A 54495-nucleotide genomic window follows, 5' to 3' on the forward strand; every position below is an offset into this window, starting at 1 on the left:
CGCTGGACAGCTTTGAAGACAACATCGCCCAAACATTCGAATCCCCCTCGCTACGCCGTCCCCAAAAGCGGCGTCGATGCCTGATGACAAAACAGCCTTGACTAAGGCAATGCGATTAGACAACCGCTGCACACTTTTGCGCGACATGCTCTAGCCGCCTTTGCTTGCCGCTTTTCCATCATGCATCTGCCGGCGCAGCAGTGCGACGAGTTCGCCGACCGCTGTCTTCAGCTGTTCCGGCAGAAAACCGCCAAAACCGAGCATCAGGCCAGGGCGGGCTGGCTGGGCGGCGTACATGGGAGAGATCGCGCGCACGGCGATGCCCACCGAAAGCGCCCGCGATGCGAGATGCACGTCGTCCGTTCCCTCCGGCAGCCAGAGGAGAATGTGCATGCCTTGGTCGCTCGGCTGGATGCGGCACCCCTCGGGCAGGGTCTGCTCCAGCGCCGACAGCAGGATGGCCCGGCGTTCGGCATAGAGGCCGCGGATGCGGCGGATATGGGCTTCGAAATAGCCCTCCTTCATGTAAGCGGCGAGAACATGCTGTTCCGATGTCGGCGAATGCCGGTCGAGAATGGCGCGCGCACCGGCGAAGGCTTCCGCGAGCTGAGGAGGGGCGATGACATAACCCAAGCGCAGCGAAGGAAAGAGCACCTTGCTGAAGGTGCCGAGATAGACGACGCGTGAGGGGCAGAGGCCCTGCATCGAGGGGAAGGGGTGGCCGGCATAACGCAATTCGCTGTCGTAATCGTCCTCGACGATCCAGGCGCGGGCCTGGTCGGCCCAGGCGATCAGGGCGTTGCGCCGCGCCATGCTGAGCGGCATGCCGATCGGATATTGGTGCGACGCCGTCACGAAGGCGACGCGCGCCTGCGGGCAGAGTTCGAGGCCGCGCTCCACGTTCATTCCCTGCGCATCGACCGGGACGCGGTGCGTGCGCAGGCCGAGATCGTCGAGTACGGCGGTAAGGCCGGGATAGGCCGGGTCTTCGGCCCAGACAGGATCATCGCGCGAGAGAAGCACGCGGCCGGCCATGTATAGGCCCTGCTGGGTGCCCGATGTGACGACGACCTGTTCCGGTTCGCAATGAACCGCGCGGGCGCGGCGGACGTGTTCGGCAATGGCGACCCTGAGTTCGAGCAGGCCCATCGGATCTTGATAGCCCGATGGGGCAGCCTCTCTCGACGCGCGCACCCGATTGCCGAGACGGCGCCAGTTGTCGTCCGGCGCGATGCCGGAGGCCGGGACGGCGATGGCGAAGGGAACGGGCGGGTGAGGGGCGAGGGCGCGGGCGACCGATATCAGCCGGGCGGCCGGGGCAGGCAGGTCCAGGCTATCCGCAGCCGGCGTTGCCGGTGGCGGCGCAAACGCCGGGGCCGCATCCATCAGAGCCGCGGCAATACGGGTTCCGGCCCCGACTCTTGCTTCGAGATAGCCTTCGGCGGTCAGTTGGTCGAATACCTCGACGACGGTGCCGCGGGCGATCCTCAGGGAGGCCGCGAGCGTGCGCGTCGAGGGAAGGCGTTCGCCCGGCCTCAGCTCGCCGCGGGCAATGGCGTTCCTGAGAGCCTGTGCAAGCTGGCGGCCAATATTGGCCGTTCGATCGATCGCATGGAGCGAAGGGATTTCGATGGTGCTGCGCCGTTTGGACATTGAAAATGGTCCATGAAGATTCTTGAAAATGGCGCTTCATGATGAACCAATTTTCCGCGAGAAGAAAGCGAGTGGCGGCCTCTGGAAAATGGAAATGCAGGATCTTCTCGTCGTTTATATCGCCTATGTCATCGCGGCAGGCAGCCCCGGGCCAAGCAACATGGCCATCATGAACGTGGCGATGCGCCAGGGGCGCCGGCCGGCGCTTGTGCTCGCCGCCGGGGTGATCACCATGTCGACCTGCTGGGGCCTGATCGCGGTCACCGGCATTTCCACATTGCTGGTTGGCTATGCTCATGCCCTCATCCTCCTCAAGCTCGCGGGTGGGCTCTACCTGCTCTGGCTCGCCTGGAAGGCGGCTCGCTCGGCCGTTGCCACGGATGTGCCGGCCGGCGAGTCCGCCCGGCCTGCCGCTGCGCTCGGCGCGCTGTATCGGCGTGGAATCCTCATGCATCTCGGAAACCCGAAGGCGGTGCTCGCCTGGGTGGCGATCATGTCGCTCGGCCTCAAGCCCGGCGCTTCGCCTGAAATGGCCGTCATGGCTTTCGGCGGCTGCGTGCTGCTCGGGATCTCGATATTTTCAGGCTATGCCGTGCTCTTCTCGACGGCGCCGATGGTGCGCGGCTACGCGCGGGCGCGCCGCTGGATCGAGGCAGGTCTTGCCGTCTTCTTCGCCGGCGCGGGTTCGCGCCTGCTGTTCTCGCATTGACCGCCTTTTGAGGACTGCATCATGTCTCCTTCGCCGTTTCATGGCCTCTCGGCCTTTCCGCCAACGCCTGCCGATCCGGAAGGCCGGGTCGATACCGAGGGGCTCGGCCGCTTGCTGGAACGGTTGTGCGAGGCAGGTGTTTCCTCCATCGGCCTTCTCGGCAGCACCGGGATCTATGCCTATCTCACGCGTGAGGAGCGGCAGCGGGCCGTCAGGGCGGCGGTCGAATGCGTCAGGGGCCGTGTTCCGCTCGTCGTCGGCGCCGGCGCGTTGAGGACGGACCATGCCGTGGATCTCGCCAGGGATGCCGAGGCTGCCGGTGCGGGTGCGCTTCTGCTTGCGCCTGTATCCTATACGCCGCTGACGCAGGAGGAGGCCTACCAGCACTTCCTCGCCGTGGCGAAGGCGACCAGGCTTCCGCTCTGCATCTACAACAATCCCGGCACGACGCACTTCACCTTCAGCCGCGAGCTTCTGCAGCGCCTCTCCGATATGGAGACGATCAGGGCGGTAAAGATGCCGCTGCCCGTTGATGGCGACCTGCGAGGGGAGCTTGCGCTATTGCGGGAAAAAACCGATCTCGCGATCGGCTACAGCGGCGATTGGGGTGCTGCCGAAGCGCTCTCTTCAGGCGCGGACGCCTGGTACAGCGTCATCGGCGGCCTGCTTCCGCGCACGGCGCTTGCTTTGACCAGAGCCGCGATGGCCGGCAGTGACGGCGAGGCGCGCCGGCTCGATGGCCTGCTGCAGCCGCTCTGGGACCTGTTCAAGGCATATGGAAGCATTCGCGTGATCTATGTGCTGGCCGAGCATCTGGATGTGCGGGCGGAGCTTCCGCGTCCCCTCCTGCCGCTTGGGCCGGCGGACCGGCGGCGCGTGCTCGATGCCGCGCGGCCGCTGATCGAGCTCGAACGTCAATCCTTGTTGTAAAGGCTGCTCAGCGGCTTTTTCAGGATGCTTTCGCGCAGCGACGTGCCTGGCTCCCGGCGGGTGATCGGCGGCTGGTCGGTGGGCGGCGCCGGCCGGGGAAAGACCGGCTCCTCGCGGCGCAGTTCGCGGCGCAGCGCATCCAGCCGCGGATCGATCGGGGCCGGCTCGGCCGGGTCCAGCCGCGGCGCCTGCGGCAGCAATTCGCGCCGGTAGGATTCGAGCTGTGCCGAAGCAGGCGCGGGCGGGGGGACGGGTTTCGTGTCGAAAGCCTCTTCTGCTTCCTGCATCTCGTCGAAACCCGGCATGGATGCCGCAACGCTTTGCTGGAAATTCGAAATGTCAGGCCCGACGGTCACCGCCCGCATGCGGGTGACGATCTTGCGCAGATCGACCGTGTCGGGATCTTCCTCGCTATGCTTGTTGTTGGCGCTGGCGGCCTTCGGCAGGAGGCTCTCGTCGACACGGGAGAAGCGCATGCGCATCGGCACGCTGATCGCCTCGCCGAAGGCAATCGCCTCGCCATTGCCGATCGAGGAGATGAAGCTCGTCGTCGAGATCGACGAATTCGGGATGGCCGAGCGGATGATTTCCTGGTCGCGGTCATTGGCAAGGCGCATGGCAAAGAGCGTCGAGCACTGCGAGAGGATCGTCTGGTCGAGTTCACCCGGCCGCTGGGTGATGATGCCGAGCGAGACGCCGTATTTGCGGCCTTCCTTGGCGATGCGGGCGATCGCCTGGCGTGTCGGCACGAAGCCCAGCGTCGGGTCGGAGGGGATGTAGCGGTGGGCTTCCTCGCAGACGACGAGCATGTGGATGGCGCCGTCGCTCCACAGCGCCACTTCGAAGGCCATGCGGCAAAGCACTGACGCAACCGAGTTGACGACCTCGGACGGAATGCCGGCAAGCTGGAAGGTGCAGATCGGCTTGTTATCGCCGGGGATGCGGAAGATCTGCGCGATGGTCTCGGTGATCGTGTCGCTGATCGTGTTGTTGGAGAACATGAAGTGATAGCGCGGATCGTTGATCGCGGCGATGAGGCGCATCTTCAGCGAGCGCAGGAAGGGCTTTTCCGCACGGCCTTCCAGCCGGCCGATGCGCTCGTCGATCAGCGCCAGGAGATCGGCCATGCGATAGGGAACCGGCGTATCGGCGGTGATCGAACTCTTTTCCGTCGTGCGGCGCACCAGCGAGTTGTCGCTGCCGCGGAAGGCGCGCTTGGCCTCCGGCATGATGTCGCGCAGCATGTCGAGCTCTTCCGGCACGGGCGGGCGGCCGCGGAAGACGACTTCGGCGAATTCTTCCAGCCGCATCAGCCAGAAGGGCAGGTCGAGCGTGTCCGTATCGATGGTGACGGCGTGTTTGGGAAAGGCGGCGGCAAATTCATTGTGCGGATCGAGGATCAGCACGCGCAGCTTCGGATTGGCCGCGATCGCCTTGTGCAGGAGCAGCGATACGGCGGTCGACTTGCCGACGCCGGTCGAGCCGACGACGGCGAAATGCTTGGAGAGCATCGAGGGGATGTGGATCGCCGCATCGATGCTTTCATCCTGCGTCAGCTTGCCGATGACGGCGGTCGTGCCGGCTCCGGCATCGTAGATGCGCATCAGGTCGGCGGAGCGGATGCGGTGGGCGATGGCGCCGAGATAGGGATAACACGAGATGCCGGTCGAGAATTCCTCGCTTCCGTCCTCGTCGACGCGGACTTCGCCGAGAAGCTCCGTCTCGATCTTGAAATAATTGTCCTCGCCTTCGCCCCAGGCATGGCTGCCGGTATTCATGGAGTAGACGAGGGCGACGACGCGGTTGCGCCCGACGCTGATCGAAATCAGCCGGCCGACGGACCAGAGTTCGGTGAGATCGGTGCCGCCCTGTTCGGCGACGGCGGCAATCGTCGCCCTGGAGCCGCTGCATGCAACGACGCGGCCGAGAAAGCGATTTCCCGGCGCATGGCCGTCGCGTCGATCGTGCTCGCCTGCCTTGCCAGACATGCGCAAGTCGTTGTTGGGCAAAGGCTACTCCTTGCAGTAGCGTTAAAGGATAAAGTCGATCCTTTAACAAATCCTTCATCCTAACGATTTCGGGAGGTGCCAAGCGCAGGGCAGTTTTTTATTGCGGCATGCGTTGACGCTGCGAAATTTTCTGTCTATCACTTCCCGCCATGAAAATCGCAACGGCTCTTATCGTGGTGGGAAGGCGCATGGGCAGGATGGTGTAACCATCCGGCGATAGCCACCCATGCGCTAGATGACAGGTCCTCCGGGGCCTTTTTTTGTGCCCGAAATCGGGCTCCCGGCCACAAACGCAAATCCCAGCATCAAACGGAACAGACACAGATGAGCACGGACAATCAGGCGGCAGGCAATCGGATGACGGGAGCGGAGATCGTTCTCAAGGCGCTGAAGGACAACGGCGTCGAACATATCTTCGGCTATCCCGGCGGCGCGGTCCTGCCGATCTATGACGAGATCTTCCAGCAGGACGAGATCAAGCACATTCTCGTTCGCCATGAGCAGGGGGCAGGCCATGCGGCCGAAGGCTACGCCCGCTCCACCGGCAAGGTCGGCGTCATGCTGGTGACCTCTGGTCCTGGCGCCACCAATGCGGTCACGCCGCTGCAGGACGCGCTGATGGATTCGATCCCGCTCGTCTGCCTGACCGGCCAGGTTCCGACCCCACTGATCGGCTCCGACGCCTTCCAGGAATGCGACACGGTCGGCATCACCCGGCCCTGCACCAAGCACAACTGGCTGGTCAAGGACGTCAACCAGCTCGCCGCCATCATTCATGAGGCCTTCCGCATCGCCCAGTCCGGCCGTCCGGGTCCCGTCGTCGTCGACATTCCGAAGGACGTGCAGTTTGCGACCGGCACCTATACGCCGCCCGCCGATTACGCGATCCAGAAGAGCTATCAGCCGAAGATCCAGGGCGACCTCAACCAGATCCACGCGGCGATCGAGATGATGGCGAATGCGCGCCGTCCGATCATCTATTCCGGCGGCGGCGTCGTCAATTCCGGCCCCGAAGCCTCCAAGCTGCTGCGCGAACTGGTCGATCTCACCGATTTCCCGATCACCTCGACGCTGATGGGCCTCGGCGCCTATCCGGCTTCGGGCAAGAACTGGCTGAAGATGCTCGGCATGCACGGCTCCTACGAAGCGAACATGGCGATGCATGATTGCGACGTCATGGTCTGCATCGGCGCCCGCTTCGACGACCGCATCACCGGCCGCCTCAACGCCTTCTCGCCGAACTCGAAGAAGATCCACATCGATATCGATCCGTCGTCGATCAACAAGAACGTTCGCGTCGATATCGGCATCCGCGGCGATGTCGGCCATGTCCTCGAAGACATGGTCCGCCTGTGGCGGGCGCTGCCGAAGAAGCCGGAGAAGAACCGCCTCGCCGACTGGTGGAGCGATATCGCCCGCTGGCGGGCGCGCAACTCCTTCGCCTATACGAAGAACAACGACGTCATCATGCCGCAATATGCGCTGGAGCGGCTCTATGCGCATACCAAGGACCGCGACACCTACATCACGACTGAAGTCGGCCAGCATCAGATGTGGGCAGCACAGTTCTTCGGCTTCGAACAGCCGAACCGCTGGATGACCTCGGGCGGCCTCGGCACGATGGGCTATGGCCTGCCGGCGGCGCTCGGCGTCCAGATCGCCCATCCCGGCAGCCTCGTCATCGATATTGCCGGCGACGCCTCGATCCAGATGTGCATCCAGGAAATGTCGACGGCGATCCAGTACGACGCGCCGATCAAGATCTTCATCATGAACAACCAGTACATGGGCATGGTGCGCCAATGGCAGCAGCTCCTGCACGGCAACCGCCTGTCGCACTCCTATACCGAGGCGATGCCTGATTTCGTCAAGCTGGCGGAAGCCTATGGCGCGGTCGGCCTGCGCTGCGACAAGCCGGACGAGCTCGACGACGCCATTATCGAGATGATCGAGGTCAAGAAGCCGGTCATCTTCGATTGCCGCGTCGCCAATCTCGCCAACTGCTTCCCGATGATCCCCTCGGGCAAGGCGCATAACGAAATGCTGCTGCCCGACGAAGCCACTGACGAAGCGGTCGCCAACGCGATCGACGCCAAGGGCCGTCAGCTCGTATAACGATAAGGTAGGAACCCAGGACCATGAACGCACACCTTCAGCCCACGGGCTCTGCCTATTTCATCTCTCCGGAAACGACGGCAATCGAGAGCCACACGCTTTCGGTGCTCGTCGACAACGAGCCCGGCGTCCTTGCCCGCGTCATCGGCCTGTTTTCCGGCCGCGGCTACAATATCGAGAGCCTCACCGTCTCCGAGACCGAGCACCAGGCGCATCTCTCCCGCATCACCATCGTCACCCGCGGCACGCCGCAGGTTCTGGAGCAGATCAAGGCGCAGCTCGAGCGCATCGTGCCCGTGCACCGTGTCGTCGACCTGACGGTGCGCGCCCGCGAACTCGGCCAGGACCGCCCCATCGAGCGTGAAGTGGCGCTGGTCAAGGTGATCGGCGAGGGCGAAACCCGCGCCGAGACACTGCGCCTCGCCGATGCCTTCCACGCCAAGGTGGTGGACGCGACGATCGATCACTTCATCCTGGAGATCACAGGCAAGTCGTCGAAGATCGACCAGTTCATCGCGATCATGAAGCCGCTTGGCCTGATCGAGGTCTGCCGGACGGGCATCGCGGCGATGAACCGCGGCGCGCAGGGGATGTAAGCCCGCAACTTTACTCCACGTCATCCTCGCCTTGTACCGGAGTTGTCCGGTGGGCGGGGGACGGAGAGGTTGCCACAAGTTTCTTCTCCCCAGCGGGGAGAAGGTGCCGGCAGGCGGATGAGGGGGCTGCACGGCACGACGTCGGCCACGTGATTTGGCGAAACGTTTCCTTCTCGTCATTCCTACGAATCCCTTGGACGAAGCAGTAGGGAATGAACTGTGGAGAGGGTGTGCCGCGCGGCCCCCTCATCCGCCCTACGGGCACCGACCGGGGTCGAGCCGCAGGTCTCGACCCGTCCTTCGGACCCCCGCCGGGGAGAAGGGGGAATCGCGAGGTTGCGGCCTATAATCGGATAGGTGTGGAACAGTCTGAGCCGCCGGCGATCACAGCATCTCCAGCGGCTTTTTCCCTGCCGGCGGCGGGAAGGAGGCGTCGAGCGCTTCCCAGTCCTCGTCGGTGATCTCAAGCGAGACACAGTCGCGGTTTTCGCGAACGCGTTCGGCATTCGAGGTCTTCGGAATGACGATGACGCCGTCGCGTTCGAGCAGGAAGGCGAGCGCCAGTTGCGCCGGCGTCGCCTGATAGGCCTTGGCGATGCGGATCAGCTCCGCATTGTGGAGGATATGGCCCTGCTCGATCGGGGAATAAGCCATGACAGGAATGCCGCGGCTTTGGCACCAGGGCAGCAGATCATACTCGATGCCGCGGCGGGAGAGGTTGTAGAGCACCTGGTTGGCGGCGACATTGGCGTCGTCGGGCACGCCGAGCAGTTCCACCATGTCGTCGGTGTCGAAGTTGGAGACGCCCCAGGCGCCGATCTTGCCGGAGGACTTCAGCGTCTCAAAGGCGGCGACGGTTTCTGCGAGCGGATAGTTGCCGCGCCAGTGCAGGAGATAAAGATCGATGCGGTCGGTGCCGAGGCGCTGGAGGCTGTGTTCGCAGGCCTCGATCGTGCCTTTCAGGCTGGCATTCCACGGATAGACCTTGCTGACGATGAAGACCTCGTCGCGCCGTCCCTTGATCGCCTGGCCGACGATCTCCTCGGCGCCGCCGTCGCCATACATTTCGGCGGTGTCGATCAGCGTCATGCCGAGATCGATGCCGGCCCTGAGGCTTTCGATCTCGGCCCTGGCATGGCCGGCATCCTCGCCCATGGCCCAGCTTCCCTGGCCGAGCGCCGGCACATCTGTGCCGTTCGGGAATGTGATCGATGGGATAGGGTCGTCCTGCATGGTCTTGATCCTAGAGCATGATGCCGAAAAGTGTGCGCGGTTTTCGGACGACATCATGCTCTAACTCTTTAATTGAGAACAGGATTCAGATTTTAAGCCAACGGGCCTAAATCATCCTGTTCTCGGCAAGAGATTGGGCTGCGCCGCTATCTTTCAAGTAATCCTGTCACCATGACAATGATGCAATGGCATCGGCGATTTAGGGCAATTATGCTGACCTAAATAATGCGGGCTGCTGGAAAAGCCCGCTTCGGGAGGCCGCATGCCGCTGGATACGTTTCTCGCCCTCGTTCTCTTCGCCTTCACGACGTCGATCACGCCGGGGCCGAACAATATGATGCTCTTCGCCTCGGGCGTTAATTTCGGCTTCCGCAGGACGATCCCGCATATGTTCGGCATCGGTGCCGGCTTTTTCTCGCTGCTGATCGGCGTCGGTTTCGGACTCGGGGCGCTGCTGCACACGATGCCCGTAGTCTATACGGCGCTGAAGTTTACCGGCGGCGGCTATCTCGTCTGGATCGCCTGGAAGATCGCCTCGTCGCGCTCGCTCAGCGAAGGCAAGAGCGGTGCGGCGCCGATGTCCTTCGTCTCGGCGGCGGCTTTCCAATGGATCAATCCGAAAGCCTGGGTGATGGCCGTCACCGCGATGGCGACGTATACCAATCCCGAGCTTTACCTCTTGAGCGTGCTGATCGTCGGCCTGGCTTTCGCGGTGGTCAACGTGCCGAGCGTTTCGACCTGGGCGGGCTTCGGCTCGGCTCTGCGGGAATGGCTTTCCGATCCGGTGCGGCTGAAATGGTTCAATATCACCATGGCCGTGCTTCTGGTGGCGAGTCTCTGGCCGATGCTAAAATAGAGCGATCGACGGTTTCGTCAGCATCAGCCAGAAAATGCCGAGGACGGCTGCGAAGGCCGGAAAGCCGAAAACGAACCAGATGTGGTAGAGGCTGTCATAGCTCGGCGGCAGGGCGCTTCCCGAGCTTGCCGCGGCGCGGGCGAGATTGCGCAGCTGGATCTGAATCCAGACGACCGGCAGCCAGAACAGGCCGGTCACGACATAAAGCAGCAGCGACAGCGCAATCCAGCCCTCCGACAGGTCCCAGCCGATCGACCGTGCCAGGAGATAGCCGGTGACGGGCTGGAGAAGGGCGGCGGTCGCCGTGAAGACGGTGTCGGCGATGACGACGGTTGCGGCGACATGGGCGATCAGGGCGGGATCACGCGTGCGGTGCGCCATCACCATGAAAAAGGCGATGCCGGCGCCGGTTCCGAAGAGCACGGTCGCGCCGATGACATGGGCAAGCAGCAGCCATTGCTCGAGCATCAGCGTTCATCCAGGGTGGCAAGGGCCGTGAGCGTCAGCAGGATCGATGGCAGCACCTTGACGAGCGGACCGAGCGGATCGAGCCAGAGGGCGGGTTCGAGAAGTGTGCCGCCCGTGAGATAGGCCAATGAGACGGCCAGCATGCCGAGAAGGGCGTGTCCGGCGAGCGGGCGGACAAGGACGGCGGCGCCGAGCGCGATGTCGATGAGGCAGGTGAGAAACGTCAGCGCCATTGCCGCCGCATCGGGCATGAAGGGCAGGAAATGCGCGGATGCCTTCTCCAATGCCAGCAGCGGGATCAGGCCGGAGAGCAGCCAGAAGGCCGACAGGCCCGTTATGACCAGCGGCTTCAGGAGATAGAGCCTGGCGAACCAGAGATCCTGCACGCCGGAGGGATTGGCCGAAAGCGTCGCTGCCGCGGATGTCGCGGCAAGGCCGCTCTCCGCCTTCGCGCTTTTGACACCTTCGGACATGACGGTCATCGCCGTCGAGCGCAGCGGCGACCGCCAGCCGAGCAGGCCTGCGGCATCGGCGAGCCAGGTCACCGGCCGCGCAAGCCAGGCGCCAAGGGAAATCACGCGGGCGGGCGGCAGGCCCAGCCATTGCCGGTGCAGGCGCACGAGATCGGCGAGCGTCAGCACCTCGTCGGCGGCAAGAACGATATCTCCGCGCAGATCGCCTGAAACCGCCTGCGATACGGCTTCCGCCACGTCGTCCACCGACAATGTTTCGACCGGGCTTTGCGCATGGGTGAGCGGCAGCGTCAGGGGAAAGGCGGCCAGCGCCCGGATGAGCGACGAGCCGCCATGGGCATTGCGGCCGAGAACGAGGGCAGGGCGCAGGATGAGGTGAGGCAGGCCGCTTGCCGCCAGCGCTTCGTCGGCCCGCCGCTTGGTGGCGAGGAAGGGCAGATCGCCGGCCGCGCCCGCCGTCCTTGCCGATATCTGCACGATCAGAGGCTGTGAGCGTTTCGCGGCGGCATAGAGCGCCAGCATCGCATCCGCCTGAGTGGCCGCCAGATCGTCCGACAGGCCATCCTGCAGCGCGCCGGCGCAATTGATGACGGCATGCTGGCCTTGGAGGAGCTCTTCCCAATCCTCGGGTTTCGTCATGCGCGAGAGATCGGCCCGCCGCCAGTTTATCGCAGGCTGCTTCAGGTTCGCCCGCGCGGGATTGCGGCCAAGCCCGGTCACGGCATGCCCATCGGCCGCAAGCCGGGCAGCGACGACGGAGCCTATGAAGCCGGTTGCGCCGAGAATCAGGATGTTCATGGCAGGAGATTAGCGGAAAAGTTTGAGGGGGATAGGAGGGCTTGGCGGGGGCGTGGGGTGTGATAGAAAGAGAAGAGATGTTTATACGAGGATGCTTTGAGGAAGGGCGGGGCCTTGCCGCGAGTCCCCTTCTACCCAGCGGGGGTCCGAAGGACGGGCGAGACCCGTGGCTCGCCCCGGTCGGTGGCCCGAAGGGTCGGATGAGGGGGCGGCAGGCACGCCGTTCATTACCCTTCGTTTGACTCAACACATTGGCGGATCTGCCGTGTGGCCCCCTCATCCGCCTGCCGGCACCTTCTCCCCGCTGGGTAGAAGGGGTGTCCGGGCCGCCGCCGAGAGAAGAAACGGACGCCGCTATCTGCCGTTCCGGGAGGACATCGCCTTGCATGATCACGACCACCATCAAGATCACGACAACCACTATTCCGACATGCAAGCCCGCGTCAAAGCGCTGGAGACGCTGCTGACGGAGAAGGGGTTGATCGATCCGGCGGCGATCGATGCGATTGTCGAGACTTATGAGACGAAGGTGGGGCCGCGCAATGGCGCGCGTGTCGTCGCGAAAGCCTGGAGCGATCCGGAATTCGCGGACTGGCTGAAGCGCGATGCGACGGCGGCGATTGCGAGCCTTGGGTTTACCGGCCGGCAGGGCGAGCACATGCGCGCCGTCTTCAATACATCAGACACCCATAACCTCATCGTCTGCACGCTCTGCTCCTGTTATCCCTGGTCGGTGCTCGGCCTGCCGCCGGTCTGGTACAAGGCGCCGGCCTATCGCTCGCGCGCCGTCATCGATCCGCGAGGCGTGCTGGCCGAGTTCGGGTTGGTGCTGCCCGAGGAGAAGAAGATCCGCGTCTGGGATTCGACGGCGGAACTGCGCTATCTCGTCATCCCCGAGCGGCCCAAGGGTACGGAAGGCATGGATGAGGCCGCATTGGCCGATCTCGTCAGCCGCAATGCGATGATCGGCACGGCTGTTGCAGGCAGCCCGGAGGCTCTGTCATGAACGGACCGCACGATCTCGGCGGGCAGATGGGTTTCGGGCCTGTCGCGCCCGAGAAGGACGAGCCCTATTTCCATGCGGAATGGGAAAAGCGGGCGCTCGGCATCACGCTTTCCTGCGGTGCTTTCGGCGCATGGACGATCGATGAAAGCCGGCATGCGCGCGAAAACATTCCGCCTGCCGATTATCTCGCGGCGAGCTATTACGAGATCTGGATTCGCGGCGTCGAGACCCTGCTCGAACGGCACGGTTTTGCGACGCGCGAGGAGCTGTTGTCCGGGCACAGGCTGCAGGATGGGACGGCGCCGAAGCGGGTGCTGAAGGCCGAGATGGTGCCGGCGGTTCTCGCGAAAGGCGGGCCATGTGATCGTCCTGTCGAGGCCGCGCCGCTCTTTGCGGCCGGCGAGGCGGTGCGGACGAGGAATTTCAATCCGGCCACCCATACGCGCCTGCCGCGCTATGCCAGGGCCAAGACCGGTATCGTCGAAGCGGTGCAGGGTTCCTTCGTCTTCCCCGACGACAATGCGCATGGCAAGGGCGAGAACCCGCAATGGCTCTATACCGTCGTCTTCGACGGCACGGAGGTCTGGGGCGAGGGTGCGGGCCCGTCGCTGACCGTATCGATCGATGCATGGGAGAGCTATCTTGAACGAGCATGAAACACCGCCGTTGACACAATCGCCCGGCCTGCCGAAGTCACTGGAGGGTGAGCCGGTTTTTCCCGAGCCCTGGGCGGCCGATGCCTTCGCCATGACCGTGCAGCTCTACGAAAAGGGGGTCTTCACCTGGGATGATTGGACGTGGGCGCTCTCAAGGGAGCTGCATAGGGCTGGCCGGGCCGAGGATGGCAGCGATTATTTCACCTGCTGGGTTGGCGCGCTGTCCGACATCATCGTCGACAACAACATTGTCGATATCGACGCGATCCTCGAGACGCAGGAAAGCTGGCAGCGGGCCGCGGAAGCGACGCCGCATGGCAAGCCGATCGAGCTTGCCAACGATCCGCTGCGCTGACCTCACGACGGGAACTGCTTATAGCACTCCTCGGCCACCGCGCGCAGCGCTTCGCGCGAGATTTCGCCGGTGACGGCGTAGCCGAGTTCGCCGTCGATCCAGTAGAAGGTCTCGAGATTGCCAGAGGAGGCGAAGCGGAAGCTCGTCGTGCGGTTTTCCCGATTGCGGCCGACCATGACGGTCAGGCGCTCGCCGGCCTGGTTCTCGTACATGAACATGGCGCCCGGTTTGCCGTCGACCGGCAGCAGGCGGCCGCCGACCAGCTTGAAGCCGAGCGGCTGCAGGTTCGGGATCTTGAGGTTTTCGATCGCCAGGCGCTTGCCGAGCCAGGTGGCGAGATGGGCCTCTTCGTCGGCGAACACCTCGACGGGATGGCGGACCTCGGCGGCATAGACGGTAAAGGCGGTCTCGGCCTGTTTCGGGAAGGTTTCGGAGCCGGCAAGCTGCAGATCCGGCCTTTCCAGGAGGGCCGGCCCGTAATGGCCGCTGACGGCGCCGAGGGCGAAGACGATGAGCGCCGCGGCTGCTGCTGCCCAGCTCTTCCGCGCGGATGAAGTCACGCGCGGGGGCGCGACGAGCAGGGGATCGCTATCCCTGGGCTTTTCGTAACCGGCAAAAAGGGAACGGATGCCTGTGTTCTGCGCCTGCCATTCGGCGACCATCGCCGCTTCGTCCGGATTGTCGGCGAGGTAGGCCTCGATGCGCGCGCGGGCCGTTTCCGGCAGTTGCCCGTCGGCATAGGCGTGGAGATCGGCTTCGGTGACGATCGGGTTGGTTTCGTTCATTTCGGTCTCCGAAGCGTAATGACGTTATCGGCCTTCAGATGCTCGGCGACGCGCCGGCGGGCGCGCGACAGGCGCGACATCACGGTGCCGATCGGAATATCGAGCGCGGCGGCGACTTCGCTGTAGCTGTATCCCTCGATGACCACGAGCATCAGCACGGCGCGGTGCTCCTCCGAAAGGCTGTTCAGCGCATCGTTGAGCCGGGCGCGCTCCAGCGGATCGGCCGGCGGTTCGGGCGATGCCATATCTTCTGCTGCGTCGAGCTCGACCAGGCCGTCGCGCGCCTTGCCGCGCCGGCCGTTGCGATAGAGATTGGTCATGATGGTCAGAACCCAGCCGCGCAGGTTGAGGCCGCGCCATTGGCCGCGGCGCGCCAGAATCTTCTCGACACAGTCCTGGAGCAAATCCTCGCCATCGGCATCCGAGCGCGTCAGGCTGCGCGAATAGCGCCTGAGCGAGGGCAGGAGGGCCAGGATCTGGCCCTCGAATGTTTCGGGTGCGGGTGTTTTCACGCCGGTTCTCTTGGCGTTACGGCTTGGCGAGATCCCAATTGCCGCCGACGCCGTCGCCGGTGATGTCGCCGGCCTTCTTGTCCTTGACCCAGTAATAGAGCGGCATGCCGTCCTTGGCCCATTGCTTCGTGCCGTCCTTGCGTTCGATGATCGAATATGCACCATCGGCCTTGGCATCGGAAGCCGCCATCAGCGGGGGCCAGTTCTTGGCGCAATCGTCGTAGCAGTTGGAAACGCCCTTGGCGTCCTTCTTGAAGGTGTAGAGGGTCATGTCGTTTTCGCCGGCAAGCACCTTGCCCTTGGCGGATTCGACTTCCTTGACGGGAGGGGCGGCAAAAGCCGCGGTCGCGGCAAGGGCGGCTGCGGCTGCGACGGACAGGAATTTCACGGATGTCATGATGTCTCTCCTCAGGTTGGGCACGCAATGCTGCGATACCTGAGATGAGACACGGGACGAGGCGGTTTTATTCCCCATAGAGCGAAAATAGTCGTCGCAAGGGAAGCGCCCACAGTTCAGCGCCACAGGCTGCCCCGGCAGATCATTTACATCACGCCGTTTTGCGGATATCCTATATCCTTAATCTGGTTCGCGGAACCAGCCATTACGAGTTGCTGAATGATCCTGAAAAGCCAGGTCGAGTGGGCGCTGCATTGCTGCGCCATTCTCGCGGGCCTGCCCGAGGGCAGGTATCTCTCCACCAAGGCGCTCGCCGAGCTTCATGGTCTGCCGAAGGAGTATCTCTCCAAGGCGCTGCAAAGCCTTTCGCAAGCCTCCCTCGTCGATACCACACTCGGCCCGAGCGGCGGCTACAGGCTGGCGAGATCTCCCTCCGAGATCAACTTCCTCGACATCGTCGAAGCGGTCGAGGGAAAGGCGCGCAGCTTCACCTGCACGAACATCCGCGAGAACAACCCGTGCCGGCCGGCCGGCTATTGCGACAGCAAGCCTTGCGCCGTCGCCCGCATCATGTGGCAAGCCGACGAGGCCTGGCGCGATACGCTGAGGCGCGTCCGCCTCTCCGATCTCGTCGATACCCTGTCCGAGGACGTGCGGCCGGACATCTGGCAGAGCACCTTCGAATGGGTACTGAAGCGCGCCGGCTGAGAGGCGGCGAATCTCTACGCCCTGAAAATGGTCCTGATGGTCTTCAGGATGGCGTGGGCGTTGCGGGCCTGTTCCGGGGGCAGGGCGGCGCCGTCGCGGAAGCGTTCGGCGCGGCCGGCGAGGGCTTCGGCGATCTCTTCGGCCAAAGCGGGGCGTTCGGTGAGCAGCGGCGCGAAGGCTTCCTGGTCGATTTCATAGACCGTCACCGGGGTCAGGGCCTCCAGGGCACAGACCTCCTGCATGCCGGCGAGCAGGCCGGTCTCGCCGAAGAAATCGCCCGGCGCGAAGCGCCCGCGCTCTTCGCCTTCGCGCCGCGCCACGATGATGCCGGCGCGAACCATCATCAGCGAGGGCAGCATTTCGCCCTCCCGCGCGATCACATCGCCCTTGCGGAACTGCCGGACCGTGGTGGTCTCGGCGAGTTTCTGTTTTTCATCTGATGTCAGTGTCCCAAAGACCGGAATGGCTTCGATCAGCGCAAGCGGCGTGACGCTCGGCGGCTTGGCGTTTTCTTCCGTCGGCAGGGCGGCGGTCACGACATTGGCCGCGGGTGGAACGGCCAGAAGCAGGCCGGCGGATTTGCAATGGCGATAGACGAGATCGAGCACCTCGTTTCGCGCCGGCACGCGCTGGCTGGGGCTCGTCACCCGGAACTGCAGCTCGACTTCGAGCGCGGTGGCATCCAGCCCCTTCAGGGCGACGACCGGCGGCGGGTCGCGCACGATCGAATTGCAGCTCGTGAGCGCGGAGAGCATGACCTGGCGGATCGATGCCGGCATCCGCGTCGGGGCGATGCGGATGATGAGGGTCAGCAGATGCGTCTCGTCCGGCCGGCTGACATTGGTCAGGCCGAGTTTCGCGAGAAAACTGTTCGGCAGGACGACGATATTGTTCGCGCTGGTCAGGATGTGGGTCGCGCGCCAGTTGCTTTCGATGACGCGCCCTTCCGTGCCGTCGCTCAACAGGATCCAGTCGCCGATGACATAGGGCCGGCCGAGCGTCAGCGCGATGCCGGAAAAGACGTCGGCGAGCGTGTTCTGGAGCGCCAGACCGAGAATGATGGCGACCACGCCCGATGTCGCGACGAGGGTTCCGATCGGCACGCCGAAGACGAAGGCGAGGATCGAGAGCGCCATGCCGATATAGACGACGCCGATGACGAGATCCTGGAGCAGGCGGGCCTCCCGCGGGCTGCCCTCCAGCACCAGATAGAGCCTGATGAAACCGATGACGGCCCATGCCAGGTGAACCCACCAGAGCGATTTGGCGACGATGACGAGCAGGGCCTGCGGGTCTTCGGACTGATATCCCTGAAAGCGATGCGGTTCCATGCCGCTGCCGACGAGGATCAGGGTCATCACCGCAAAGAAGAGGATCTGCACCACCAGCCGCGTCGTCGGCCGCTGGCTGGAGAGGAAGTACCAGACGAGGATGCCGGCAAAGCCGACCACGATCAGGGATATCAGCGGCTTGCCGAAGAGCGCGTCGTAGATCATCTCTGTCTGTCTCCGGAAGGGGCGGGCGGCACATGATTCAGCATGTCGGCGAGCCGCGCAAGCCGATGCTTGCGCGGGGGATTTTCAGTTCTGCAGCGGGAAGGTCAATTCCTTCTGGTCGGTGTCGACGACGAAGACGGCGAGCAGGCGGGCGGGCTCGGTCTCGCTGCCGTTGGCGCTGACGCCGTGGCGGTCGCCCGGCATTTCGGAAAAGCTCTCTCCGGCCTGATAGACCTTGACCGGGCCGTCATTGACCTGGCTGCGGATCGATCCTTCGAGCACGGTGGCGTAGATGAAGGCCGAGTCCGGGTGGGTATGGCCTTCCGAGAAGCCGCCCGGGCCGTATTCGACCAGCACGCCCTTGATGCTCTTGCCCGGCACGTTCGGCAGTTCGTGCTCATAGACGAGCGTCACCTTCGCGGATTTGCTGCTGTCGTGGGCGGCGGCGCCGGTGGCTGTGAGAAAGGCGAGGGCGGCGGCGATGATCGATGCTCTGATCATGGGAATCTCCTTTGTTGCTGAGGTGGAGAGGACGCGCCCGAGCGGCCGCGCCCTCAGGCAAGCCGATCACTTCGACTGGGCCGATTTGGCGAACCACTCTTCGAAGGTGATCGTACCGAGCCGCGGATTGTCGTCGGAGACGAGCGACTGATCGTTCAGTCTCGCGCCGAAATATCGCGCCTCGGCATCGGCCTCGACGGTCCTCGGGTCTTTCGTCGCCTTCAGGTAGCGGGCGACGAGTTCGCTGAGGCGGGCCCGTTCCGGGCCTGCTATCTCGACCGTGGTGTTGGCGGGGGCGGAAAGCGCCACGTCGGCCATGGCGTCGGCAACATCGTTGGAAGCGATCGGCTGAACATAGGCCGGCGACAGGCGGACCGTCTGGCCGACGGTGCCGGATTGGGCGATGCCGTTCAGGAATTCCATGAACTGCGTCGAATGCACGATGGTATAGGGAATGCCCGAGGCTTCGATCAGCTTTTCCTGGGCGAGCTTGCCGCGGAAATAGCCGCTTTCCTGCAGGCGCTCGGTGCCGACGACCGAAAGGGCGATATGGTGCTTGACGCCTGCGGCCTTCTCGGCGGCGAGAAGATTGCGTCCCGAGGTCTCGAAGAATTCGAGCACGGCCTTGTCCTCGAAGGAGGGCGAATTGGCGAGGTCGAGCACGACCTCTGCGCCGGCAAGCGCTTCCGCCAGCCCTTCTCCGGTGATCGTGTTGACGCCGGAGTTCGGCGAGGCGGCGATCACCTCATGGCCGCGCTTGCGCAGGCGTTCGACAGTCTTCGAACCGATGAGGCCGGTTCCGCCGATGACGACGATTTTCATAACGGATCTCCCTTCGCTGCCGGGGCGCGGCAGCGTCAAAATTGAATCTTCTCAATGAATTGCGAGGGTTAGTTCAGGCCAGCCTTATCGAGGCCATAGGCTTTGTCGGCCGTGCCGGGCACGGTCTTGAAGCCGACATTGACGCGGTTCCAGGCATTGATGGCCATGACGACGAAGGTCAGGTCGGAGATTTCCTTCTCCGAAAGCTGGCCGCGAACCCGTTCGTAGATCTCGTCGGGAACGCCGCCCTCGGGAAGTTTCGTCAGGGCTTCGGTCCAGGCAAGGGCTGCGCGCTCGCGGGGGATGAACAGGTTCGATTCCCGCCAGATGGCGACGTGATAGATCCGCAGCTCGCTCTCGCCATGGATCTTTGCCTGCTTCACATGCATGTCGAGGCAAAAGCCGCATCCATTGATCTGCGAAGCCCGGATTTCGACCAGGGCCTGCAGCTTCTCGTCGATCACGCTGCTCCTCAGCGCCATGCTGAATTCCATGAATTTCTTGAAAAGCTCGGGGGACTGCTGGGCGTAGTTCAATCGCTGGGTCATGTCTTTCTCCTCTAATTAAGGATATTTAATATCCTTATGGATAGAAGATATCCTTAATCTCTGGACTGTAAAGCCATTCTCGCTTAGTCTGGCGGCATAAAGCCTATGCGCAAAAGTATGAGGGGGCTGTCATGGATATCGTTTCGGCATTGCGGACCTTTCAGCGCGTCGTGGAGACGGGCTCGTTTTCAGCCGCCGCGCATGATCTCGACGTGACCCAGCCGGCGGTCTCGCGGCAGGTCGCGGCACTCGAAGGCCATTTCAACACGCGCCTCCTGCATCGCACGACGAGCGGCCTGTCGCTGACGGCCGAAGGGGAACGGATGCTGCCGATGGCGCTGAGGATTCTCGAAGCGGTGGAGGAGCTCGGCGATGCCGCCGGATCGGATGGAGCGATCGCTTCGGGCAAGGTCAGACTCAGCGTTCCCGCACCGCTCGGCCTCTATCTCAGCGAGCGGCTGGGCGATCTTCTCGCTGCCCATCCGAAGCTCTCGGCCGAGCTGCTCTTCAGGGAGCAGAGCTCGGACATGATCGAGGAGCGCCTGGACCTCGAAGTGCGCCTTGGCCCGGTCGCCGACAGCAGCCTCGTCTGCCGGCGGATCGGCTGGACGACGGCCTTCCTCGTCGCGTCTCCCGCCTATCTCGCACGCAGGGCGGCGCCGTGCGCCCCGAAGGACATCAAGGACCATGAATGCCTGTGCTACAGCAGGGCAGGCGAGGCCAACATATGGTCCTTCTCGAACGGCTCGGAGGACATGACCGTCCGGATCTCGCCGCGGCTGACCGCCTGCAACGCGGTCGCCATTCACAGGGCGGCCCTTGCCGGCGCGGGGCTTGCGGTGCTCTCCCACATCATCGCCATGCCCGATATCGCCGCCGGCCGGCTGATCCCGGTGATGAAGGATTTCCAGCCGAGCCGGCTGCCGGTCACCGTCGTCTATCCCTCGCGACGCAACATGCCGCTGCGCGTCAAGACTGTTCTGGATTTTCTGATGGATGCGATGGGGCAGGACCCGTCCATGTGCGCAAGCGGCTGAGCGCCGGGATCTGCCGCCATCGGCCGTGCCGCGTCAGTTTCCGCCTTGCCTAAGTCAGGCGAATCCTGCCAAGTCGTCTGATCATGCAATTTGCGCCGCAACAAGACGAAGCCCTCAAGGCTGTTTCGAAATGGCTGAACGAAGGGCGCTCGCCGCTTTTTCGCCTGTTCGGCTATGCCGGAACGGGCAAGACCACGCTTGCCCGGCATTTTGCCGAGAATGTCGACGGCGACGTGCTGTTTGCCGCCTTCACCGGCAAGGCCGCGCAGGTGCTGCGCTCGCGCGGCGCCTCCAACGCCAAGACGATCCATTCGCTGATCTACCGCCCGCGCGGCGAGGAAGCGGTGGAGGACGAGGAAACCGGCAAGACCTCGATCGCGCCGATGTTTTCGATCAACCGGCAGAGCCCGGTCGCGAAAGCCGCGCTGATCATCGTCGACGAATGCTCGATGGTGGACGAGGCGCTCGGCAAGGACCTGATGAGCTTCGGCACGCCGATCCTGGTGCTCGGTGATCCCGGTCAGCTGCCGCCGGTTTCGGGCGGCGGCTACTTCACCAACCAGGATCCGGATTATCTGCTGACCGATATCCACCGGCAGGCGCGCGACAATCCGATCATCAAGCTCGCCATGCAGGTGCGTGAAGGCAATGAGATCATGTATGGCGACTACGGCACGGCCAAGGTGATCTCGAAGAGCGAGGTAACGCAGGACCTCGTGATGAAAGCCGACCAGGTGCTTGTCGGCACCAACCGGACGCGGCGGCGCTACAATCAGCGCCTGCGCGAATTGAAGGGTTTCAGCGCCGATTATCCGCAGACCGGCGACAAGCTCGTCTGCCTCCGCAACGATCCGGCCAAGGGCCTGCTCAACGGCTCGCTTTGGCAGGTGATGACCTCTTCCAAGGAAACGACGAAGCCCGGCATCAACCTGCTCGTCCGTCCCGAAGACGACGACATGGACCGCGGGGCGGCCAAGATCAAGCTGCTCAAACAGGCCTTCGAAGATGTCGAGGGCGAGATCCCCTGGAACACGCGCAAGCGTTATGACGAGTTCGACTACGGTTATGCGCTCACCGTTCACAAGGCGCAGGGCTCGCAGTGGAACGACGTCGTGCTGTTCGACGAGAGCTGGGCTTTTCGCGACACGCGGGAGCGATGGCTCTATACCGCGATCACGCGCGCGGCGGAGACGCTGACGATCGTGCGTTGATCCCGGTTGGGGATGGGGACGGGGACGGTGGCGGCCGTCGGGGGCGTCAGGCCTGCACGATGCCGAGCAGGACGGCCTTGGCGATTGCCTGGAAGCGGTTGTTGGCGCGGAATTTCAGGATGATTCCGGCTTCGAGATCCCTGGTCTCGTCGTGCTTCAGGTCGAGCGCCCGGGCGATGCGCTGGGTGGAATAGCCCTCGGCCATCAGTTCCAGACAGCGAAGCTCCCGTGGAGTGAGGCTGGAACTGTCCTGATTGTCGTTGAGCGGCGTCATCTCCATGCTGCCGTCGAAATCCAGGAGGTCGCCGACCTGCTGGAGCTGGCGGTGCAGCGTCGACATTTCGGCCGTCAGCTCGCGCTTGCGTACCTGCAGGGCTTCGCGGAACATCGATTCGGCCCGTTCCTGCGAATCGGCCTTGCGAAGCTCGTCCATCAATTCCTGGATGACGGCGATCGGCATGCCCGTCTCGCGGCAGACGGTGATGACGGCCATGCGCATCACGTCGTCCTCTCCGTAGACCCGCATCAGGCCGATGCGATTGGCCGAGATCAATCCCTTCTCTTCGTAGAAATGCAGTGTCCTGTGCGTGACGCCGAATGCGTTTGCCATATCGGCAATTGGCACGGGACCATCAGGCAGATCCGGCGGCAGCGCGGCCGAAGGCAGAAACCGGTATCTGGACCGGGCCTCCGAAGCGATACCGGCGGTAGCAAACAGGCGTTTGGAACCGTCTGGCATGAACCCTCCTAGGGCATGTTGTTGCACCTCATGCGGTTTGCCAGTTGCTTCCCGGTCGCGGCGAGTGGGGTTTTCCTCTGAGCGTTCTGGTATGGGAAAAGAAGCAGTACGCGGCCTACGTTTACGCGACACAATGTCCACGTTATGCGTGAACGATCTTTTTTATAAGTGCTAAAAATAATCTCTTTTAAATGGGATAGCAACGTGACGGCATGTTTTGCAGGCTTTGCGTGACGGGCCGCCGCAAAAGCACGCGCCGCGCCGGCGCATCCGTCGGGCTTCTTCCAAGGCGACGGAACTACTATTTACGGTACTATGCTGTACTGCAATGCCGATCCATCAGCGATCGGTATCGCATCCATCTGCGATTCTCGTTGGCCATCGCCGGGCACTTGGCTTAAAAGCGGGGCCTCCCGTTTTCCGAGACCGATGGATCATCCGCCATGCCAGCCAAGCTCTCCGTCAACCTCAATGCCGTCGCCATGCTGCGCAACCGGCGCGATCTGCCCTGGCCGAGCGTCGAAGCGCTCGGGCGGATCGCCCTTGTCGCGGGCGCCAGCGGCCTGACGGTGCATCCGCGCCCCGACCAGCGCCACATCAGATTTTCCGACCTTCCCGTCATCCGCAACCTGATCGACGACGAATTCCCGAAGGCCGAGTTCAACATCGAGGGTTATCCCACGGAGGAATTCCTCGAACTCTGCGCGGGTGCCGCGCCCGAGCAGGTGACGCTGGTGCCGGACGATCCTTCGCAGGCGACCTCCGATCACGGCTGGGATTTCCGCAAACACCAGGCGTTCCTCACCGATGTCGTCGCGCGGCTGAAGAAGATGGGATGCCGGGTCTCGCTCTTTGCCGACGGCGATGGCGACGCGGAAGCAGTCAAGATCGCCAAGGCGGTCGGCGCCGACCGGATCGAACTTTACACCGGTCCCTATGGCGGCTGCTACGACGCGCCGGAGCGGGCCGCGCCGATCCTCGAAGCGCTGGGGAAGACGGCGGATGTGGCGCTGGCGATCGGCCTTGGCGTCAATGCCGGGCATGATCTGACGGTGGCGAACCTGCCTGATCTGGTGAAGCGTATTCCGGATCTCGCTGAAGTCTCGATCGGCCATGGGCTGACTGCGGATGCGCTGGAATACGGCATGGCGGAAACGGTGCGGCGGTTCTGCAGGGCTTGTGGGCAGAAGGTTTGAGAGAGGTCGTTACCTCAGTTTTTGACCGGAATCGAGACATGACGTTTCTGGCCGTAGGCGCAGTATACGTATCGGGTCTTCCGCGCCCAAGGACTTGGGCGCACTGGATTCCTGTGACAAGCACAGGAATGAGGGAGAGTAAATTAAGCGCCTTCGGCAGAATTTTCCGTTGCCATTGAGGCAACAGGTGATGGGAAGTCCTAGCTCTCCTCCCTCATTCCTGTGCTCGTCACAGGAATCCAGCCACGGCGCGTCTGCGCCGTGAGTGACTCATCTGATGTGACGGGGGTAGTGCCCAGGATCGGAGTTGCTCCTCCATGCAACAAGGCAGGGAGGAGCAAAGGACTCAATGGCCAGAATTACCCGGAGCCGTCAGCGCAGCCTTGTGCGCCACGAAGAAATCCTTCAGCGGCTGTTGCTGCTTGCCCGTCAGCTTGGCGAAGTCTCCGGTGACGATCGCGAATTTGCCGGCGCGGGTGTTGGCGTCGGCGGAGACCAGCATGTCGGCGATGAAGCCGGGGAGGCCGGCGCCGCGGATGCCCTGGCCGAGCTGCTCGTCCGTGACGTCGACCACGTCGAGCGGCTTGCCTGATGCTTCGGAGACGGCGGCGGCGATCTGCCGGTTGCTCAGCAGCTCGGTGCCGGTCAGCGTATAGGTGATGCTTTCGGAGGCGCCGGCGGCAAGGGCCGCGGCGATCGCCAGGGCGCAGTCGTCACGCGAGATGGTCGCGATCTTGCCGTCGCCGGTGGCGGTGTACCATTTGCCGCCCTGCAGGTTGTGCGGCATCGCGTGCAGGTAATTGTCGTGATACCAGGCATTGCGGAAGATCGTATAGGCGACGCCGCTTGCCTTGACGGCGTTTTCGCTGCCGAGGTGATCGGGCGCGAAGACGACGAGCGAATCGTCGGGCGCCGGCATCGAGGTGTAGGCGATGTGCTTGACGCCTGCCTTGGCGGCAGCGGCGACGGCAGCCTTGTGCTGGACGAGACGCTTGCCGGGAGTGTCGAGCGCATCGGTGCTGATGATCAGCAGCCGGTCGATGCCGGCGAAAGCCTTCTCCAGGCCGGCCGCGTCATCGAAATCGGCCTTGCGGGTGACGACGCCCTTGTCTGCGAGAGCGGAGAGCTTCTCGGGGCTGCGCGTTGCCGCGACGATCCTGCCGGGGGCGACCTTGTAGGTCTCGATGAGGTGATGGATGACACGCTGGCCGAGCTGTCCGGCGGCGCCGGTGACCAGGATGGTTTCGCTCATACGTCATTTCCTTCTGCGTTTAATGGTGGTCTCAAAAAGAGACTAACACTAGAATAGGAATTGACTTCGCGGTGTAAAGGAGGCAGTTTTTCGGCTGCAAGTTACCAAAAGGGAACCAGCAGATGAGCGGCGAGGTCCTCAGCCTCAAGAACAGGATGCCGGGAATGCGGCGCGAAATCGATCTCGCCGGCCTCGATTTTTCCAACTGCCCGGTCCGGGACATGATGCAGCATATCGGCGGCAAATGGTCGACGCTGCTGCTCGAGGTGCTGGCGGCGCAGCCTTGCCGGTTCGGCGAGTTGCGGCGCCTGCTCCCCGATATCTCGCAGCGCATGCTGACGCAGACGCTGCGCGACCTGCAGAGGGACGGTTATGTCAACCGCGAAGTGTTCCCGACCAAGCCGCCGAGCGTCGAATATTCGATGACCGATCTCGGCCGCTCGCTCTACCAGCCGCTGTCGCAGCTTCTGAACTGGGCGGAGATGAATCACGAAGCGGTGCGTGACGCCCGCCTGCGCTTCGATTCCGACAACAGTTAGAGTGGCTTTCTGCCGCGCCCTTCCGTCAGGAACAGCAGGAAGGCGAGCGCCGGGAAGGCGAAGCCGATCCAGGCGGTCATCGTCCAGCCGCCGGTGGCATAGGCCCAGCCGCCGAGCGCCGAGCCGAGCGCGCCGCCGGCAAAGAAGGTGGCCATGAAGAGACCGTTCAGCCGGCTGCGGTGTTCCGGGTTCAAGCCATAGATGGCACGCTGGCCGCAGACGAGATTGGTCGTGACGCCGAAATCGAGCGCGATCGCGGCCACGGTCAGAAGGATCAGGGCGGTGAGCGAGCCGTCGCTTGCGAAATGGCTGATCAGGAAGGAGGCCATGCCGAGCAGCATGGCGATGGTCGAGGCGATCTTGGTCATGCCGCGATCGGCAAGCCGGCCGGCAATGGGCGAGGCGATGGCGCCGGCAGCACCCGCAAGCGCGAAGAGGGCGATGCCGTTCTGCGTCAGGCCGAAGGCCGGGCTTGCGAGCAGCAGCGGCGTCGTCGTCCAGAACAGGCTGAAGGCGCCGAACATGCCGGCCTGGTAGAGCGCCCGGCGCTGCAGCACGCGCGAGGTCAGCGCCAGATGCGCCATCGAGGCGAGCAGTTCGCCATAACCGAGCTTCGTCTTCGGCAGGCGGACCGGCAGGTTGGCGCGCAGGACGGCGGCGAGCACGAGCATCAGCGCCGCCGTGACGTAATAGACCATGTGCCAGGACGAGGCTTCGGCGACGAAGCTTGCGAAGGGCCGCGCCAGCATGATGCCGCAGAGCAGGCCGCTCATGACATTGCCGACGACCTGGCCGCGTTTGGCATCCGGCGCCATGTTGGCGGCGAAGGGCACGAGCACCTGAACGGCGACCGACGATAGGCCGATGCAGAGCGAGGCGGTGAGGAAGGCGGCCGGTGTCGAAGACAGTGCGGCGCCGATCAGCGCGACGGCCGAGACTGAAATCAGCAGCAGCACGAGACGGCGGTTTTCCGTGAGGTCGCCGAGCGGCACGATCAGCAGCAGGCCGAGGCCGTAGCCGATCTGCGTCAGCGTCACGATCAGGCCGGTGGCGGCAGGGGAAAAGCCGAGTTCGGCACTGATCGGGCCGGCAAGAGGCTGGCCGTAATAGAGATTGGCGGCCACCAGCCCGCAGGCGGCGGCGAAAAGGAAGGTGAGCCAGGGAGATAACGCTCTTGGAATGGCCTTGTCAGTCGCGGCGGCTGAAATGCTCATCGGAAACTCCGGTATTCAAAGATTGGGAGGAATGATTTCAAATCGTATTGCTGCCGGCCACCCGTTTCCCGAGGGCGTCACGTCACCAGCTTCATCGCGGCTTCGGCTGCGGCGGCCATTTCCTCGCCGCTGCGCCCCGTCTTGCCGATGACGCGCATGCCCTTGGTCAGGCAGAGAAGCGCAAGTGCGGCAGCCGCGCTGTCGATATCGGCGGAAATCGAGCCGTCGGACTGGCCGAGGCGGATCAGGTCGGCGAGCAGCGTCTCATCGGTCATGAAGGCGGTGGCGACGCGTTCGGCCGCCTCGCTGTCGAAGAGGGCGAGATCGCCGGCGCTGCCGACGACGAGGCAGCCCTGCCTGCCGGTCTCACCGTGGGAGGAGGCGGCGAAGAAGGAGACGAGTGCTGCGAGCTTGTCGCGGCCGGTTTCGGCGCGGGCGAGTTCGGTATCGAGCAGGCCACGGCGCACGGCGCGGTAGCGGTCGAAGGCGGCGAGGAAGATACCGCGCTTATCCCCGAAGGCCTTGTAGACGCTGCCGGAGGCAAGGCCCATGGCTTCGGTGAGTTCGCTGATCGAGGCGGCATGATAGCCGCGCTCGGAAAAGACGCGAAGGGCGGCGTCGAGCGCCGCCTCCACGTCGAATTCGCGTGGGCGGCCGCGTCCGCGAGGGCTTGCGTCGGTTGAAGGGGGCGCAATGATCATGTCGCAGAATTAGGAAATGTTCGTTTCCAAATCAAGCGAAATTTCTGCGATGCAGCAAATCAGAGCGTGAGAACCCAGTTTTGGCCGTTCGCCTCGGGGCCGAACATCTTATGTCTCTCCTCGGAGACAAGACGGAAGCCAGCCTTGAGGTAGATGGCGCGGGCAGTCTCCAGCATGTCGTTGGTCCAGAGCGAAAGCTCGCGATAGCCCTTCTGCCGGGCGAAACGGATGCATTCGTCGACCAGCAGCTTGCCGAGGCCGAGACCGCGGGCTGCCTTGTCGACATAGAGCAGGCGCAGCTTGGCGATGCCGTCGCCGCCATTGGTGACGAGGATCGAGCCGACATTGACGCCGCCGCGTTCGGCGATCCAGCAATATTCGAGCGCCGGATCGAAATTGGCGAGGAACTTTCCGGCGACCTCGGCGACCAGCGCCTCGAAGCGCAGGTCCCAGCCATATTCCTCGGTATAGAAGCGGCTCTGGCTCTGGACGATCCAGCCGATATCGCCGGCGCGGTGGGCGCGGATGATGGCGGGCGCCGGTTTTGCCGTGGGATCGAGCAGGGCGCGGATCGTGCTCATGGCACGTACCGCCGCCTCCGGCTCACCGATCGCGAGCGTGTCGAAACGAGCGGCGATCTGCGCATTGGCGCGCCGGCCGAGTTCCTCGAATTGTTTTCGTCCCCGGTCGGTGACAGCGATGACCTGGCTGCGCAGATCGGCCGGATCGGGACTGGTTTCGATCAGCTCCTCGGCGCGGAAACGTTTGAGGATGCGGCTGAGATAGGCCGGATCGAGATGCAGGTCGCGGGCAAGTGCCGTGGCGCTGACGCCGTCATGCGAGCCGATCTCGAAAAGGATGCGGGCATCGGTCAGCGTATAGGGGGAGTCGAGATAGGCCTTGTTCAAGAGGCCGAGGAAATTCGTGTAGAAGCGGTTGAAATCGCGGGCGGTTTCGATGAGGGCGATGTCGGACATGATGATCTCCAAAGGGAGATCTCGCTAGGTTGGTGACAAGGCCCGCCAACTCCTCTTTCGTCATGCTCGGGCTTGTCCCGAGCATCTGCCTTCGGTCGATAGGGCAGCAGATCCTCGGCACAAGGCCGAGGATGACGTCGAGCAAGGATGAGGCTTGCCGACAAGCCGACAAAGATCTCCTGATAGAGACCTTTCTCATGTATTTAGTTGACTGAGTCAACTAAATTGTCAGGCAGCTTCCTCTTCCGCGTCTTCCTCCGCGCCAAGGGCGAATTCCACCGCGGCCCGGGCATGGATCGTCGTGGTGTCGAAGCCCGGCAGCGGCAGGCGGTTGGGGTCGAGGATCAGGCAGATCTCGGTGCAGCCGAGGATGATGCTGTCGGCGCCGTGCTCCATGGCGCGGTCGATGATGTCGATCAGCTTTTCGCGCGAGCTGTCGTGCACCCTGCCGGCGCAGAGCTCGTTGAAGATGATGTCGTGCACGGTGGTGCGGTCGGTGGCGTCGGGCACCATGATGTCGATGCCATGGCCCTTCATGCGGTCGGCGTAAAAGCCGTGCTCCATCGTGTAGCGGGTGGCAAGCAGCAGCGGCCGCTTGCGGCCGGCTGCATGCAGCGATTTCGCCGTCTCGTCAATGATGTGGATCAGCGGTACGGAAATCTTCGCCGCGACCTCATCGGCGATCAGGTGCATGGTGTTGGTGCAGATGAGGACGCAGCCGGCACCGGCGATCTGCAGGCGCAAGGCCACGTCGGCGAGACGGCGGGCGGCGCCATCCCAGTCGCCGGCCTTCTGAAGAGCGACGATCTCCTCGAAATTGACCGAATGCAGGATGAGCTCGGCCGAGGCGAGGCCGCCCTTGCGGGCGCGCACCATCTCGTTGACCAGGCGGTAATAGACCGCCGAACTTTCGAAACTCATGCCGCCGATCAGGCCGATCGTTTCCATCTCTTCATGCTCCCATGTTTCAACTCTCGAAAATGATGCCGCAATGCCGGCGCGGTGTGTTTGCGTTGTTTGTCCTTTGGGTGATGTATGTGCTATGAATTTGCGCAGTTTGATGAAATCGCGCAAATGCAGCGCGCATGCTGGGCTTCACACGATGCTTGATGATCGCGATAGACGGATTCTCGACACGCTGCAAAGGGATGCGGGCATCTCCGTGACCGATCTTGCCGAGCGCGTGGCGCTTTCCGTCTCGGCCTGCTCGCGGCGCATCCAGCGGCTGGAGGAGAGCGGCCATATCGCCCGGCGCATCGTCGTGCTCGACCGCGAGAGGATGGGCGTGCCGACGACGGTCTTCGCGCTGGTCAAGACGGCGCATCATTCCGACGAATGGACGGAGAGCTTCCGCAGGATCATCGCCGACATTCCCGAGATCGTCGAGGCGCACCGGCTGACCGGCAACCACGATTACATCCTGAAGATCGTCCTGCCGCGCGTCGAGCATTACGACGTGATCTACAAGCAGATCGTGCGCAAGCTGGAGCTCTTCGACGTCTCGGCGTCGATCTCCATGGAAGAATTGAAGCATGGAATGGCGATACCCGTGGGTTACGCCAGGTGAAGAGTGCCACGCCGGAAAAACAAGGTTGGATTGCGGGAAAGCCGATCGTCCTCAGCGCCATCGACAGCGATTAATTTATCTCGATACGGAACGTTTTTCGATATATTATGTTCACCTTTGGTTCAGGAGGAGGGGAGGATATTCCTCCTCTTGGAGGAAGAGGAGAACAGTCATGAGAAAGCTGAGCGTCGTCGCGTTATGCTTGATCATGGGTGCCCCCGGCATCACGCCGGCTCAGGCGTTTCCGGCGATCAACCCACCCAGGATCGAAGCGCAGCAGCAGATAGAGCATGTGCAATGGCGTGGCCGAGGCGGCCACTGGGGTGGCGGCTATTACCGAGGCGGATATCACGGCCATCATCACAATGGATCTGGCTGGGGCTGGGCTCTCGGCGGTCTGGCCGTCGGCACCATCATCGGCGGCGCGCTGGCGCAGCCCTATTACGGCTCGTATTACGGTTCACCCTACGGCTATTACGGCTCGCCCTACCGCTACTATGGCTCGCCGTATCGCTATTATGGCGGATATTATGGCCGGCCCTATCGGGCCTATGCATCGTCTGCCTATTATGGAAGAAGCCACGAAAGCTGGTGCTATGCCCGCTACCGCTCGTACCGGGCCTACGACAATACCTTCCAGCCCTATCATGGCCCCCGCCGCCAGTGCGTCGGTCCCTATTGATCGGCACTGACGTATCCGCGCTGTGAACTGGTTCCAGGCCGCCCAACGTCTTGCACGCCGTTGGACGGCCGTTTTCGGCTGCGATCGGCGCAGGGGAGGCATGCCGAAACAGCGGTTGCAACCTTCGCGGCGAAGGCCAAATTGGCTTTTGGCAAAATGGCGCAGAAGGGGCAGGTCATGAGCGATCATCATGTCGTCGTTGTCGGCGGCGGTTTCGGCGGGCTGCAGCTCGTCAACGGGTTGAAGGGCGCAGGCGTGAGGATCACGCTCGTCGACCGGCGCAATCATCATCTCTTCCAGCCGCTGCTCTATCAGGTGGCGACGACCATTCTTTCCACCTCGGAAATCGCCTGGCCGATCCGTCGCCTCTATGCCGACCGGCCCGACGTGACCGTGCTGCTCGGCGAGGTCGCTGATGTCGACAGCGGCGCGAAGACGGTCTCGTTACGCAACGGCATGACTCTGGGGTACGACACGCTGGTGCTGGCGACCGGGGCGACGCATGCCTATTTCGGCCATGACGAATGGGAGCCGGTGGCGCCCGGCCTGAAGACGCTGGAGGATGCGACGACGATCCGCCGGCGCGTGCTCCTTGCCTTCGAGAAGGCGGAGATGGAGGCCGATCCCGCTGTGCGCGACGCGCTGCTCACCTTCACCATCGTCGGCGCCGGGCCGACCGGTGTCGAGCTTGCCGGCATCATCGCCGAGCTCGCGCATTTCACCTTGCCGAAGGAGTTCCGCAACATCGATACGCGCAAGACCCGCGTCGTGCTGGTCGAGGCCGGCCCGCGCGTGCTGCCGACCTTCGCCGAGGAGCTTTCGGCCTATGCGCAACAGGCGCTGGAGAAACTCGGCGTCGAGGTGCTTCTCGGCAAGCCGGTGACGGAGTGCGGCGCTGACGGCGTCAGGATCGGCGAGACCTTCATCCCGAGCCGCACCATCGTCTGGGCGGCCGGCGTCACCGCTTCGCCGGCCGCCCGCTGGCTTGACGTGCCGGCCGACAGGGCAGGGCGCGTGGTCGTCGAAAAGGATCTGAGCGCGCCCGGCCTGCCGGATGTCTTCGTCGTCGGCGACACCGCCTCGGTCCTGCGCGAGGATGGCAAGCCGGTGCCGGGCATCGCGCCCGCCGCCAAGCAGCAGGGCGGCTACGTCGCCAAGGTCATCCGCGCGCGCCTCTCGGGCAAACCGGCGCCCGCGCCTTTCCGCTACCGACACCAGGGCAGTCTCGCAACGATCGGCCAGAGTGCGGCGATCATCGATTTCGGCCGGATCAAACTCAAGGGCTGGATCGCCTGGTGGATCTGGGGCATTGCCCATATCTACTTCCTGATCGGCACCCGCTCGCGCTTCTCCGTCGCCTGGAGCTGGCTGTGGATCTACTTGAGCGGCCAGCACAGCGCCCGGCTGATCACGCAGCGAGAGACGATGCGGGAGGAGGGGTAGGGTGCGTCTTGGGGCAGATCGCGGATAGTGGGAGAGGGGGGTGCCTCACGGCACGTCGTCACCGGAAACCAACCCGGCGCCACGCCGCGAAAGCGACACACCCAATCTTGACACATCTCCCCACACGCCCTTAGCATCCCGCCCGCGTCTCCCCGCCACCGGGGCCGCATCCAGCCGTAACAACGGACAGAGGTTCCAATGCGCCGAGTCACTTCTCACGAAAATCACATCCGAATTTCTGAGAAGTTGGTGGTTCATGCGCACTTTGAATCTGGGCATCCTCGCCCATGTGGATGCAGGCAAGACTAGCCTTACCGAAAGACTGCTTTTCAACGCCGGCGTCATCGACAAGCTCGGCAGCGTCGATACCGGCAATACACAGACGGACAATCTCGAACTCGAGCGGCAGCGCGGCATTACGATCAGGGCCGCGGTCGTGTCGTTTGCGATCGGCGACAGGATCGTCAATCTGATCGACACGCCCGGCCATCCGGATTTCATCGCCGAGGTCGAGCGGGTGTTGGGATTGCTGGATGCGGCGGTCGTCGTCGTTTCGGCGGTCGAGGGCGTGCAGGTGCAGACGCGCGTGCTGGTGCGGGCGCTGCGGCGGCTCGGCGTTCCCTTCGTCTTCTTTGTCAACAAGGTCGATCGCCCCGGCGCTCGCTATCAGGAGGTACTGGAGGCGCTTGCCGCGCAGCTTTCGGTCCGCCCGGTCGCCATGTCTTCGGTCATCGATGCCGGCAGCAAGCTTGCCCGGGTGGAGGCGTTCGCTCCGGGAGACGAGCCGCTCTTTTCGGCGCTCTGCGAGGCGCTCGGCGAAAAAGACGAGGCGCTGCTCGATGATTATGTGCTCGCTCCCGACCGGCTGACCGGGGAAAGGCTCGGGCGCGCTCTGGCCGATCAGGTGGCGCGGGGCCTCGTGCATCCCGTCTTCGCGGGTGCTGCGATGACAGGCGCCGGCATATCAGCCCTGGCATCGGCCATTGCGACGATATTGCCCGAGCGGCGTCCCGATCCGGATGGTCCGGTCGCCGGCAAGATCTTCAAGATCGAGCGCGGCTGGGGCGGGGAAAAACTCTGCTATCTCTCCCTGACCTCGGGCACTGTGCGGCTCCGGCAATATCTGGACCTACCGAAAGGCCCGGAACGGGTAACCGCGATCCATGTCTTCGAGGCCGGCTGGGTCCATGGCGCCGAGAGCCTCCGCGCCGGGCAGATCGCGCGTGTCAGCGGTCTCTCCGGCGCGCGGATCGGCGATGCGGTGGGCGGCGGTCCCGTTGGCCCGCAGGCTCACTTCGCGCCGCCGACGCTCGAAACCCGCGTTCTTGCCCGCCGCCCTTCCGAGAAGGCTACGCTCTGGCTGGCGCTGAACCAGATGGCCGAACAGGACCCGTTGATCAATCTGCGGCGGAACGAGGAGACGGACGAAGTGTTCGTCTCGCTCTATGGCGAGGTGCAGAAGGAGGTGATCCAATCGACGCTACTGACGGATTTCGGCCTTGAAGCCGGGTTCGAGGAAAGCACGGTCATTCTGATGGAGAGGCCTCTGGGAATCGGGGCCGGCCTGCAGATCCTCTTCAAGGAGCCCAATCCTTTTCTCGCTACCATCGGCCTGCGCGTCGAGCCGCGTCCGCCCGGGGCGGGCAACAGCTTTGCGCTCGAGGTGGATGTCGGCCAGATGCCGGTCGCCTTCTACCGGGCGGTCGAGGAAACCGTGTTCGACACACTGAAGCAAGGTATTTCGGGCTGGCAGGTCATCGACTGCCACGTGGCGATGACGGCCGCCCGGCACAGTTCGCCCGCAAGCAGCGCCGCCGATTTCCGCCAGCTGACGCCCTGGGTGCTGGCAACGGCGCTATCGGCGGCGCAAACCGTGCTCTGCGAGCCGGTCGACCGCTTCCATCTCGAGGCGCCGGCGGAGAGCTTGAGCGGCGTGCTCACCTTGCTTGCGAAATCGGCCGCGACGACGTCTGGTTCGGTGATCGCCGATGGCGTCGCCCGGCTGGAAGGCACCATGGCGTCTCAGATGGTGCGGAACGTCCAGCAGCAATTGCCGGGGCTGACGAGCGGGGCGGGGACGATGGAAACCGCTTTCGATCACTATGCCCCGGCGGCCGGTCCGCAGCGCGTGCGTCGGCGCTCGGGGCCTGATCCGTTCAACGGGGCGGAATATCTGCTGCGGTTGCGGGGGAGTGTGTAGGTCCCTTTCCTCAGCATCGGCCAGGAGAAGGGAAGCGGAGGCGGGCCACACATCTCTTCTCCCCGCTGGGGAGAACGTGCCGGCAGGCGGATGAGGGGGCTGCACGGCACAGCCTTCATTGCCTTTTGCTTTCACTCAGCACAACAACAAATGTTCTGCCATGCGGCCCCCTCATCCGACCCTACGGGCCACCTTCTCCCCGCTGGGGAGAAGAGGGAGCCAGCCGGACCACGGTCATCCCATATTAGGTTTCCCGTTCTGGCGCGGCCAATCTTGAGGTAAAAAGGCGACCCTCTCGAGCCGCCTTTCATTATCCTCAAGCCGCCAGCGAGGCGATGTCGATGACGAAGCGGTAGCGGACGTCGCTTTTCAGGACGCGTTCATAGGCTTCGTTGACCTGGTCGATGTTGATCTTCTCGATTTCGGAGACGATGTTGTGCTTGCCGCAGAAATCCAGCATTTCCTGGGTTTCCTTGATCGAGCCGATCATCGAGCCGGAGATGCTCTTGCGGCCGGGAATGATCGCGAAGGCGTGCACGGGGATCGGGTTCTCAGGCGCGCCGACGACCACGAAGGAGCCGTCCACCTTGAGGAGGCCGAGATAGGCGTTCCAGTCGATCTCGGCGCTGACGGTGCAGATGATGAGATCGAAGGTGCCGGCGAGCTTGGTGAAGGTTTCCGGGTCGTTGGTGGCGTAATATTCCTTGGCGCCGAGCTTCAGACCGTCTTCCTTCTTGGAAAGGCTCTGGGACAGAACCGTGATATCGGCGCCCATGGCCGAACCCAGCTTGACGCCCATGTGGCCGAGGCCGCCCATGCCGACGATCGCGACCTTCTTGCCGGGGCCGGCATTCCAGTGGCGCAGCGGCGAATAGAGCGTGATGCCGGCGCAGAGCAGCGGCGCGGAGGCGTCGAGCGGCAGGTTGTCCGGGATGGACATGACATAGCCCTCCTTGACGACGATCGAGTCGGAGTAACCGCCCTGCGTCCTCGTCTTGCCGTCGGCTTCGAAGTCATTGTAGGTGCCGCTGAGACCCGGCATGTACTGTTCGCGGTCGAGGTCGCGCTCGGCGCAGCCGATGCAGGAATCGACGAAGCAGCCGACGCCGACGCGGTCGCCGACCTTGAACTTGGTGACGGCCGAACCGACGGCCGTGACGATGCCGGCGATCTCATGGCCGGGCACGATCGGATAGACGGCGTTCTTCCATTCGTTGCGGACAGTGTGAATGTCCGAATGGCAGATGCCGGCGAACTTGATGTCGATGACGACGTCATCGGGGTTCGGGTTGCGGCGCTCGAAGGTGAAAGGGGTCAGCGGCTTGGAAGCGTCGGTGGCGGCGTAGCCTCTTGCGATAGGCATGGGAACCTTCCTTTTTCGATTTTTGAGGTGGGGTTGAGCGGGATGACGCACTATTGCCCTGAACGCGGCGAGGGAGGTAGAGTGATCCTCCAAGCTTCTTGCACGATCCTGCAAAAATGAGCGGACGGCCCGTTTTCGAAATGCCCGGGCGAACCTAGATAGAAGCCACTTCGGATAAGAGCCGTTCAGCAGTCAGACAGAAAGAGTTGCCGCATGACCTTGCCCTTCAGCCCCTATCAGGAAATCGTCGACATCGCGATGCGCTTTGCGCCCGGCGACGGTGAGTTCTCGACTGCCATCGGCAATCTTCATGTCAGCCGCCGGTCCAGGCCGAGCGATCCCCTGCACAGCAGCTACCGGCCCTGTTTCGCCTTCGTGCTGCAAGGGGCCAAAAGCCTGCAGCTCGGCACGGAGCAGATCAGCTACGGCACCGGCGATTATCTCCTGACCTCGCTCGACCTGCCGGTCGCCTGGCGGGTCACGGAGGCGAGCCCCGAGGTGCCGCATCTCTGTCTCGGGCTGGCAATCGATTCCGAGAAGCTGTTGGAATTGCTCAGCCGCATCGACGTTCCGCGCCCGGCCGCCCATACCGACGGGCAGCGCGGGATGGTGGTGAACGTCGCGCCGCCGGAGCTGATGGATGCCGCCGTTCGCCTGCTGCGCTTGCTCGATCGTCCAGGCGATATTCCCGCCATGGCGCCGCTGATCGAGCAGGAAATCCTCTACCGGGTGCTGACCGGGCCGCACGGCGCCCGGCTGATCAACATCGCCACGGCAGACAGCCACAGCAACAGGATCGCGCGCGCCGTTGCCTGGCTGAAGGAGAATTTCGCGCGGCCGCTGCGCATCGAAGACCTTGCCGAGCGGGTCAACATGAGCGTGTCGTCCTTCCATCACCATTTCAAGTCGGTGACGGCAATGACGCCGGTGCAGTATCAGAAGCAGCTTCGCCTGCATGAGGCGCGCCGGCTGATGCTGGTGGAGCGGCTCGACGCCGGCACGGCCGGCCACCGCGTCGGCTATCAGAGCCCGTCGCAATTCAGCCGCGAATACAGCCGCCTCTACGGCGCTTCGCCGGCCCGCGATGTCGACGGCGTGCGCGAGATCATCGCGGCGGAATAGCGCCGAGGGCACCGGCGTCGGCCGGCCATTAAAGGATGTTTGACGTTTCCCGGCTAGGCTGGCGCCAACAATCCAGCAGGCACCGCCGTCCGCATGACGCAAGCACCGTTACTTTCCATCGTCGCGCCTTGTCATAACGAGGAAGAGGGCCTGCGCGAATTCTGCCGCCGCGCCGCCGCTGCCGCGCGGAGCGTCGCGGGCGACGCCTTCGAACTCATTCTCGTCGACGACGGCTCGTCGGACGGCACCTGGGAAATCATTTCGGATCTGGCTGCTAATGTGCCTGAGGTGCTCGGGGTTCGCCTCCTGCGCAATCATGGCCACCAGCTGGCGTCGACGGCGGGACTTTCGGCGTCGCGGGGCGAGCGCGTGCTTCTGATCGACGCCGATCTTCAGGACCCGCCCGAACTGCTGTTGATGATGATGCCGATCATGGAGCGCGGCGCCGATGTCGTCTATGGCCAGCGCACGCGCCGCGAGGGCGAAACCTGGTTCAAGCTCGCTTCCGCGTCGCTCTTCTACCGCACGCTCTCCAGGCTCGCTTCCGTGACCATCCCGCGCGATACCGGCGATTTCCGGCTGATGCGCCGGCGCGTCGTCGATATCCTGCTGGCGATGCCGGAGCGCGATCGTTTCATCCGCGGCATGGTCAGCTGGATCGGCGGCAGGCAGGTGGCTCTTCCTTACGAACGGGATGCCCGTTTTGCCGGCACGACGAAATATCCGCTGCGCAAGATGATCAATTTCGCGCTCGATGCGATCACCAGCTTTTCGACGACGCCGCTGCGGATCGCCACATGGCTCGGCATGATCAGCGCCGGTGTGGCGCTCGCCTTGCTCATCTATACCTTCGTTCGCTGGCTGGAAGGCGAAACGGTCACCGGCTGGTCGTCGATCATGGCTGCCGTCAGCGCCTTCAGCGCCATCCAGCTGATCTGCATCGGCATCATCGGCGAATATCTCGGCCGTCTGGTGCAGGAGAGCAAAAGGCGGCCGATGTTCATGATAGAGTCCATCCTGCGCGGCAGCGAGCATGCTGAGTTGCCAACCGCCTTTTCGGAGATGAGCGCGGACGACAAGCGCGCCGCGCTGGATGCGCTCCTGGCGTCCGATAAGCCGCAGCGGCCGCAAAAGAACAGCCGGATCCGCTGATGGACCGGATCGCCACGTCCGACGCGGTCGCAGCCATGCCCGATGCATCGGCCGTCAGGCAGGATTCCACCATTGCGATCGCCGTATTCGTCGCACTTGCAGCGGCTCTGGTCGTGCTGTTTCCTTTTCCGCCGATCCTTGATTACGCCAATCATTACGCCCGCATCTGGCTGCTTTCCGGCGGCATTGGCGAACAGCCTTTTCCCGAGATCTATGCGGTCGACTGGAACCGCACCTTCACCAATGTCGGGATCGACCTGCTGGCCGTCTGGGTAGGGCCGCTCGTCGGCGCCGACAGGCTGGCGCGGGCTTTGCTTTTCCTGGCGATCGTGCTGCCGCCGATGGGGGCGATCGGCCTCCACCGCGCGCTGTTCGGCGGCCGGCACTATTGGCAGATCGCCATGCTGTCGCTTGCCTGGTGTGCCACGATGATCGGCGGCTTCATCAACTTCCAGATCGGCCTCGGCATGGCCTTGTTCTTCGCCTGCGCGGATCTGCGGCTGCAGCGCGGCAATCCCGCCATGCTTTTTGCCTGGCGTCTTGCCGCCGCATTGCTGCTGACGGTGATGCACATTTTCTCGCTCGGCTTTTATATGGCTGTTGTCTGCGGCCTCGAATTTTCCTGGCGCATCGACATATTGCGGTCGAAGGCGGGGTTGGCGAGGCTCGCCGGCCGCCTGGCGCTGGCGCTTGGCGCCTGCATCCTGCCGCTGCTCGCGCTCTATCTCCGTGCGCCGGCTTTGCCCGATGCCGATAATAACGGCCTTTCCCTCATCTGGAACGATGGCGTCGTCCTAATCGCCATCAACCTGCTCTCCGCCATCACCACCTATGTGCCAGTGGTGGATATCCTGTTGGTTCTGCCGTTGATCCTCATCTGCACGCGCGCCGCCCGTGCCGGCGACATCCGCATTCATGCCGGGCTTGCCGTCGCCGCCTGCGGTCTGCTGCTTTTCTCCATAATTTCGCCTCGCCACGTGCTCGGCACGGGATGGATCAGTTGGCGCTTTCCGATCATGGCGGCGCTCGTTGCCATGGCGATGGTCTGTCCCTTCGCTAATCTCAGGCGCCGCCAGGCGCTGTTGCTGGCGCTCGTTATCAATCTCGCCGTTTTCGGCCGAACCGGCTGGATCGGCTGGAACTGGTGGCTGGCGCAGAAGGATGTTGCCGCCGTCGAGACCGTGCTGAAAAAGGTGCCGGCAGGTGCTGCTGTTCTGCCTCTGGGGCATGATCCCGAGACGGCGAGCAGCCTCGTTCACTCCAACCGGTATTTTTTCGTGGGAGAGGATACTTTTCGGCATCTGTCGACACTCGCCGTACCCTTCTCGCATGCTTTCGTGCCGACACTCTTCACGGCGAAGGGTAAGCAGCCGCTGTCCGTTCTGCCACCCTGGTCTGAGGTCGCGGTTCCCGAGGGCAATCTGTTGCCGACCGCTGTGCTTGCGTGTCCGTTAATGATGCAGGAATATCAAGGCTATGCACCCTATCTATCGGATTGGCGCAGACGTTTCGACTTCGTCCTCGTCGTCAATGCCGATATCCCCGACCGCGCTCTCGGTGCCTTCATGCCGGCGGGGCTGACACTGATCGAGGATGCCGGTTTCGCCAAGCTTTACGCGATCGATAAGGCAGCGCCGGCGGAGCCTGCTTCCATCCCCGCCGGCTGCGCCGTGGTGTCATAGGGCCAGGGCGTTGCAGCGAAAACGCCGTACTTCTCGCGACCTGTTTCAATAGCCGGGCGATTTCAGCGCCTTGTCATTTTGGCATTTGGCGAGTGCCAACTGGCGGAAGGAGAGGATTTTCGTGATGCGCTCCTTGCCGTCGGTCTCCACGCTCATGCAGGCGCAGGCATAGCCGTAGCTGCCGTTGGTCCTGACGTAATCGCGCTCGGAGATGTCGGGGATCAGCTCCATGCCTTCCACCGCGTCGGCGTCCTCGCCCTGCGTCATGATCGTCCACATGTTGTCGGCATCCTGCAGCCACCAGTTGGCCGGCGTCGGATTTTCGATCCAGCCGCAGCGGGTCTCCGCGGCCCGCGCACCGGCTGCGGCGGCAAGGGCTGCGGTCATGAGCGCAGCGGCTATCCGGTGTTTCATGGCATCTTCCTTCGGCAGCCATCAATTATTGATCGCGATGATCGCCCAATGGCTTTCCTCGCAGGCATTGTCGTCGCAGACCGCACTCATCCAGACGGCGCCGTTCGCCAGCATGACGCCTTCGCTGCTGACGAAGAGATCCTGATATTGCTGGCGCCCGACGGCGCGGCGGGTCTCCGATGTGACCAGATCGTCGAAATTATCGACAAAATCCTCGGCATTCTCGATGTCGTAGGTCTCGCCGTTCGCCTTGACGGTCAGCGGATATTCGGCAAGGCCGGCGATGGTCTCGGCATCGCCCGCGCGCATCGCCTGGACGAGCTGGCGCAGCGGCCGGTCGAAGCCCGCGGCATCGCCATGCAGCTCCTCGATGCGGTTATAGACCTCGTTTTCCGATTGCGCGAAGGCGCGGCCGGCAAGCGGCGTCGTTGCCAGGAGCATTGCTCCGGCGAGCAGAAGGGCAGCGGAAAGGCGCGACATGGAAGGCTCCCCGGCAATGGCGTTCTCTGACACTATGCAATCCCGGTGGGCGCGCGCCTATCCCATTCTGGTGCGGCGCCGACCTTTCCCGTATAAAAATCTGCCGGGCCTGCTTGACGGCCCGATCGGTTTGCCGCATAAAGCTCACGAACCGTACCGTACGGTACGTATATGGGAGCCGTGACCGTGTCCGTCGATACCGCAGAGCCGAGCGAATTCTCGCCGCGCCAGAACGCCGTTCTGGAGCAGGCGCTGCGGCTGCTCGTCGATGGCGGCGAGAAGGCGCTGACGACCTCGGGTGTGGCGCGCGCCGCCAATTGCTCGAAGGAAAGCCTCTACAAGTGGTTCGGCGACCGCGATGGTTTGCTGTCTGCGATGATCGCCTATCAGGCGAGCAAGGTGCGCACCTTCGAACGCAACGGCGAACGGCTGACGGCGACGAGCCTGCACGACCATGTCGTCATCTTCGCGCGGGACCTGCTGGAGGTTCTGGCCGGCGACGTCTCGCTGGCGCTGAACCGGCTGGCCATCGGCCAGTCTCATCGCGACGGCTCCAAGCTCGGCAAGCTCTTGCTCGAACGCGGCCGCCGCCAGATCGACCGGCGCGCCATGGCGCTGATCGATGCCGGCAAAAGGGCAGGGCTGCTGCGCTTTGCCGATGCGGACGAAGCCTATCATACGCTTTACGGCCTTGTCGTTTCCGACCTGCATGTGCGCATGCTGCTCGGCGAACCCGGCCTCAAGGATACCGCGCGCCAGGCGGAGAGGGCGGTCACCGCCTTCCTCCGGCTTTACGGCACGGACAAGGTTCTGGCGGAGATGCCGGTTCTCGGCTGATCCGCTTTCATGACAGTCAACACGACAAGCAAAAGGGAAGGAACTTCAAATGCGCGTCTATTACGATCGTGATGCCGATCTCAACCTCATCAAGGCCAAGAAGGTCGCCGTCATCGGTTACGGTTCGCAGGGCCGTGCCCATGCGCTGAACCTCAAGGACAGCGGCGCCCAGAACCTCGTCATCGCACTCAAGGCCGGTTCGCCCACCGTCAAGAAGGCCGAAGCCGATGGCTTCAAGGTCATGACCGTTGCCGAAGCTGCCGGCTGGGCCGACCTGATGATGATGGCGACCCCGGACGAGCTGCAGGCCGAAATCTACAAGGCCGATATCGCTGCCAACATCCGCGACGGCGCTGCCATCGCCTTCGCCCACGGCCTCAACGTTCACTTCGGCCTGATCGAGCCGAAGGCCAGCGTCGACGTCGTCATGATCGCGCCGAAGGGCCCGGGCCACACGGTTCGCGGCGAATACCAGAAGGGCGGCGGCGTTCCCTGCCTCGTCGCCGTTCACCAGAACGCTTCCGGCAATGCGCTTGAACTCGCTCTCTCCTACGCCTGCGGTGTGGGCGGCGGCCGTTCGGGCATCATCGAAACCAACTTCCGCGAAGAGTGCGAAACCGACCTCTTCGGCGAACAGGTCGTTCTCTGCGGCGGTCTCGTCGAGCTCATCCGCGCCGGTTTCGAAACGCTGACCGAAGCCGGCTACGCTCCTGAGATGGCCTATTTCGAATGCCTGCACGAAGTAAAGCTGATCGTCGACCTGATCTATGAAGGTGGCATCGCCAACATGAACTACTCGATCTCCAACACGGCCGAGTGGGGCGAATACGTCACGGGTCCGCGCATCATCACCGAAGAAACCAAGGCCGAGATGAAGCGCGTCCTCAAGGACATCCAGACCGGCAAGTTCACCTCCGAGTGGATGCAGGAATACAAGTCGGGCGCCGCCCGCTTCAAGGGCATCCGCCGCGTCAACGACAGCCACCAGATCGAGGAAGTCGGTGCTAAGCTGCGCGGCATGATGCCCTGGATCGGCAAGAACAAGCTGGTCGACAAGAGCGTGAACTAAGCTGTTTCGCTTGAAATAAAACGAGGAGGCCGGGGCGAAAGCTTCGGCCTCTTTCTCTTTGGCGTCGGCGGCCGCGATCAGGCCTTCCCGATGGAGACGGCCTCCGCGACCGCAAGCTCGGCCATGGCGAGCGCTGCCTCGCGGGTCCTGGCGGCGGCGATGAAGCGGCCGTTGTGGCAGAAGCTTGCGCCATCGACGCCGCAGGCCGCTTCCAGCTCGCCATTGGTCAGGCCCGCCCAGGCGGCCGGCAGATCCGCTCTCAGCTCGAAGCCTTCGTCGGCGCGGCGGATGCCGGTCACGCACCAATCCCTTTCGCGCGGGTGGACGACGAAAAGCAGGTGATCGGCGCCCGCTTTCACGATGGCAGGGCGGAAGGGCATGCCCATCGGCAGTTCGAGAACGCGTCCTTCGCCCGTATTCAGGATCGCCTGATGCACGATGGCTTCGGCCCGCAATTTTGCGGCACTCTGGGCGATCTTCGCCTCGACGAAGCTGCGGGCGACGGCAAGGGCGGCGTGAAAAGCGCGGTCGTCGGCCTCGGGATGGCGATCGTCGAAAACCGGCTTAAGCGTTTCCAGCAGGGCAGGCAGGGTGAGGCCGGCGAGCGGCCCGGAGGGGCTGAGCGCGCCGTTGTCCGTCAGGTCGACCGGCAGTACGAAGCTCGCATCGAAGGAGGCATGCACCGCTTCGATATGCTCTTCGGGAAGGCCTGCCGCCGTCAGATAATCGCGGCCGTAGTGCTTCCAGATCAGTCCGAACGAGCTGTAGGGCTGGCCGTCTTCCCTGAGCGGCGCGCCGCGCTGATGGTGATCGAAGATTCCCGCCTCGGCATCATAGGCGCCGCCGACATCATAGATGATGCGGTCTTTGCCAGGGCCGATCCATTCCGGCGCGCGGCTGCGGACGATGCGCGCCTGCGGAAAAAGCCGAGTCAGGATGACGCTCGACAGCAATTCGTCGGCATGGAAGCCACCGGAATGGGTGACGAGGAATTCTGGGATCATGGAAGCTGTGGCCTTGTCGTTTGCGGAGGACCCGCTTGGGTTTGCCTGAGATAGCCGTTGTGAGACGCCATCTCAACCGGTCATTCGTGGCAGGAGACGGCGCGCTTTACGAAATTGTATAGTTCGGGCGAAGTCCCCGTGAGTTTTCGGGCGCAGGTTTGGTGCCGTCGTAGCCACCAAGTCGAGGCCAGCTCTCATGAACATGCGCGCCACAGCCGCCGCCATCGTTTCGGCAGTCCATCCCATCAGCCTGCGGATCAACACCTACCTCATCAATCTCGACCGGGCAGAGCTCCGCAGGTTTCGCATGGAGCGCCTGCTTGCGGAGAGCGGTATCGCCTTCGAGCGGGTGGCGGCCGTCGATGGCGCCGGCATTGCCCTGCCGCGCCGTGATTTCGACGGGCAATCCTATCTGCGCAGGCATGGGCGCAGACCGAATCCTTTCGAGATCGGCTGCTATCTCAGCCATGTCGAGTGCGCGAGGAGGTTCCTCGCCAGCGAGGGCGAATTCGCTCTCATTCTCGAAGACGATCTCGATTTCGACGACGACTTCGCCGAGGTGCTTGCCGCGGCCGTCGAGCACAGCGGTTCCTGGGATGTATTGCGTCTTTCCACCGTGAACTCAGGGCGCAAGCATCGGGTGGAGCCGCTCACCGCATCGCGCTCGCTGGCGATCGCGCTCACCCGCGAGAAAGGATCGGGCGCTTATCTCATCAATCGCAAGGCCGCCGGCTGGATTGCCGATGCGCTCGTTCCCATGCGGCTGCCCTACGATCTCGCGCTCGATCTCGAATTCGACGAGGGGCTGCAGGCCTGTTTCGTCGATCCGGTTCCGGTGAGCCAGCGGGCGGATGCGCATTCACAGATACAGGCAGGGCTCTCGACCTACCGCCTTGGCCGCCGCCGGCCGTGGAGCGTCCTGCCGTATCGCGCGGCGGCTGAAGTGCGCCGGTTCGCGGCCCGCTTCAGCCGACTGGCGGGGTGGAGGATGAGAGGCTGGAAAGATGCGCCTGCAGCAGCGGGAAGCCTATCGAAACGGTGAGGCCCGGACGGTTATCGCCCATGGCGATCTCCGCCGCGTGCAGGTCGGCAACCGCTTTGACCAGGCTGAGGCCAAGACCGCTTCCCGTCGTCGTCCGGCTCTTGTCGAGGCGATAGAGGCGCCGGAAAACCTTGTCGCGCTCCTCGGCGGGGATGCCCGGGCCGCTGTCGGCGACCGACAGGATGGCGCGATTGTCCCGTCGCTGAAGGGAGAGCGTGATGACCGTTCCGGCGGGGCAGTGATTGATGGCGTTCTCCACCAGATTGGCGATCATCTGCGTCAGCAGATCGCGGTCGCCCCAGACCAGCGCGGAGCAGCGCTCCGCGATCGCCAGAGACTGGCCGGCATCTTCGGCGACGTCGGCATAGACCTCGGAGATGACCGCGAGCACATCGTCGATGTCGGTCGCCTGGAAACGCTCCTTGCGGGCGCCGGCCTCGATCTGGGAAATGCGCAGAAGGGCTGCGAAAGTGGCGTTGATCCGGTCGCTCTCGCTTCTGGCTTCGTCGAGAAGAGCGGAAATGTCGAGCTGCCGGTCGTTTCGCTCTGCTGCGGCATCGAGCGTCAGGCGCAGCCTGTTGAGCGGCGTCTTCAGATCGTGGGCGATATCCGTGCTGACCTGCCGCATGCTCTCGACCAATGTCTGCAGCCGTTCCAGGGCGGCGTTGATCTGGATCGCCACCGTATCGAGATCGTCGCCGTTTCCGGTGATCGGAATGCGGGCCTGGAGCGCGCCGTGGGCGACGTCGTTCATGGTGTTGGCAACCCTGTCGAGCCTCGCCTGGGCGCGAAACGCCAGGAAGACGCCGCCGCCGATGGCGGTCGCGACAGCGATTGCGGCGGCCCATTCGAAGCTCACCAGGACGATGCGCAGCATCTCGTCGACGTCGTTGAAGTTTTCGGCGACGACGAGCGTATAGGGCCCGATCGTCGAGACCTGCATGCGGTAGCGTTCATGCCCTTTCAGCCCGACGTCGCGCGAGGTGACGGTATAGACGCCGTTCGGGATGCGGGGTGCTGCGAAATTGCCGGCAAGCTTGCGCCCGCCCGCATCCATCAGCGAGTAAAGCCCATCGGAGGTCGACTGGAAGCTCGCATAATTGTTCAGCGTATCGATGAGATCCTCGGTGTCGTGCGGCTGGTAGGCGGAGGCGATCAGCGAATTCATCTCGTGGAGCGATTGTTCCAGGTCGCGCTCCAGCCCGACGCGCAGCATGTGATACATGATCGCGCCGCTGAAGATGAAGGTGACGACAAAGAGCACGCCGAAGGTGACGGCAAGCCGGAACGGCGTGCTCCTGCGCAGCTTAGCGAGGCGCATGCAGGCTGTATCCGGTGTTGCGAACCGTGTGGAGAAGCGGTGTCTCGAACGGCTTGTCGATCTTCGCCCGCAGCCGGCTGACATGGGTCTCCACCACGCTGGTCTTCGGATCGAAGTGAAAGTCCCAGACCCGCTCCAGCAGCATGGTCTTGGTGATGACCCTGCCTTCGCCGCGCATCAGCACCTCGAGCAGGGTAAATTCGCGCGGCTGCAGCTCGATGATCTGCCCGGCGCGGCGGGCCTCGCGGCGGATGAGATCGAGCTCGAGATCGGCAACCTTCAGCACGGTCTTCTGCTCCTGCACCGGCGGCCGGCGGCCGAGCGCATTGACGCGGGCCAGAAGCTCGGAGAAGGCGAAGGGTTTGGTGAGATAATCGTCCCCGCCCGCTTCCAGCCCCTCGACGCGGTCGTCCACCCCGCCGATCGACGTCAGAAACAGCGCCGGCGTGCCGATCCTGGCGGCGCGAAGCGAGCGGACGATGGCAAGGCCATCGAGGCCGGGAAGCATGCGATCGACGACGATGACGTCATAGGCTTCCCGCTGCGCCTGAAACAGGCTGTCGCGGCCATCGGCGAACACGTCGCAGACATGGCCTGCCTCGGAAAAACCCTTGGAGACATAGTCCGACGTCTTGGCGTCGTCCTCGATAAGCAGGATTTTCATCAGCCCGATCGTTCCCGCATGTGTGAGGGTAAAACCTAGCCGAGGGCATGCCCCTGCCACAACATACGGATTGGTAAGGTTGGGCCGCGTCACCGCGAGGCCGGCCGGCGCACGATTGAGCGGGCGAATTGCCGTCATCTAAACGTCCAATTTGAGCGGATATCTTGCTGCAATCATAACTTGTCCGGTGTCATCCTGCCGGAACGATCCCGATTTCGCCGGAGGCAGAATGAAGTGGTGCTCGGAAAGCATAATACGGTCGGGCGCCCGGCTGCTTGTTTTGCTCATGCTCCCGGTGTTGTTGCATTCGCCCGCTCGTGCGTTGGACGACTTGCCCGATGACTATACGTTCGTTCCGCGTTGCGGCGGAATTTACGATCTATGCGGTTACGCCCATCGCCAGGACGAACATGAGTTGATCCCGAAGCGCTACGAACGGGTCACGATGTTCTCCGAAGGGCTCGCAGCCGTGCGCATCGACGGCCTTTTCGGCTATATCGATAAGACCGGCAAGGTCGTCATCGAACCGCGCTTCGATGTGGCCGGTCCCTTTCATGAGGGGTTTGCAGAAATACTCGTGGGCCAGAAGACGGGTGTCATCGCGAGAAACGGCGATATCGTGCTGCAGCCGCAATTCAAGCGCTCAATTCCGCTGAACGATGACATTATCCTGGTGCAAAGCGGGATCTACAGTTCGTCTATGGACACCGAATTCGCGACCCTCGGGACGGCGTTCGGCTTGTATGGTTTGCCTATGTCACGCGGCACATGGGGCTTATATCGGCTGGGCAAAGGTTGGCTGACTGCCGACAGCTATGAATTCAAGCCCTTCGGAAAATCTCTCTGGGCTCGCGATATGAGCGCTGAGAAACCTCTCTTCGGCGTGATGGGGATAGACGGCAAATGGCTGGTGCAGCCGGCATTCGATGCCGTCCAGGGCCTGCAGGACGGCCGGGCCGTGGTATCCGTCAATGTCGGGGAGCGCCAGAGGTCGCGTCTGCTCAGCGGGGCTGTCGACGCCGAGGGAAAAGTCGTCATTCCTCTTCGATATGACGGGTTGAGCTTCTGGGCTAAGGGCTATTCGGTCGTGCGGCTCAACGGGCGGGAGGGCTTCATGGACATCAGAGGCGGCCTTCTGGGAGGCAGGTTCTTCGATAAGGTCGAGCGCGACCTTGAACAAAATCCCTTTAAAGTGCTTCTCGATGGGCAGTGGTTCGGCATCAGTCGCGACGGAAGTCTCGGAGAAGTCCCCGTCGATGTTCTGAAGGAGAAACTGGCCCGTGCGGGCCGGACGAGCGAAGCTCCTAAACCGCTGAAAAACACCCAATGCGATAATGGTGTTTCGATCGTGTCCAGAGACAGCCTATGGGGTCTGGAAGGACCGGATGGACACATTCTCATCGAGCCGAAATACGAAGCAATCTCGTGTTTTCACAAGGGGGTTGCGTGGGTTCCTGATTCAGACCGACGGCTCTGGTGCCCGGTCGGACCGGACGGAAAAGTTCGCAGCAAGCCCGATTGCCGCACGACTTACTACGCCGTGGATTCCCCACATTACTATCCGGAGGCATTCGATTCCGATCCTTTCAGGAGCAGCTTGCTGTGGATGCAGGCCTTCCTGAAGCATGGTTTGGATCCCAGACATCAGCCGCCACGATTGATGGGGGGAAAGCAAGATATCAAGCCGTTCTTTGTTAACTGCGGCGATCGCAGCCCCTGCGAATAAGATCATTTTGCCGCTTCTGTTCTTCACCGTCTCGCGCTGACCGTCAGCCAACGGGTCGGCTTGCCGTCATAGCCGCCACCGTCGCGTTCACCGATGGCGATATCGCGCCAGCCGCCTTTCGTCAGCAGGTCCGACAGCCAGTCGGCGGAGGGGTAGTTGTAGTAGCGCCCGAGGCCGTCATGGCCTTCGGCGTCTCCGGCCTTGAAGCTCGCGTGGAGGAGGCCGCCCGGTCTCAGGGCGCGGCGGATGCGGGCGAAGACGTCGGGCAGTTCGGGCCGGGGGACATGGAGGAGGCTGGCATGCGCCCAGGCGCCGTCATAGGCGTTTTCGGCGTCGAGATCCTGGAACAGCATGACCTTCACGGGCCTGCCGATCCGTGCCTCGGCCTGCCTTGCGAGTTCGGCCGAGCCGTCGGTCGGCGTCACGTCGAAGCCTTGCGAGAGCATATAGGCGCTGTCCTGCCCGCCGCCGCAGCCGAGTTCGAGGATTGCGGCGCCTGGCGGAAGCCTTGCCAGGAAGGCGTCGAGCTCGTCTTTCGGCAGGTCGCGGGCCCGGTTGGCGTAAATCTCGGCGTTTTCCCTGTAGAAGGCGGAGGTGGTCTCATTGGGCATGCGGCTTCTGCGATCCTGATCGTCGGGCGGATTGAAGATGTCTATCGGGAAGCCGGTCGGCGCCGATAATGTCGAGGACGAGAATGCCGTCCGGTATTTCGCGGTAGAAGGCGACATGGCGCATGTGAAGGAGGCGGCGAAGGCCGGCGCCGAGTTCGTCGCATCGGTCTCCCATCGAAGGCGCGCGCGAGAGAAGCACGAAGATCCTGTCCCAGTCGAGAAGATAGGCGTCGGCCTGCGCCTCGCCGAAATGCAGATTGGCATATTCGTCGATGCCTGACAGCACGGCGTCCGCCGTTTGGGTCAGCCTATAGGTAGGTATCACGCAGCTTTGCCTTCGTTTCCAACAGGATATCGGGAATGCGCCGGTCGCTGACGCCGCTCTCCTCGGCTTCTCTCAGAATGTCGCGCAGTTCTTCGTCGTCGAGTTTTCGATGGTCCTGGTCCTTGACGATCAGCTCGGCCAGGAATGCGTCGGCACTGTCGTATCTGCCGCTTGCGACACGGCGCGCGACGTAATCCGCCAGATCATCCGGTAGCGAGATCGTCATTTTCGCCATTGAATTTAGCACCATCCGCACATGCCCCATCTTGTGATAGAGGCGTTGCGGCCCGCCGTCGAGCACTTGGGTCACATGCGGGTCAGTCTTTTTTGCCGATGTAGACGACGCGCTCCAGGCCCTTGAAATGGGCATCGCATGTCAGGATATCGGCATTGTGGCGCTTTCGGGAACCAGCATCAGCCCGACGGCTTGCAGGCGAGGCCGGGAGCGGCGCCCACCATGCCGGTGTCAGCGCCGCCATTTGCGTGGTCTGGAGTTCAGGCCGTGATGAGGCGCGTCCAGCCGTGCTCATCGTTCGTCACGCCCTTCTGCAGGCCGACGAGCTGCTGGCGCAGGTCGCTGGTCAGCTTGCCGGTCTGTCCGTCTCCGACCAGAAACTCGCCGCCGGCATGCCGAACCAGGCCGATGCCGGCCAGCACCGCGGCAGTGCCGCAAGCGAAGGCTTCGACGAGCCTGCCGCTGGCGGCATCCTCCTGCCATTCCGTGAAGGAGTAGGGACGCTGCTCCACGCGCAGGCCCCGTTCTTCTGCGAGCACGATGACGGAGGCGCGGGTGATGCCCGGCAGGATCGTGCCGCCGAGGGGCGGGGTCACGACCGATCCATCGTTCATCACGAAGAAGACGTTCATGCCGCCGAGTTCTTCGACCCAGCGATGCTCCGCGGCATCCAGGAAGACGACCTGATCGCAGCCCTTCTTCGCGGCTTCCGCTTGCGCCACGAGGCTGGCCGCGTAGTTTCCGCCGCATTTCGCAGCGCCGGTGCCGCCGCTGGCCGCACGGGTATATTCGGTCTCGACCCAAAGGGAGACGGCCTTCGCGCCGCCCTTGAAGTAGGCGCCGACCGGAGAGGCGATGATGCAGAAGATATATTCCTGAGCCGGACGAACCCCGAGAAACGCCTCGTTGGCGAACATGAAGGGGCGGAGGTAAAGGCTGGCGTCGCCGGACGGTATCCAGTTCTTATCGACCCGGACCAGCTCTTCGACGGCCTTCAGGAAAAGCTCTTCCGGTACTTCAGGCATCGCCATGCGGGCAGCCGACTGAGCGAAGCGGCGGGCGTTTTCTTCCGGCCGGAAGAGCAGGATGCGGCCGTCGTCGGCCTTGTAGGCCTTCATGCCTTCGAAGATTTCCTGGGCGTAGTGCAGCACGGCGCTTGCCGGATCGAGTTCCAGCGGGCGGCGCGGCGTCACCTTCGCATCGTGCCAGCCCTTGTCGGCCGTCCAGCGCGCCAGCACCATATGATCGGTGAAGATCTTGCCGAAGCCGGGTGTTTCCAGTGCCTTGATGCGATCGGCGTCGGGGACGGGAGACTTGTGGAATTCGATTGTGATTTCAGGAGAGGTCGACGTCGCGGTCATGCTGGCACCTTGATAGTCCATTGAATAATGGGCGGCACACTACTTCCCCCGGGCCGGTTTTGGAAAGGTCTGAATCGGCCGGTTTCGGCTTTTTGATGAGAGGAATAATCGCTCGAAGCGGCGAGGCAACGGGCAGGGCATTTGCGTGAAACCTCCAACGTCTGCCCAATTGGCCCGCGCTTTCGAATGCCGGGTCTCCAAACTTTGTCGCAGTGACAGGAAAATAGGTCAGCATTGTTGACATAAATTCCCCCGCGTGATCAGCTGCGGATATTAGAAAATACGAGGAAACATCCATGCTGAACTGGGACGCAATGTTTGCGACGCGCTCGTCGCGCATGCGCGCTTCGGAAATCCGCGAGCTGCTGAAGCTGCTCGACCGGCCCGACATCATCTCCTTTGCCGGCGGCATTCCGGACCCGGCGCTGTTTCCGGATCAGGAATTCAAGCAGGCCTATGCCGATATCTTCTCGGGCGCCGCCGTCAATTCGGCGCTGCAATATTCGGTGAGCGAAGGTTACAAGCCGCTGCGCGAATGGCTGGCCGGGCAGATGGCGGCCCTCGGCATTCCCTGCGATCTTGAAAACGTCTTCATCGTCTCCGGCTCGCAGCAGGGGCTCGATTATCTCGGCAAGCTCTTCCTGTCGCCAGGTGATACGGCGCTCGTGACCTGGCCGACCTATCTCGGCGCGCTGCAGGCTTTCAATGCCTATGAGCCGGCCTATGACCAGCTGACGCCTGGCGGCAACCGGACGCCGGAATCCTATCGCGCCGCCGCGGCCGCTGCCGGCGGCAAGGTGAAGTTCGCCTATCTCTCCACCGATTTCTCCAATCCCACGGGCGAAACCGTCGATCTCGCCGGCCGCAAGCGGGTGCTGGCGCTCGCCGAAGAGCTCGATATTGCCATCATCGAGGATGCGGCCTATCAGTCGCTGCGTTACGACGGCGAGCCGATCCCGCCGATCCTGGCGCTCGAAATCGCCGAGAAGGGCCATATCAACGATACGCGCACGATCTATTGCGGCAGCTTCTCCAAGACGCTGGCCCCCGGCCTTCGCGTCGGCTTCATCGTCGCCAACGCGCCCGTCATCCGCAAGCTGGTGCTGATGAAGCAGGCGGCCGACCTGCATTCCTCGACGATCAACCAGATGGCGATATCGGATGTCGCCGTGCGCGGCTTCGACAAGCAGGTCGCCAAGATCAAGGCTGTGTACAGCCACCGCCGCGACTGCATGCTGGCGGCGCTGGAAAAGTACATGCCTGAGGGCACGAGCTGGACGAAGCCGGAAGGCGGCATGTTCATCTGGATCACCTTGCCGGAAGGAATGGACGGCGCCAAGCTTTTGGCAAAATCCCTCGAAACCGCCAAGGTCGCCTTCGTCCCCGGCAAAGCCTTCTTCGCCGACGGCTCCGGCGCCAACACCTTCCGCGTCAGCTTCTCCTGCGCGAATGAGCAGATGATCGAGGATGGGATTGGTCGGTTGGGGGGGTTGATTGCTGAGGAGATTGGTGGGTAGGTGAGGGCGTATACCCTTCGGCCGATCTTCTGCAGACGTTTTTGGGAAAGGGGACGTTGCCACGATTCCGCTTCTCCCCTGCGGGGAGAAGATGCCGGCAGGCAGATGAGGGGGTGAGCAGCAAAGCTGCGAATGCGCTGAGCGTAAGCGAAGGGCAACAATGACCGGCGTGCCGTGCAGCCCCCTCATCCGACCCTACGGGCCACCGACCGGGGTTGAGCCACGGGTCTCAACCCGTCCTTCGGACCCCCGCTGGGGAGAAGAGGGAATCGAGACGTCGCCGCAGGTCCCTTCTCCCCAGCGGGGAGAAGATGCCGGCAGGCAGATGAGGGGGCCGCACGGCACGCCCTCTCATTCTTCATTCCTGTGACGTGCACAGCCGGAACGCCCTTCAAAGAATCGTCGTCCAGCCCTCGTTCGCTGTCTCGCTCTTGCCGTAGCCGACGCGGTCGGCGACGGCGCCGTCGGTGTTGCGCAGAAGCCGCCGGCTCTTTTGTGACGCCTGTCTTCCGCCGTGCAATGGCCGGCTTGCGGGCCGGCGCTATTGCTGGACATGCGGGCCGAAAAGCTCGAGGTCGGCTTCGCCGAGCCTGTCGCTCGCCGTGTTCAGCTGGTGCCAGTAGGGATAGATCACCGGCGGCAGGCTGACGGCGTCGAGGCGGTTGCGTTCGTCTTCCGTGAGCTTCAGGTCTGCGGCGGCGATGTTGTCGCGGAACTGGGCTTCGGTGCGCCCGCCGATGATGACCGAGGTGACTGCCTTGCGGCCGATCAGCCAGGCAAGCGCAACTCGAGCCGCCGAAACGCCGCGTTCTTGCCCGATCGCCACCAGCGTCTCGACGATGTTCCAGAGGCGGTTTTCGTCGCGGATCGGCGGCTCGGTCCAGCCGGCGAACTGGCGCGTGCCTTCGGGTGCTGCCTGGTTGCGGCGGTGCTTGCCGGAAAGCAGGCCGCCGGCGAGCGGGCTCCAGACCAGCACGCCGAGGCCCTGGTCGATCGAGATCGGCAGCAGTTCGTATTCGGCCTCGCGGGCTTCCAGCGTATAGTGGATCTGCTGGCTGACGAAGCGCTGGTAGCGGTGCTCGTTGGCAAGCCCAAGCGCCTTCATGATGTGCCAGCCGGAATAGTTCGAGCAGCCGACATAGCGCACCTTGCCCTGCCGGATCAGCGTGTCGAGCGCTTCCATCGTCTCTTCGAGCGGCGTCTGGCCGTCCCATTCATGCACCTGGTAGAGGTCGATGACATCGGTCCTCAGGCGCTTCAGGCTCGCCTCGCATTCGCGGATCAGGTGATAGCGCGAAAGGCCGCGGTCGTTCGGGCCGTCGCCCATGCCGAAGCGGGCCTTGGTGGCGAGCAGCACGCCCTGCGGCCGCTTGCCGCCGAGCGCCTCGCCGATGATGTTTTCGCATTCGCCTGAGGAATAGACGTTGGCGGTGTCGATCAGGTTGATGCCGGCATCGATGCAGATGTCGATCATCTTCTTCGCCTCGGAGACGCCGAGATCGCCGACCATCTTCGCCCAGCCGACGCCGCCGAAGGTCATCGTGCCCATGGTCAAAGTCGAAACCTTCAGGCCGGAGCGGCCGAGCAGACGATATTCCATTGAAACTCCTCCTTGATTGAAATGCGATTGACGTAATGCATAGCGGGGGAATGGCAAGAGCCTGAAGACCCCGCCGCTGCCACCTGTCACATGCCTGTCAACGACCCCTAATAAGGGAGGGGTGACGCAATTCCCGAGGGTCACACTCATGAAAACGATCGTTTCCGCCGCAGCGCTTCTCGCCGCGAGCCTCCTTGCCGTTCCGGCTTCGGCCGCAAACCTCGTTCTCTATACCAGCCAGCCGAACGAAGACGCGCAGGCGACGGTCGATGGCTTCATGGCCGCCAATCCCGATATCAAGGTCGACTGGGTGCGCGACGGCACGCCGAAGATCATTGCCAAGCTGCAGGCCGAGATCCAGGCCGGCAATCCGGTCGCCGATGTTCTCCTGATCGCCGACATGGTGACTCTGGAGCGCTTGAAGGAAGACGGCAAGCTGCTCGCCTACAAGTCGCCGGAAGCTGCGCAATACGATGCCAGCCTCTATGATGCCGACGGCTATTATTACTCGACCAAGCTGATCACGACCGGCATCATGTATAACACCTCGGCGGCGATGAAGCCGACGAGCTGGAAGGATCTGACC

At 63.3% G+C, this 54495-nt stretch carries 55 protein-coding genes (1 of these 55 only partly in view); 26 read left to right on the top strand and 29 right to left on the bottom strand.

From position 1 onward, the window contains the following. Positions 1-150 precede the first annotated feature (150 nt). Positions 151-1653, bottom strand: a complete 1503-nt coding sequence (locus tag ATY78_RS15780) for a PLP-dependent aminotransferase family protein (protein WP_088683260.1) — start codon at positions 1651-1653, stop codon at positions 151-153. Between the two features lie 94 nt (positions 1654-1747). On the opposite strand from ATY78_RS15780, the gene ATY78_RS15785 reads away from it, so the two are divergent. Next, a complete protein-coding gene (locus ATY78_RS15785) occupies positions 1748-2362 on the top strand; it encodes a LysE family translocator (protein WP_088683321.1) in 615 nt (204 codons plus the stop codon). A gap of 18 nt (positions 2363-2380) precedes the next feature. Next, on the top strand, positions 2381-3292 hold the full coding sequence (locus ATY78_RS15790) for a dihydrodipicolinate synthase family protein (protein WP_088683261.1): 912 nt from the start codon (positions 2381-2383) through the stop codon (positions 3290-3292). Here the strand turns inward: ATY78_RS15790 and ATY78_RS15795 are convergent. Beyond that, on the bottom strand, positions 3277-5301 hold the full coding sequence (locus ATY78_RS15795; RefSeq protein ID WP_088683262.1) for an ATP-binding protein: 2025 nt from the start codon (positions 5299-5301) through the stop codon (positions 3277-3279). The genes ATY78_RS15790 and ATY78_RS15795 overlap by 16 nt on opposite strands. Before the next feature lie 324 nt (positions 5302-5625). On the opposite strand from ATY78_RS15795, the gene ATY78_RS15800 reads away from it, so the two are divergent. Beyond that, positions 5626-7416, top strand: a complete 1791-nt coding sequence (locus ATY78_RS15800) for an acetolactate synthase 3 large subunit (RefSeq protein ID WP_088683263.1) — start codon at positions 5626-5628, stop codon at positions 7414-7416. Positions 7417-7439: 23 nt separating this feature from the next. Continuing rightward, a complete protein-coding gene (gene ilvN, locus ATY78_RS15805; RefSeq protein WP_088683264.1) occupies positions 7440-8012 on the top strand; it encodes an acetolactate synthase small subunit in 573 nt (190 codons plus the stop codon). A gap of 384 nt (positions 8013-8396) precedes the next feature. Here ilvN and ATY78_RS15810 read toward each other — a convergent pair whose 3' ends face one another. Beyond that, complete coding sequence (locus ATY78_RS15810) at positions 8397-9245, bottom strand: aldo/keto reductase (protein WP_088683265.1); 849 nt, start codon at positions 9243-9245, stop codon at positions 8397-8399. A gap of 262 nt (positions 9246-9507) precedes the next feature. Between ATY78_RS15810 and ATY78_RS15815 the strand changes: the two genes are divergently transcribed. After that, the gene (locus ATY78_RS15815) at positions 9508-10101 is read left to right on the top strand and encodes a LysE family translocator (protein WP_088683266.1); all 594 of its coding nucleotides are present in this window, start codon (positions 9508-9510) and stop codon (positions 10099-10101) included. Here ATY78_RS15815 and ATY78_RS15820 read toward each other — a convergent pair. Beyond that, positions 10093-10569, bottom strand: a complete 477-nt coding sequence (locus ATY78_RS15820; RefSeq protein ID WP_088683267.1) for a DUF2269 domain-containing protein — start codon at positions 10567-10569, stop codon at positions 10093-10095. The two genes, ATY78_RS15815 and ATY78_RS15820, sit on opposite strands and share 9 nt — an antisense overlap. Further along, positions 10569-11840 carry an SDR family oxidoreductase gene (locus ATY78_RS15825; protein ID WP_088683268.1) on the bottom strand — a complete coding sequence of 424 codons (1272 nt, stop codon included), beginning with the start codon at positions 11838-11840 and terminating at the stop codon, positions 10569-10571. Before ATY78_RS15825 ends, ATY78_RS15820 begins: the two co-directional genes overlap by 1 nt. Before the next feature lie 382 nt (positions 11841-12222). On the opposite strand from ATY78_RS15825, the gene nthA reads away from it, so the two are divergent. Genes nthA through ATY78_RS15840 form a run of 3 tightly spaced genes read left to right on the top strand, consistent with a single transcriptional unit; the run spans position 12223 to position 13857 of the window. Next, complete coding sequence (gene nthA / locus ATY78_RS15830; protein ID WP_088683269.1) at positions 12223-12846, top strand: nitrile hydratase subunit alpha; 624 nt, start codon at positions 12223-12225, stop codon at positions 12844-12846. After that, on the top strand, positions 12843-13502 hold the full coding sequence (gene nthB, locus ATY78_RS15835; RefSeq protein WP_088683270.1) for a nitrile hydratase subunit beta: 660 nt from the start codon (positions 12843-12845) through the stop codon (positions 13500-13502). Before nthA ends, nthB begins: the two co-directional genes overlap by 4 nt. Then, on the top strand, positions 13489-13857 hold the full coding sequence (locus ATY78_RS15840; protein WP_088683271.1) for a nitrile hydratase accessory protein: 369 nt from the start codon (positions 13489-13491) through the stop codon (positions 13855-13857). Before nthB ends, ATY78_RS15840 begins: the two co-directional genes overlap by 14 nt. 2 nt (positions 13858-13859) lie before the next feature. On the opposite strand, the gene ATY78_RS15845 is transcribed toward ATY78_RS15840, so the two are convergent. The 3 genes from ATY78_RS15845 to ATY78_RS15855 are packed head-to-tail and all read right to left on the bottom strand — an operon-like array spanning position 13860 to position 15551. After that, complete coding sequence (locus ATY78_RS15845; protein WP_088683272.1) at positions 13860-14642, bottom strand: anti-sigma factor; 783 nt, start codon at positions 14640-14642, stop codon at positions 13860-13862. Then, positions 14639-15154 carry an RNA polymerase sigma factor gene (locus ATY78_RS15850; RefSeq protein ID WP_088683273.1) on the bottom strand — a complete coding sequence of 172 codons (516 nt, stop codon included), beginning with the start codon at positions 15152-15154 and terminating at the stop codon, positions 14639-14641. Before ATY78_RS15850 ends, ATY78_RS15845 begins: the two co-directional genes overlap by 4 nt. 16 nt (positions 15155-15170) lie before the next feature. Beyond that, complete coding sequence (locus ATY78_RS15855) at positions 15171-15551, bottom strand: hypothetical protein (protein WP_064694634.1); 381 nt, start codon at positions 15549-15551, stop codon at positions 15171-15173. 219 nt (positions 15552-15770) lie between these two features. Between ATY78_RS15855 and ATY78_RS15860 the strand changes: the two genes are divergently transcribed. Beyond that, positions 15771-16259 carry an Rrf2 family transcriptional regulator gene (locus ATY78_RS15860; RefSeq protein WP_088683274.1) on the top strand — a complete coding sequence of 163 codons (489 nt, stop codon included), beginning with the start codon at positions 15771-15773 and terminating at the stop codon, positions 16257-16259. 14 nt (positions 16260-16273) lie between these two features. Here ATY78_RS15860 and ATY78_RS15865 read toward each other — a convergent pair whose 3' ends face one another. The 4 genes from ATY78_RS15865 to ATY78_RS15880 form a co-directional block, all read right to left on the bottom strand. After that, positions 16274-17755 (bottom strand): cyclic nucleotide-binding domain-containing protein, encoded by a 1482-nt coding sequence (locus tag ATY78_RS15865; protein WP_088683275.1) that lies wholly within the window; start codon positions 17753-17755, stop codon positions 16274-16276. An 84-nt stretch (positions 17756-17839) separates the two neighbouring features. After that, positions 17840-18256 (bottom strand): cupin domain-containing protein, encoded by a 417-nt coding sequence (locus ATY78_RS15870; protein WP_088683276.1) that lies wholly within the window; start codon positions 18254-18256, stop codon positions 17840-17842. Positions 18257-18322: 66 nt separating this feature from the next. Further along, positions 18323-19078, bottom strand: a complete 756-nt coding sequence (locus ATY78_RS15875; RefSeq protein WP_088683277.1) for an SDR family oxidoreductase — start codon at positions 19076-19078, stop codon at positions 18323-18325. 68 nt (positions 19079-19146) lie between these two features. Next, entirely contained in the window at positions 19147-19626 is a 480-nt protein-coding gene (locus ATY78_RS15880) for a carboxymuconolactone decarboxylase family protein (RefSeq protein ID WP_064682658.1), read from the bottom strand. A gap of 131 nt (positions 19627-19757) precedes the next feature. Here ATY78_RS15880 and ATY78_RS15885 point away from each other — a divergent pair, with 131 nt between their 5' ends. Continuing rightward, on the top strand, positions 19758-20663 hold the full coding sequence (locus ATY78_RS15885; RefSeq protein ID WP_088683278.1) for a LysR family transcriptional regulator: 906 nt from the start codon (positions 19758-19760) through the stop codon (positions 20661-20663). An 83-nt stretch (positions 20664-20746) separates the two neighbouring features. Next, positions 20747-21874 (top strand): ATP-dependent RecD-like DNA helicase, encoded by a 1128-nt coding sequence (locus tag ATY78_RS15890; RefSeq protein ID WP_088683279.1) that lies wholly within the window; start codon positions 20747-20749, stop codon positions 21872-21874. A 46-nt stretch (positions 21875-21920) separates the two neighbouring features. On the opposite strand, the gene ATY78_RS15895 is transcribed toward ATY78_RS15890, so the two are convergent. Further along, on the bottom strand, positions 21921-22613 hold the full coding sequence (locus ATY78_RS15895) for a MerR family transcriptional regulator (RefSeq protein WP_088683280.1): 693 nt from the start codon (positions 22611-22613) through the stop codon (positions 21921-21923). Between the two features lie 443 nt (positions 22614-23056). Here ATY78_RS15895 and ATY78_RS15900 point away from each other — a divergent pair, with 443 nt between their 5' ends. Further along, positions 23057-23809, top strand: a complete 753-nt coding sequence (locus ATY78_RS15900; RefSeq protein WP_088683281.1) for a pyridoxine 5'-phosphate synthase — start codon at positions 23057-23059, stop codon at positions 23807-23809. A gap of 346 nt (positions 23810-24155) precedes the next feature. Here ATY78_RS15900 and ATY78_RS15905 read toward each other — a convergent pair whose 3' ends face one another. Then, positions 24156-25061 (bottom strand): SDR family oxidoreductase, encoded by a 906-nt coding sequence (locus ATY78_RS15905; RefSeq protein ID WP_088683282.1) that lies wholly within the window; start codon positions 25059-25061, stop codon positions 24156-24158. Between the two features lie 122 nt (positions 25062-25183). Between ATY78_RS15905 and ATY78_RS15910 the strand changes: the two genes are divergently transcribed. Continuing rightward, the gene (locus tag ATY78_RS15910) at positions 25184-25600 is read left to right on the top strand and encodes a helix-turn-helix domain-containing protein (protein WP_088683283.1); all 417 of its coding nucleotides are present in this window, start codon (positions 25184-25186) and stop codon (positions 25598-25600) included. Here ATY78_RS15910 and ATY78_RS15915 read toward each other — a convergent pair. The 4 genes from ATY78_RS15915 to ATY78_RS15935 all read right to left on the bottom strand — a co-directional run bounded on the left by ATY78_RS15915 (position 25597) and on the right by ATY78_RS15935 (position 29440). Continuing rightward, positions 25597-26814 (bottom strand): MFS transporter, encoded by a 1218-nt coding sequence (locus ATY78_RS15915; protein ID WP_088683284.1) that lies wholly within the window; start codon positions 26812-26814, stop codon positions 25597-25599. The two genes, ATY78_RS15910 and ATY78_RS15915, sit on opposite strands and share 4 nt — an antisense overlap. A gap of 77 nt (positions 26815-26891) precedes the next feature. Beyond that, on the bottom strand, positions 26892-27515 hold the full coding sequence (locus ATY78_RS15920) for a TetR/AcrR family transcriptional regulator (RefSeq protein ID WP_088683285.1): 624 nt from the start codon (positions 27513-27515) through the stop codon (positions 26892-26894). Between the two features lie 59 nt (positions 27516-27574). Beyond that, positions 27575-28492 (bottom strand): helix-turn-helix domain-containing GNAT family N-acetyltransferase, encoded by a 918-nt coding sequence (locus tag ATY78_RS15925; RefSeq protein ID WP_088683322.1) that lies wholly within the window; start codon positions 28490-28492, stop codon positions 27575-27577. A gap of 228 nt (positions 28493-28720) precedes the next feature. Further along, a complete protein-coding gene (locus ATY78_RS15935; protein WP_088683287.1) occupies positions 28721-29440 on the bottom strand; it encodes an aspartate/glutamate racemase family protein in 720 nt (239 codons plus the stop codon). A 154-nt stretch (positions 29441-29594) separates the two neighbouring features. Here ATY78_RS15935 and ATY78_RS15940 point away from each other — a divergent pair, with 154 nt between their 5' ends. The 4 genes from ATY78_RS15940 to ATY78_RS15955 all read left to right on the top strand — a co-directional run bounded on the left by ATY78_RS15940 (position 29595) and on the right by ATY78_RS15955 (position 34384). Next, positions 29595-30059 (top strand): Lrp/AsnC family transcriptional regulator, encoded by a 465-nt coding sequence (locus tag ATY78_RS15940; protein WP_088683323.1) that lies wholly within the window; start codon positions 29595-29597, stop codon positions 30057-30059. Positions 30060-30231: 172 nt separating this feature from the next. Beyond that, on the top strand, positions 30232-30741 hold the full coding sequence (locus ATY78_RS15945) for a BA14K family protein (protein ID WP_088683288.1): 510 nt from the start codon (positions 30232-30234) through the stop codon (positions 30739-30741). Between the two features lie 177 nt (positions 30742-30918). Next, positions 30919-32184: an NAD(P)/FAD-dependent oxidoreductase gene (locus ATY78_RS15950; RefSeq protein ID WP_088683324.1), complete on the top strand. Its 1266-nt coding sequence runs from the start codon at positions 30919-30921 to the stop codon at positions 32182-32184. A gap of 256 nt (positions 32185-32440) precedes the next feature. Further along, a complete protein-coding gene (locus ATY78_RS15955; protein ID WP_088683289.1) occupies positions 32441-34384 on the top strand; it encodes a TetM/TetW/TetO/TetS family tetracycline resistance ribosomal protection protein in 1944 nt (647 codons plus the stop codon). 316 nt (positions 34385-34700) lie between these two features. Here ATY78_RS15955 and ATY78_RS15960 read toward each other — a convergent pair whose 3' ends face one another. After that, positions 34701-35747: an NAD(P)-dependent alcohol dehydrogenase gene (locus ATY78_RS15960; protein ID WP_088683290.1), complete on the bottom strand. Its 1047-nt coding sequence runs from the start codon at positions 35745-35747 to the stop codon at positions 34701-34703. A gap of 213 nt (positions 35748-35960) precedes the next feature. Here ATY78_RS15960 and ATY78_RS15965 point away from each other — a divergent pair, with 213 nt between their 5' ends. The 3 genes from ATY78_RS15965 to ATY78_RS15975 all read left to right on the top strand — a co-directional run bounded on the left by ATY78_RS15965 (position 35961) and on the right by ATY78_RS15975 (position 39703). After that, entirely contained in the window at positions 35961-36869 is a 909-nt protein-coding gene (locus tag ATY78_RS15965; protein WP_088683291.1) for an AraC family transcriptional regulator, read from the top strand. Between the two features lie 93 nt (positions 36870-36962). Beyond that, positions 36963-38021, top strand: coding sequence for a glycosyltransferase family 2 protein (locus tag ATY78_RS15970; protein ID WP_088683292.1), 1059 nt, complete (start codon positions 36963-36965; stop codon positions 38019-38021). Further along, entirely contained in the window at positions 38021-39703 is a 1683-nt protein-coding gene (locus tag ATY78_RS15975) for a hypothetical protein (RefSeq protein WP_088683293.1), read from the top strand. Before ATY78_RS15970 ends, ATY78_RS15975 begins: the two co-directional genes overlap by 1 nt. A 45-nt stretch (positions 39704-39748) precedes the next feature. On the opposite strand, the gene ATY78_RS15980 is transcribed toward ATY78_RS15975, so the two are convergent. Next, entirely contained in the window at positions 39749-40117 is a 369-nt protein-coding gene (locus ATY78_RS15980; RefSeq protein WP_088683294.1) for a DUF4087 domain-containing protein, read from the bottom strand. A gap of 21 nt (positions 40118-40138) precedes the next feature. Next, positions 40139-40597 carry a hypothetical protein gene (locus ATY78_RS15985; protein WP_088683295.1) on the bottom strand — a complete coding sequence of 153 codons (459 nt, stop codon included), beginning with the start codon at positions 40595-40597 and terminating at the stop codon, positions 40139-40141. 171 nt (positions 40598-40768) lie between these two features. Here ATY78_RS15985 and ATY78_RS15990 point away from each other — a divergent pair, with 171 nt between their 5' ends. Both ATY78_RS15990 and ilvC read left to right on the top strand, forming a co-directional pair. After that, entirely contained in the window at positions 40769-41434 is a 666-nt protein-coding gene (locus ATY78_RS15990) for a TetR/AcrR family transcriptional regulator C-terminal domain-containing protein (protein ID WP_190237471.1), read from the top strand. Positions 41435-41483: 49 nt separating this feature from the next. Beyond that, on the top strand, positions 41484-42503 hold the full coding sequence (gene ilvC / locus ATY78_RS15995) for a ketol-acid reductoisomerase (RefSeq protein ID WP_088683296.1): 1020 nt from the start codon (positions 41484-41486) through the stop codon (positions 42501-42503). A gap of 77 nt (positions 42504-42580) precedes the next feature. Here ilvC and ATY78_RS16000 read toward each other — a convergent pair whose 3' ends face one another. Beyond that, entirely contained in the window at positions 42581-43507 is a 927-nt protein-coding gene (locus ATY78_RS16000; RefSeq protein ID WP_088683297.1) for an MYG1 family protein, read from the bottom strand. A 196-nt stretch (positions 43508-43703) separates the two neighbouring features. On the opposite strand from ATY78_RS16000, the gene ATY78_RS16005 reads away from it, so the two are divergent. After that, positions 43704-44549, top strand: coding sequence for a glycosyltransferase family 25 protein (locus tag ATY78_RS16005; RefSeq protein WP_088683298.1), 846 nt, complete (start codon positions 43704-43706; stop codon positions 44547-44549). Here the strand turns inward: ATY78_RS16005 and ATY78_RS16010 are convergent. Together ATY78_RS16010 and ATY78_RS16015 are read right to left on the bottom strand one after the other, a co-directional pair. After that, on the bottom strand, positions 44473-45870 hold the full coding sequence (locus ATY78_RS16010) for a HAMP domain-containing sensor histidine kinase (RefSeq protein ID WP_088683299.1): 1398 nt from the start codon (positions 45868-45870) through the stop codon (positions 44473-44475). The genes ATY78_RS16005 and ATY78_RS16010 overlap by 77 nt on opposite strands. Next, positions 45857-46534: a winged helix-turn-helix domain-containing protein gene (locus ATY78_RS16015; protein WP_088683300.1), complete on the bottom strand. Its 678-nt coding sequence runs from the start codon at positions 46532-46534 to the stop codon at positions 45857-45859. Before ATY78_RS16015 ends, ATY78_RS16010 begins: the two co-directional genes overlap by 14 nt. Positions 46535-46763: 229 nt before the next feature. Here ATY78_RS16015 and ATY78_RS16020 point away from each other — a divergent pair, with 229 nt between their 5' ends. Continuing rightward, the gene (locus ATY78_RS16020; protein ID WP_088683301.1) at positions 46764-48260 is read left to right on the top strand and encodes a WG repeat-containing protein; all 1497 of its coding nucleotides are present in this window, start codon (positions 46764-46766) and stop codon (positions 48258-48260) included. Between the two features lie 23 nt (positions 48261-48283). Here the strand turns inward: ATY78_RS16020 and ATY78_RS16025 are convergent, their stop codons facing one another. The 4 genes from ATY78_RS16025 to ATY78_RS16045 all read right to left on the bottom strand — a co-directional run bounded on the left by ATY78_RS16025 (position 48284) and on the right by ATY78_RS16045 (position 50792). Then, positions 48284-48871: a class I SAM-dependent methyltransferase gene (locus tag ATY78_RS16025; protein WP_088683302.1), complete on the bottom strand. Its 588-nt coding sequence runs from the start codon at positions 48869-48871 to the stop codon at positions 48284-48286. Then, the gene (locus tag ATY78_RS16030; protein ID WP_088683303.1) at positions 48861-49196 is read right to left on the bottom strand and encodes a type II toxin-antitoxin system RelE/ParE family toxin; all 336 of its coding nucleotides are present in this window, start codon (positions 49194-49196) and stop codon (positions 48861-48863) included. Before ATY78_RS16030 ends, ATY78_RS16025 begins: the two co-directional genes overlap by 11 nt. Next, on the bottom strand, positions 49180-49431 hold the full coding sequence (locus ATY78_RS16035; protein WP_088683304.1) for a transcriptional regulator: 252 nt from the start codon (positions 49429-49431) through the stop codon (positions 49180-49182). Before ATY78_RS16035 ends, ATY78_RS16030 begins: the two co-directional genes overlap by 17 nt. A 260-nt stretch (positions 49432-49691) precedes the next feature. Then, entirely contained in the window at positions 49692-50792 is a 1101-nt protein-coding gene (locus tag ATY78_RS16045; RefSeq protein ID WP_088683326.1) for a branched-chain amino acid aminotransferase, read from the bottom strand. A 296-nt stretch (positions 50793-51088) separates the two neighbouring features. Here ATY78_RS16045 and ATY78_RS16050 point away from each other — a divergent pair, with 296 nt between their 5' ends. After that, positions 51089-52309, top strand: a complete 1221-nt coding sequence (locus tag ATY78_RS16050) for a PLP-dependent aminotransferase family protein (RefSeq protein WP_088683305.1) — start codon at positions 51089-51091, stop codon at positions 52307-52309. 541 nt (positions 52310-52850) lie between these two features. On the opposite strand, the gene ATY78_RS16055 is transcribed toward ATY78_RS16050, so the two are convergent. Next, on the bottom strand, positions 52851-53909 hold the full coding sequence (locus ATY78_RS16055) for an aldo/keto reductase (protein ID WP_088683306.1): 1059 nt from the start codon (positions 53907-53909) through the stop codon (positions 52851-52853). Positions 53910-54057: 148 nt separating this feature from the next. Here ATY78_RS16055 and ATY78_RS16060 point away from each other — a divergent pair, with 148 nt between their 5' ends. After that, positions 54058-54495, top strand: partial view of an ABC transporter substrate-binding protein gene (locus ATY78_RS16060; protein ID WP_088683307.1) — the beginning only. The gene runs 540 nt beyond the window's last position; only the first 438 of its 978 coding nucleotides appear in the window; it begins with the start codon at positions 54058-54060; its stop codon lies beyond the right edge, outside the window.

The sequence above is a fragment of the Rhizobium sp. R635 genome (assembly GCF_002211285.1).
Lineage (GTDB): Bacteria > Pseudomonadota > Alphaproteobacteria > Rhizobiales > Rhizobiaceae > Rhizobium.

Bases quoted from the DNA above. Each gene is read 5' to 3' on its own strand.
- ATY78_RS15955 (WP_088683289.1), top strand. From the start codon at position 32,441: ATGCGCACTTTGAATCTGGGCATCCTCGCCCATGTGGATGCAGGCAAG.
- ATY78_RS15910 (WP_088683283.1), top strand. From the start codon at position 25,184: ATGAGCGGCGAGGTCCTCAGCCTCAAGAACAGGATGCCGGGAATGCGG.
- ATY78_RS16015 (WP_088683300.1), bottom strand. From the start codon at position 46,534: ATGAAAATCCTGCTTATCGAGGACGACGCCAAGACGTCGGACTATGTC.
- nthB (WP_088683270.1), top strand. From the start codon at position 12,843: ATGAACGGACCGCACGATCTCGGCGGGCAGATGGGTTTCGGGCCTGTC.
- ATY78_RS15875 (WP_088683277.1), bottom strand. From the start codon at position 19,078: ATGAAAATCGTCGTCATCGGCGGAACCGGCCTCATCGGTTCGAAGACT.
- ATY78_RS15985 (WP_088683295.1), bottom strand. From the start codon at position 40,597: ATGTCGCGCCTTTCCGCTGCCCTTCTGCTCGCCGGAGCAATGCTCCTG.
- ATY78_RS15800 (WP_088683263.1), top strand. From the start codon at position 5,626: ATGAGCACGGACAATCAGGCGGCAGGCAATCGGATGACGGGAGCGGAG.
- ATY78_RS15825 (WP_088683268.1), bottom strand. From the start codon at position 11,840: ATGAACATCCTGATTCTCGGCGCAACCGGCTTCATAGGCTCCGTCGTC.
- ATY78_RS16045 (WP_088683326.1), bottom strand. From the start codon at position 50,792: ATGACCGCGACGTCGACCTCTCCTGAAATCACAATCGAATTCCACAAG.
- ATY78_RS16020 (WP_088683301.1), top strand. From the start codon at position 46,764: ATGAAGTGGTGCTCGGAAAGCATAATACGGTCGGGCGCCCGGCTGCTT.
- ATY78_RS16050 (WP_088683305.1), top strand. From the start codon at position 51,089: ATGCTGAACTGGGACGCAATGTTTGCGACGCGCTCGTCGCGCATGCGC.
- ATY78_RS15980 (WP_088683294.1), bottom strand. From the start codon at position 40,117: ATGAAACACCGGATAGCCGCTGCGCTCATGACCGCAGCCCTTGCCGCC.
- ATY78_RS15925 (WP_088683322.1), bottom strand. From the start codon at position 28,492: ATGTCCGACATCGCCCTCATCGAAACCGCCCGCGATTTCAACCGCTTC.
- ATY78_RS15880 (WP_064682658.1), bottom strand. From the start codon at position 19,626: ATGACCCAGCGATTGAACTACGCCCAGCAGTCCCCCGAGCTTTTCAAG.
- ATY78_RS15990 (WP_190237471.1), top strand. From the start codon at position 40,769: ATGGGAGCCGTGACCGTGTCCGTCGATACCGCAGAGCCGAGCGAATTC.
- ATY78_RS16010 (WP_088683299.1), bottom strand. From the start codon at position 45,870: ATGCGCCTCGCTAAGCTGCGCAGGAGCACGCCGTTCCGGCTTGCCGTC.
- ATY78_RS15860 (WP_088683274.1), top strand. From the start codon at position 15,771: ATGATCCTGAAAAGCCAGGTCGAGTGGGCGCTGCATTGCTGCGCCATT.
- ATY78_RS16055 (WP_088683306.1), bottom strand. From the start codon at position 53,909: ATGGAATATCGTCTGCTCGGCCGCTCCGGCCTGAAGGTTTCGACTTTG.
- ATY78_RS15895 (WP_088683280.1), bottom strand. From the start codon at position 22,613: ATGCCAGACGGTTCCAAACGCCTGTTTGCTACCGCCGGTATCGCTTCG.
- ATY78_RS15970 (WP_088683292.1), top strand. From the start codon at position 36,963: ATGACGCAAGCACCGTTACTTTCCATCGTCGCGCCTTGTCATAACGAG.
- ATY78_RS15815 (WP_088683266.1), top strand. From the start codon at position 9,508: ATGCCGCTGGATACGTTTCTCGCCCTCGTTCTCTTCGCCTTCACGACG.
- ATY78_RS15940 (WP_088683323.1), top strand. From the start codon at position 29,595: ATGCTTGATGATCGCGATAGACGGATTCTCGACACGCTGCAAAGGGAT.
- ATY78_RS15855 (WP_064694634.1), bottom strand. From the start codon at position 15,551: ATGACATCCGTGAAATTCCTGTCCGTCGCAGCCGCAGCCGCCCTTGCC.
- ATY78_RS15865 (WP_088683275.1), bottom strand. From the start codon at position 17,755: ATGATCTACGACGCGCTCTTCGGCAAGCCGCTGATATCCCTGATCGTG.
- ATY78_RS15810 (WP_088683265.1), bottom strand. From the start codon at position 9,245: ATGCAGGACGACCCTATCCCATCGATCACATTCCCGAACGGCACAGAT.
- ATY78_RS15905 (WP_088683282.1), bottom strand. From the start codon at position 25,061: ATGAGCGAAACCATCCTGGTCACCGGCGCCGCCGGACAGCTCGGCCAG.
- ATY78_RS15945 (WP_088683288.1), top strand. From the start codon at position 30,232: ATGAGAAAGCTGAGCGTCGTCGCGTTATGCTTGATCATGGGTGCCCCC.
- ATY78_RS15920 (WP_088683285.1), bottom strand. From the start codon at position 27,515: ATGATCATTGCGCCCCCTTCAACCGACGCAAGCCCTCGCGGACGCGGC.
- ATY78_RS16035 (WP_088683304.1), bottom strand. From the start codon at position 49,431: ATGGCGAAAATGACGATCTCGCTACCGGATGATCTGGCGGATTACGTC.
- ATY78_RS15820 (WP_088683267.1), bottom strand. From the start codon at position 10,569: ATGCTCGAGCAATGGCTGCTGCTTGCCCATGTCATCGGCGCGACCGTG.
- ATY78_RS15890 (WP_088683279.1), top strand. From the start codon at position 20,747: ATGCAATTTGCGCCGCAACAAGACGAAGCCCTCAAGGCTGTTTCGAAA.
- ATY78_RS15935 (WP_088683287.1), bottom strand. From the start codon at position 29,440: ATGGAAACGATCGGCCTGATCGGCGGCATGAGTTTCGAAAGTTCGGCG.
- ATY78_RS15975 (WP_088683293.1), top strand. From the start codon at position 38,021: ATGGACCGGATCGCCACGTCCGACGCGGTCGCAGCCATGCCCGATGCA.
- ATY78_RS16005 (WP_088683298.1), top strand. From the start codon at position 43,704: ATGAACATGCGCGCCACAGCCGCCGCCATCGTTTCGGCAGTCCATCCC.
- ATY78_RS15960 (WP_088683290.1), bottom strand. From the start codon at position 35,747: ATGCCTATCGCAAGAGGCTACGCCGCCACCGACGCTTCCAAGCCGCTG.
- ATY78_RS15785 (WP_088683321.1), top strand. From the start codon at position 1,748: ATGCAGGATCTTCTCGTCGTTTATATCGCCTATGTCATCGCGGCAGGC.
- ATY78_RS15845 (WP_088683272.1), bottom strand. From the start codon at position 14,642: ATGAACGAAACCAACCCGATCGTCACCGAAGCCGATCTCCACGCCTAT.
- ATY78_RS15950 (WP_088683324.1), top strand. From the start codon at position 30,919: ATGAGCGATCATCATGTCGTCGTTGTCGGCGGCGGTTTCGGCGGGCTG.
- ATY78_RS16000 (WP_088683297.1), bottom strand. From the start codon at position 43,507: ATGATCCCAGAATTCCTCGTCACCCATTCCGGTGGCTTCCATGCCGAC.
- ATY78_RS15780 (WP_088683260.1), bottom strand. From the start codon at position 1,653: ATGTCCAAACGGCGCAGCACCATCGAAATCCCTTCGCTCCATGCGATC.
- ATY78_RS16025 (WP_088683302.1), bottom strand. From the start codon at position 48,871: ATGCCCAATGAGACCACCTCCGCCTTCTACAGGGAAAACGCCGAGATT.
- ATY78_RS15885 (WP_088683278.1), top strand. From the start codon at position 19,758: ATGGATATCGTTTCGGCATTGCGGACCTTTCAGCGCGTCGTGGAGACG.
- ilvC (WP_088683296.1), top strand. From the start codon at position 41,484: ATGCGCGTCTATTACGATCGTGATGCCGATCTCAACCTCATCAAGGCC.
- ATY78_RS15900 (WP_088683281.1), top strand. From the start codon at position 23,057: ATGCCAGCCAAGCTCTCCGTCAACCTCAATGCCGTCGCCATGCTGCGC.
- ilvN (WP_088683264.1), top strand. From the start codon at position 7,440: ATGAACGCACACCTTCAGCCCACGGGCTCTGCCTATTTCATCTCTCCG.
- ATY78_RS15915 (WP_088683284.1), bottom strand. From the start codon at position 26,814: ATGAGCATTTCAGCCGCCGCGACTGACAAGGCCATTCCAAGAGCGTTA.
- ATY78_RS15965 (WP_088683291.1), top strand. From the start codon at position 35,961: ATGACCTTGCCCTTCAGCCCCTATCAGGAAATCGTCGACATCGCGATG.
- ATY78_RS15870 (WP_088683276.1), bottom strand. From the start codon at position 18,256: ATGATCAGAGCATCGATCATCGCCGCCGCCCTCGCCTTTCTCACAGCC.